The organism is Muribaculum sp. NM65_B17, assembly GCF_004793735.1.
GTDB lineage: Bacteria > Bacteroidota > Bacteroidia > Bacteroidales > Muribaculaceae > Muribaculum > Muribaculum gordoncarteri.
The window spans coordinates 173,014-230,684 of sequence record NZ_SRYY01000002.1; the positions used below are offsets into that span (position 1 = coordinate 173,014).

A 57,671-nucleotide genomic window follows, 5' to 3' on the forward strand; every position below is an offset into this window, starting at 1 on the left:
GTCAAAGAAAGACCATCAGTACAATTCTAACGAAGGTAAGTTGAAAAAGGTTCAGTAAAGGTGTAATTTTTTGGAAATTTATTTTTGAGATTCAGGCACAATGTAATGGCCGCCGGTTTTCTTTGATCCACGATACTCGACAAAATTCTTGTCAATAAGGGATTTAACGCTTCTACGGATTGTCCTTACGCTTTTATTAGTTTTCTCAATCAATAAATTGGCTGTGATGCCTGGACTTGATTGTATAAAATCCAGCACCACTCGTTCTGTATCATTTAATGTGCCATTTAATGTGCCACAGATGGCACATTAACTTTACCAATTTATGAGTTCAGGTTTCAACAAAAAGTCTATCAGTCCAATTGTAACGATGCCTTCTTCGTTGCGTTTAGGCTTAATGTGGTCTTTGACAATTATTATTTTCTTGAATGAATCGTCAATATTCAACAATGATGCTGATTCCTGACGCTCCTTTGCATCTGTGGGCATTAAAAAAGCTGACTGAATATAGTAACGCTGGCTACCTCTATTGACAACGAAGTCAACTTCGTATTGTTTTCGGATTCGTTTGCCATCTTCTCCAACTGGGCGTGTTTCCACCATGCCGACATCTACAGAGTAACCTCTCATCCGCAACTCGTTATAAATGACGTTCTCCATGATGTGGTTTTCCTCGGTCTGTCGAAATCCTAATATTGCATTTCTTACGCCCATATCCGTGAAATAATGCTTGGAAAGTGTGTTAATGTATTTTTTCCCTTTAATATCAAAACGAATCGACTTTTCCGTGAGAAATGCATCTGCAAAGTACGAAAGATACGTATCAATTGTCTTGTTAGATAGGCTGACATTCTTCACGCTTTTGAAAGTCCTCTCCAGTTTAGACGGATTGGTAGGAGAACCTATTGAAGAAGCTATTATCTGCAATAATTCTTTTAGTTCAGCATCTGAACGTATTGAATGCCGCTCCTTAATATCCGTGAGATACACTTTTGTGTATAACTCTTTCAGATAATTTTCTTTGGCTTCTTCATCCGGTAGGCTTAATGTGTGTGGCAGGCCGCCATAAGTATAATAATCTCTCCACGCATCAAGCGGGTGTCGGTCGTCCACAGACATAAATTCAGCAAAAGAAAGAGGGTAAATGTGTATCTGCGTACCCCGCCCTCGGAACTCCGTGATTATATCCGATGACAGAAACTTGGAATTACTGCCGGTTACATATATGTCGGCATTATCCACTTTCAGATAACTGTTCAGTACATCTTCAAATTCCGGTACATGTTGAACTTCATCCAAGAGAATGTAGTGCATCTCTTTGTCAATGATTTTAGAATCAATATATGACAAAAGCTCGTCAGGATCTCGCAATTTCTTATTGCGTCGGTCTTCCAAATCGACTTGGATTATATGCGAATCATGGACACCACTCGTCAGAAGATGATCCTTGAAAAGATTGAACAAAAGATAGGATTTACCACAACGGCGTAAGCCGGTGATTATCTTAATAAATCCATTGTGCTTACTTGCTATAAGCTGTTTCAGATATTTATCTCGTCTTATTACCATTGTGGACTATTTCAAATTTATGGTACATGTACCATGTTTTAGGAATACAAAGTTAGTTCAAAATTCTGATAAAGACAAATGGAAATTCCTAAAAAGTGGTCATTTGACCAATTTTTAGGAATAAGTCTGGAGGCTTACCACATCTCGCTGTCTTTCTTGGTTCGGGCGGCGATTTCGTCGGCTATCTCCTCGGAGGAGAGTTTGATGTAGTCCATGAATGTCTTTTGAGTCTTGTGACCGCTGACGTGCATCATCTGGACGATGTCGTATTTGTGGCTCAGATACATATTGGTGATTCCGGTGCGTCGGGCGGTGTGACTCGTCACGCATTTGAAGCGTGGGAGTAGTACGTTGCCGTTCAGGTCGGTTTCCGGCTCTTTACCTTCTTTTTTCAATGCGTCCTTCTGCTTCATAGTCAGATTGGTCGGCACTTTCTCTTTCAGTGTCGGCACACTCTCGGACAAATCTTCAAGAATATCCTTGATGTAACGGTTCAGCACCTGCTCGTTGGCTTTCGGTATGTTGTAGCCGTATTTCTCACAGATTACAATGAGGTTCTCGTTCATCACCGGGATTGTTACCTCCGTCTTGGTCTTCTGCTGGACAAGCCGAATGATACGAGTGCCTTTTCGCGTCGTCTCAAAATGGTCTTTGTTGAGATTATTGTAATCGCTGACACGCTGACAGGTATAGCAACCGATGAGAAAAACATCGCGCACATGTTCTTTCTTCCCGGTCAACGGCATTTCATAGAGTGCCTGCAATTCCTCCTCGGTGAGATAAATTTCGACTGCCTTGTCGCGGTCTTCAATCTTGTTCTTGACTATGAGCGAAGCGGCACGTTGGTTGTCATGGACTCCGTCAATGAACGCGGCGTTGATAAGTGCTTTCAGATTGGTCATGTGCTTGTTGACGACCTTGGGCATATAGCCATGTCGCCGGAGATAGTTGATGTAGCGACTTACAAAGGCACGGTTGATGTCAGCCCAGCCGAACTGATGCAGCGGGTCGAAACCCTCGTAAACTCCAACGTAACTTTTCCATGTCTTGCAAGATCCGGCTGAATAGTCCTTGCTGCCAATCTTCCGCGCTCCACTCTTGATGTCTTCGACAAACTGAACGAGGAACGGCCAAATAAGACGGTTCTTCTCATCTTCAATGCGTTTCTTCTCCTCGGCTTTCTTACGGGCTTTTTCTTTCGCCGCCTCTTTCTTTGCCAAAGCCTTGCGCTCTGCTTCTGCGGCTTCTTCCATTGCCTTCCGTTCAGCCTCGACTTTCTCCGGCTCGGAAATGTAGCGCACATCCATGTCAAGAGCCTCGCGGTCAAAATTGATTTTGGCGAGGTGCGATTTCACGATGCCTTCAATTTGCGTCAGTTTGGCGTGGAGTTGGTAATTCTTTTTCTGATGTACCAGCCATGCACGGGGCGAAGCGGTCGCTTTGAGCCACTCGCTCACCTCAACTTGCAGGAGCGTTGAAACAAGTACGTCAATCTTGCGAGTATGTACGCGGATAAACAGTGTCGCGGTTCCCTTCTTCAAATCCTTATTGCGGACATGAAACGGGGTCAATTTCTTCGGAGAGGGTGTTGTTGCCATCTTATTTTGTGTTGCTAAATTCATTCGCCACGATTCACAGTCATTCACTATCAATCGTTTTGGTTCTGCAAATATAACAACTCAAACCACGTTTTGTCAAGTCGGGTCACCACGCAGGTCACCACGTTTTTTTGAATTTCTGTGAAAACTCAAAATTCAGTCAAAATTCATATTGCGTTATTATTCAGCATTTTGCATCAACTCAACATTCACTTACATTCGCCACAATTCACAAACTCAGGTTCTGGTGGCACCACCCAAGCAAAGATTAAATCGCTAATTCTTACAGAGTTGGCGATTTTTCTTTTAGTCACTACAGGGCGTAGTCACTATAATAGTCACTATCTAAATCGCTATAAACCACGATAAATCGGCTTGATTAAACTGTATTAAAAAGTAGCGTTTAATTCTAAACCCAATTAAATTCTACATTAAATTCTCTGCAAAATAATAGTGACTATCGGCGTGGTGCGCTGAGATAGTCACTACTTCATTCTTACATTGTAAGTCGGGTGCCGGACTGACGGTTGTCGATGTCGTCGTAGCGGGAGCGGTTGCCGACTTCGTGCTCGCGCTTGTAGCCGGATGAGCCGGAACTGACATTGAGGGAAGATAGTGCGTTGGCAAGATTGAATGTGAACACTTGCGAGATTTCCGGGGAGTAGTCCTGTGGACGGGAAGGGAGAATACGGACTCCAGCTTTGGATTGGGTATTCTGCTTTATCCTCTCTTTAACTGCCTCGGCATCCTTTCGAGTAAGATGCAGCATGGCTATTGACATCAGGAAGTCTTGTCTTGCTTGTTCATCGGCATGTAGAGAGCGGAACTTGGCTTCCTCCTCCGGAGTTAATTCAATCAAAGGCATATAGACGTCTGTCAGTGCCAGGCGGAGGCAGTAGTTGCCGTTTCTATGTTTGACAACTGCCATGCCCTTTATCCTCTCTTGATGGTTGTGTATCGGATAGCGCATGAGATATTCGGTCAGTATCTCCTCGGAGAATATCGTGGCAGCTATTGTCAGACCTACATCTTCGCGCTCGTCATCCTTTACGCCGTTATACCATGCGTACTGCCTCGGTGAGATTGGCTTGCTGTACGTCGAGCCGTCTTTGACATTGATGAGCATATAGTTCCCTCTGCTGTCTTTGCCCACCTCGACAGTGAACAGGTCGCGGTACACGTCAAGCGGCGATGGTTCCCTTTGTGGCTTGATGGCGAAATCAATAAGCTCCGACAGTTTCATCACCTTGCTGCCGTCGAAGGCAATCTTTTCGGCATGGTCGATTACACTGTAACCTCTCACCCTGCCGTCCTTGTCCTTCTGGAAACTGATGTCTATGCCAAACTTTGTCTTGAGAACATCAATGAGAGTCTGTATGCGCTGGCAGTTCTCCTCGCTCAACGGTTTGCCGTGGTTGTCAAGTATTTTGCGGATGTCGGTATTCAGTTTTGCTTTTACTGGCTTTCGCTTCTTACCTTTTGACACTTTGACATTATCGACATTTTGACATTTTCCCTCGGCTATCTCGCCCTTGTATTTCCGGATTATAGCGCGAAGCTGCGTAGCGCGGTCTTTGCGCTTCGGGCTGTTTTTGGTGATTCGATTGAGGATGTCATCGATGGCGATATTACCGGCGTCGCCTCCACACTTGAACAGACGGTAGCCGTCGAGCGATTTCTCTATCTTGTAACCATGAGTCTTGACGATATTGGCAAACTGACCCTCCGTTTCATAGTCGTAACAGAGAATCCGGTCAATATCTTTCTTGATGTCAGGAGATAATATGCGATTTGCGCACTCGTTAAGCCTGCGCCTGTCCTGATGGTCAGAAATGGCATAACCGTTAGGCTTTATTCTCGTCGAGAGAATATGCACATGGTTATTACCGGTATCGTGGTGGGCGTAAACAAAATACGGCTGACGGGCATAGCCCATACCCTCCATAAGTTCACGCGCAAAGTCGGTAAGTTCTTCCGGCGACATGGCGCGTCCTTTCACGGAGGTCGACACGTGGAACTGGAAACGTGTTGTCTTTGTATTGCCGTAGGTCTTAGAGTTTTCTTTCATATACCTCTCGACTTCAGCCGAGGCATCAAGGCCGAAGCGGTGCAGCGTCTCGACATTGTGGCGCAACGCCTCGCTGACATTCTCCATCGCCATAAGGGTTGCCACACCATCAGCAATCTTCTTCTCGTTATATCGAGCGCCGGGGAAACCGCCGCCGGACACATCGTTGAGTTTCTTGACTATCATTTTCCTAAAATTATCATGTTATAGAGGTATGTCAGCATCTGCCGGATTTTATCTGTACCCTCGCAAAACTGACCGAAGGGAAGAAGATCTGCCGCCCGCAACGAGTAAGGATTCATTTTCTGCTGCTCGTTGATGTGCTTGGCGACCTGATTGGTGTTGGTGCCGGTTCTTTCGATGAGCTTGATAGCAGATTTAATCAAAGCAATCATACGGGGATTGTCTCGGTCAGCCATCGGCTGCTCTTCATATTTGAGTGTGGCACAACGTACAAACGCACTCAGATTACCGTCGGTGTATCGGTCGGCTCTTGACTGCATTTCTGCGTGGGTCTGCGAATCGACACGTATTTTTATAGTGATGGATTTTTTATCCGGCATAGAGATTAACTTTTTAAGATATTATGGTTTGATAGATTGGTTGATTGAATATCTGATACAATGAAGACTATATGACTTGGTATAATGATAGCTTGATGATTTGATGACCTGATACCTTGATGATATAATACCTGGTTGTCTCGATCGTCTAATGCTCCATTGTCCAATGGCTCATTATCATATTATCCAATGTATAGATTATCCAATGTGACGATGACCGATTAACCGAAGTATCACGGTTCATGATAAATGTGTTGCTTGATAATATATCAAACGCAGATTTTCAGTTTTTCATCATTCATTTTTCAGTCTATCATCGTTCACGGGCAATGTATCATTAGACAAAAGACTGCGAGTTTCGAGCGGGATTGACCCTCACCTCGGGGGAGGCGGGATAGCCGTTGTGGACACAATCGGCATATCTTGCAAAGCAAGGTTTATACTCCAAATCAGGCGTGAGCAACCGGGGTATCTCAATCAGTTCGACCTCGGTCGAAAATGTCATAATGTCAAAAGTTCATAGTGTCAGCGCATGGATCATATTTTGCGATAGCAACCGTGTGACTTTTTCTTCACGAATCTTCGGCCTCCGTCTCTTAGGAATCTCTTGACCGAAGATTCCGAGATTCCGAGTTGCAGGGCTTCCCGGACAGCTTCTGCCGTGGTGAACGAATCCCTGAGGTTTCCGAGTAACTCGGTGAACCGGTTGTCAAGGATACCGGTTTCAATCTCCGGTGCAATCCGGCTCTCCATGTTTCTGAAATATTCGGTGAGCCTGATGGCGAGTTCGGCAGTTCCCGGTTCAATTTTATCCATGCCCGATTCTCCACAGATGCAGTGCATAATCTGTATGACCAGACAGAAGCGGACCAGATAAGTTTCCAGTTTGCCGCACAACGCCCTGACAGCATCTGAATCCGTTTCAGCATAAGCCTTGTTATTGACCTCGTCTTTCCATTGAATTACGCGGAGCTTTGCCTCTTGGGAAAACAGTAGCTCTATTGAGGTTGCTTTTCCCTCTTGGTCTGTTGAAGGAGTGACGGTTATTACCCTTCGGATAATTCGTTCCCATTCTTCAAGAACGCCGTCCGGCATGGCGGTGTCGTTCCACGACAGCATCTCGTCAATTTCGGGATAGACTTTCAGGAATCGGGATGAAAAGCCATTCATCATTCGCTTGCCGCCGAACTGTTCGCCCAGACGACCGGGCTGTGTAGTGCCAATAATAGAACAATAGGGATTGGCGAGGAAGATATGCTCGTTGTTTGACTTTCGGCTGTACTTGAAAGGCGTACCGCTGAACAGACTGAGAAAGTAGCCCTCGTCCGAACCGTTGTAGCGGTTGAAATTGGAAAGAAGGCTGTCTATCTCATCCTTGTAAATCAGCACTCCGCGCGGATTGTCGCGCAACGCCCCGATAAGAGCCTCTACAGTGGAGTCAACCACTACATGGCATTTTCGTTGTGGCATCTTCATTTCTTCAGGGAGAAAATGTTTCTCACGCTGCTTTGCCGACATGCGTTCCCATCGACGGTAGGTTTCCATCTCCTTGCAATAGATCATGTCATACTCTCCGTCGAGTTTAAGAAGCGGTGCGACCGCCTGTTGCAATGGCGGAGTCTTGCCACAGCTCGGCGAGCCTACAAGCACCATGTAGATTATCGGTCGGCTTACCCATCCGGTCATGAAGCGGACTGACCAAGTATTGCCCATAGCAGCCGCGAATACTGTAAGGAATGAAGCCGAAGAGAAATCGACATTATAGTTCTCATACTCCTCAAGAGCCTCTATTATGTCGCGGATTGCTTTCGGAAATATCTCCAGAGGGAAAGAAGGAGTTTCGGTAGTTTTACCGGAATCGCTGGTAAAGGCAATGCTATCCTCCTCGATCAATCCACATCCGGCTTCCATCGGAAAACGTGGATGGTTGTAATAGCCATTCGCTTTCATGATGCTCAGATGTTGATGTTACGTTGTCCGAGGGCTTTGCGTACCTCATATTCAGGGTACATAATCTTGTTGCCGGTCTTGACAGGTTTGAGGATGCCTTTATTTGCCCAGTGCCAGAGTGTGGCATCGCATACGCCAAAGAGTTCCTTTACCTCGGCTTTGGTGAGCATACGTTCTTTCTTGGCTGCCTCGACCATCGAGCCGAGTTCATCCTTTGCGCGGCGGATCAAGTCCTCCGAAAATGCTTTGAGGTCTTCGGCACTCATCTCCACCTTGACATGAGCGCGGCCTTCATTCAGCATATCTAAAAAGTCTTGCATGTTTATTCCGATTGCCGTCCGGATTATGGCAGTTCCGCTGACGGCATAAAGCGAAAAGGCCACCGCTCCGAAAAGGAACGGTGACGCAAAAGTATAGCGTAATTTATTGGATTGAAAAGAAATGACGGTTCGTTAAGTTCGCGAATACTGAAACGAATCAAACGAATCAAAAAGGGCTTATTTCAATCAACTTCGTCGGTATTAATCAGCAGAATTTCGGTTTTTATCATGTCGATTGCAAAACGGTGTTCCGGCTCATCCTTGACATATCGTTTGCGATTGGGATATAGACTCTGTAGAACATTGACACTTTTCTGAACCTGTCGCTCGCCAACGATTCTGCTTTCGGGAAAAGTGGTGGCCAATACCCCGGCAAACTGTTTTACGGGTCTGGCGGCATCAAGTTCGCCTGACTCCACCAGTGCTATGTATAGATGTGCAATATCGACGCCACTGACATGCGTCTGCGTCCATTGACCGATACGTCTGACTGTCTCACTATCGTGAGAAGACAAAAGGGAAGTAAGGTCATGAACGAACGCCTCTCCTTCTGAAACTTTGGAAGTTGGCTTTGGTTCATCAATACCGTCCAATACCCAGTCTGCCAAATCTCCGTTATCGACACTTTTCCGGAAGTCCAGAAACTCCTTCAACTCCTTTCGTGTTCGATAATTGTTCTCAATCTCACGGGTCATAAATGCCTTCAAGAATTTTGTGAGCTGCCATTGGTACTGCCGATTGTCAACCACCTGTGCGGCATCTTCAAGATTCTCAATCAGCATCTCCGATGAGCGTCCATATTTCAGCCATGCAACAAAGGGCATCCGGTATTTCTCCCATTCGCTATCCTCCGGTTGCCCACTAAGTACGATACGGGCATAGCCCGATTCCCGGAGAGTCTTCAGAAGTTCCTCCAAGTCCAGATTGTCTAGGTCGACCATATCCTCTAGCCTCTTCAGGAACTCAGGCGAAGCGGAAAACGCTGACTGTCCCATAAGAAACACCTCCAACAAGTCAGCCTCGCCCATAGACGCTGCAAACTCACCATACTCCTGCGGATATTCCTTCATCCACGCCTTTATCTCGTCATCACTCTGTTCGGGAGCCATATTATTTTGAATGGTATTCATATCTCATTTGTTTTGTGGCTACAAAGTTCGCACAAACTCATTGCTAAATCCCTATTATTAGACACAATTCCAATAAGATATTATCTAAATTAACAAACTCATGTCACCCATAGCAGGATTTATAGAGAATTAGCAACAATATCCGCACACAGTGTTATAAGATAGAAGTCACAGAAGTAATATGAGTATTTCTTCCATTCTAATAACGTCGTTCGACACAATTTTATGACCGATCTATACTTCAAAACGCCTGTTTCTAAGCACAAACGATTGTCATGTCGGAAAAATTTGTTAATTTTGCACTGACCTTACGCCGTGAGACTCCACTATGGAGCCGGAACGAGGGAGGTCATTACATAATGAAAGCGTTTATCGACGCTTGATTCTTGGCTAATCTGGAATGTGGCAGTTTCAAAACTTCGTCAAGAATGAAGTAACGATAGATGTCTCGGGTATGGTTAATATACCCTTAGGTGGATTATACCTTATAGGTATGTCCCCTTTGGCGTATCATATCATACGGCGTAGGCTCTACGTTACTCGTTCTACGAAGTGACGGCAGCCACAGCCACAGATTAGCAGGACGAGTAACGGTACGGATCCTGCGCTTTTTTTGTTTAACAAGTCCATAGAGGGTCATGGACAATACAAATACATGGAGAGCCCTCTATGAATATTCCAATCATACGCCATATTTTTGTTATTGCAGGTATAACTTGGGCAATAGTATTATCATCGTGCGGGCGAGATGTTAACTCAATAGCTGACCCTCATTTCGATACCAATGGAGCACCGCTTGACACGATTGTAGAATTATTCTCTCCAAAACTACCTGAATCTGCAAAACTTTATGTTGAGACTTCCGGTAGCATGAATGGTTTTTTTCGAGCTAATCAGGCTAACAATTTCAAGAAAACAGTATGGTCTGTTTTCTCCGGCGTTGCTCCAATTACCGATGGCAATGTTTACACTATGTCGAACGGCGGCGATATTGACACCCCCGTTACTCTCGGTAATTTCCGCAATAGCATGAATGCAGGTGCTTTCGTTTCTAACTCATCAACACACGTACCTGCGATGCTTCACAATATCATCGAGAATATCGATACCTCCAAGAACGAAGTCGCTATTCTTGTTTCTGATATGAAATATAGCCCTATGGGTAAGACTGCCGCACCTGAACTTCTCCAATATCAGGAGCAGATCAGAAACGTCATCGGCGTACACTCGAATGTTTCGCTCTCTTTCGTTTGCGCTAATTCAGAGTTCCTTAATCCTAACGGCTCGGTTGCTGAAGCCAACTCGCCTTATTATTTCATTATCATAGGTAATTCTGAGAATGTGGCTGCCATGAGGAATAATATCGCTCGTTGGTGCGAGGCAACCAATTCCTATGTCGAGTCGGGCGATATGGCAATGAATTACCATACGCCAAATTATACCATTGAGAACGTAAAAAACGGTATGCTGAGTTCTGAATATCCCAAAAACCTTATAACTGTTTTTGACCGTGAGGTTTCAGATACTTGCTCGTTCATTGTCAGAGTTGACATGACCGGCTATCCTTGGAGTGCTGTCAATGCTGATATACTAAAGGACTGCTTTAAGGCTAAAGCTGCCTATGGCTCATCTGTCGATGTTGAACTTCTTACTGATGAAGACCATCTAGTGGATGACCACGTATATAAGGGTGAGTTCAAACGTCGCTCTTACGCTGACTTCCTCGTGAAACTATACAACGTCGCTCTCGATGATGAAGTTGTCGAGTGGACGTTTACTAATAAACCTTTTGATGGTCGCTATCTGATGGACTTTAATACTATCATAAACGCTGACCAAGAAAATGATTTGTCTGGATCTTTCTCCTTCAACAAGTTTATCAAGGGTTGCTTTAACGCTCGTCTTAATACTTTCGACGAGATTCCGGTTCGCATCCTTGTTTCGTCTTATCAATGAAATAATAACAACTCAGTATGGGTATCATAAAAATATTTTTCCTCCTACCGTCTAAAGGCAAGTTCTTACAGAATTTCGCCAACAATGACCAGTTGAAGGCTCAGGCGGAGCAGGTATGGCGACAGCTCGATGGGCTTTCACCAATTCTGCTTATATTAACTGCTGTCCTTGGCATCGGTCTCGCGATTTATTACTATACCGGGTATAATGAAATGCCTGGCCGTCATTACAAGATTCAACACTGGGGCTTATGGGCGGCTATCGCCTTTATTCTCTCACTTATTGGTACTGCCGTTATTGAATATGTCGGCATTAAGACCAATATCAAGACCGGCCTCACATCCCTCTATTGGTTGTGTGCCATTAATAATGCCCTCTATTGCTTAATCCTTTATTTCTTAACCTCCGTTGTTTGGTGCAACTTCAACTTCTGCCGTACCAACGCTTATAAATTCCTCAAATTCTGACTATGAAAAGGGTATTTGTATTCTGTATCGGCGGCACCGGCCTCCGAGTTATGAAATCCATTACCATGCTTCTTGCAGCAGGTATGGACGCTAAGGGTTATACGATTGTTCCAGTCCTTATTGACCCACACATGGACTTGGAGGAAAAGCGTAATCTCCAAACCCTTATTGGCGAATATGAGACTGTCTACAACAATGTAATTCTCAGCGATGGCAAACGCCTCAATCCCATACCGGGTTTCTTCGGCACCGATATTGCTGACCTTGCTAAACTCAATGGTCAGCAAAACGATATTTCTGAGCCTATCGCCGAAAAGCGTTCATTCGGTCAATATCTCAATGTTGGCAACCTCAATTCTGAGGATGTGAATAAATACCTCGTTCAGACGATGTTCTCACAATCCAACCTTGACAATGACCTCTCCGTTGGTTTCAAAGGAAGCCCCAATGTTGGCACTGTCGTTCTCGGTGAGATGATAAAGGGTGCTGACTGGTTCCAAGCGTTCTGCAACGCTTGTCAGAAAGGCGACCGCATCTTTATCATAAGCTCGATTTTCGGCGGCACCGGAGCCTCTGGTTATCCTCTCCTTGAAAAGAAAGTTCGTAATTCCACCGACCATCCTAACGTCAAGGACGCTATTATGGGTGCGGTGTCCGTGCTTCCGTACTTCTCGCTAGAAGACCCTTCTACAACCGATAGCGACATCGATTCTGCTAACTTCCTTACAAAGACTAAATCCGCTCTCGCTTACTATGAGCAGAGCGTTATGTCTGATTATATTTATTATGTTGGCGAGCAGGGGATGAAAACCACTTACGCCAACGACGAGAAGAAACAAGAGGACAAAGCCCACTTCGTTGAACTTGTCGCTGCTACCGCTCTCTTTGATTTCTTATCAAAGACCGACAAGCCCGATAAAACTCAGGCTCTATCTCGTGCTATCAAGGAAGATGTTGAGTCTCTTTCAGTTTCTTCTCTCGGCGACGCATACAACAATGTTGTTAAGGCAGTCGCTGACATGATGATGCTTTCTCGTTTGGTCTATTTCCTTCCAAACGAGAACCAGTTCCCTCTGTCTAAAAATCGTGGATTCGATGAAGATTTCTATACTGACAAATCGTTTGTCTGTCTCCGAAACTTCCTCGCTCGTTTCTCGGAATGGTATCAGGAACTTGCCGAAAACAAACGCGGCTTCGCTCCGCTTACCATTGCTGACCCTAATGACCGTAAAGCAAAACTCTCTAACTGGATTCAGGACTTCTCGCTTGACGCTAAGGACGAGTCCTATTACCTGTTAGATATGATTCGTGCGAGCAACAAGGATAAAGACGATACTCACACAATCAAGTTCCGTCGCTTCCTCGATTATGTGTATAAAGCTATTGATAAATATACCTCTAAAATAATGTAACGCTATGAGTAGTGTTGACCTCAATATAATAGAGCGCGGCCTAAAAGGTCAGGAGTGGACGGCAGAAAAAGGCCCTATCACTGCCGGAGACCTCGCCAAAATCTCAGAGCAACGCACTAACAACAGTAGCGCGTTAAATGCTCTCCCGACTCCCTTTGCTCGGTTCTTCGTTGTCAAGGAGGCTTTTCGCCGTACCCTCGAAGAAGTGAAAGACCCAAAGAAAAACGCTGGTGACGCTTACAACCGTCTTGTGTCTGATACACTCGATGTTTTTGAACTTCTCTATAATATCACATTCCACGAAGGACGTTGGGATGATTCCCGTAAAATCGTCATTCGTGAATGGGAGCTTGCAACTGACCTGAAGAACTTGAAAAATCAAGTTCCTATCCTCGGTAGTGCAGTCGAGAATTACTTCGCCTCTGACCTCAAAGCATCCGGCAATCGCCTTTTCTTTGTGGTGCTCGTTGATGGTGGACGAGATTATCTTCTCGCCACTTCATCGCCGTTTACCGGCTTCGTAACTCCACCGGACTTCGACAAGAAAGTTGATCACCGTGGTAACGGAACAACTTCTTTCATGGGTAAACGCTACCAGCAGATGCCGTCGCTCGTGCGTAAGTCCGGTGGCACATACTTCCGTGATATTCGTTTGTTTGGTGCTCGCGATAAGGACTTCAAAAACTATATGTTCTATCTCGTCGATAATTCCCCACTGGGCGACGAGATGAAAGAACTGCGTGACTACATCAAACAAATTCAGATTACAGACCCTGACATCAATAAGAACTGGCAACCGCAGTTCAAGCCTATCATTTCTGAAAACTCAAATGAGCTTGTCATAAATGGTCTGCCCGTTGGTAAGGATTCAGGTCTCAGCACTGTAAACTTCTTCAATGATACTCTCATACGTCTGCCGTTCCGCTTGTCAAAGGACTATTATCAGCCTATGACTTACGCTGGAGCAGACGATAGTAGAGATTACGACTTCATGTTGCCCATTAGCCATGAAGCCTTATCACTCATTGAGGGAGATTTCCAATGCGTCTGCAAAGTAACTAATGCCAAAGTTATCGTAACCCTTAAATATAAGGGTCAGGAGTACACCAAGGACTATTATGTTGACTCTGATAACCTCGGCTCTCGTGGTCGCATCGTAAACCTGCAACGTGAAAACATCAGCTTTAACCTCGCTGTTTTCCCGAACATTCTCTCTCCGAACCGAAACGAAAACAACTACTTCAAGGTGATGGCGGTTGTCAACGACGCAACAACAGATTACCGCCCCGTATCAATCAACAATCTTGAGATGTCGTTCTTCTTCAGAAACGATGATAACCGTTTCGAGGAAATTGAGACAATCGACAAGGATAATACTCACGCCAAATTCGGCGTTCGTCCTGCCGTTGTTCGTTCTAAACAAAATCTTGAACGGGAGGTAGATGCAGGCTCGAAGTTCTACGAGATATTCAACTCTCAATTCGACGCTATCAGCTTACGCTTTACCCTCGACAGCGGCACTTGCGAGGGTGTGCTTATCCCGAATTGGAAACGTGCTCAGCGTACACAGGATGCGTACACCTATGCCGTTGACCTTGGCACTACAAACACTTATATCTCGTGCTGCAAGTTCGGTCGCGATAATGAACCTGAACAGCTCAATATGGATGAGCCGATGGTAGCTTTCCTACACGACTTCAAGCGTTCTTCTCAGCACTCGCTTGTCTCGGTAATTGAAAACGCCATTGCTCCCAAATGTCGCAAGAACTTCAATACCGAGTTCGTTCCGGCACTTATAGACGGCTCGATTTATCGCTTCCCGATTCGCACCGCTCTATGTGTGCAGAAAGGCGACAGAAGCAAGCCCTCGTTGTTCGACAACTGCAACATCGCTTTCTTCTACGAGAAATCAATGGGGCTTGGAAACCAGTCTATCCTCACTGATATTAAGTGGGAGGATAGCCACGAGAAGGAACTTCGCCTGTTTATCCGAGAATTGCTCCTTATCATCAAGACCGACGTCCTCCAAAAGAACGGTCTGCTTGCTAATACTAAACTGATTTGGTTCCGTCCTCTCAGCTTCAAGGGTACTATCAAGGACACCTATACAACCATTTGGCAAGAAGAAGCGAAGAACCTCCTTAACATCGGATCTCCGCAAATAGATTGTGTATCTGAATCAGAGGCACCTTACTACTATTTCAGCAAAAAGAACTCTTTCAACAGCGTTGACGCTGTCTCTATCGTCGATATTGGTGGCGGTTCAAGCGACTTCATCTATTTTGCCGACAGCAAACCTCAAATCGCGAACTCCGTTCACTTCGGTTGCGATGTTCTTTGGGGTAATGGTTTCAGCGGGTTCGACAATGACCGTGTAAACGGCATTTACGAACGCTTCGTCGAGACCGTTCATCTCGGCGACCATACCGATGAACTTGAACAGCTCAATATCAAGATGCGCTCAGACCGAGAGGTTTCCACTAAGGACATAATCAACTTCTGGCTGAGCAACGATAGCCGTTGCGAAATCACCAAGAAGTTGAAAGAATCATACAAGCCTCTGTTCCTTTATCACTTCGCCTCTATCGTGTACTTCATGGCGAAGATGTATAAGGCTAAGAGCCTCGCTTGTCCGCGTTCCGTTCTTTTCTGTGGAAACGGTAGTCGTTACATCGATGGTCTGCTTTCTTCGGATAAGGCAACCATCAAGGAACTTGTCGCCACAATCTTCAAAAATGTTTATGGCGATATAAAGGATATTCAGGTTATTCTTCCCGATAGCCGAAAAGAATGTACCTGCTATGGTGGCCTTTATCGCAACTCCGATGTCGATGTGCCTGATGAGTTTAACTTCCAAGGCGTCTCTGATAGGGTCTATGAGAATGTCGAGCAGCTTAAAGCCGACTTCCCTGCGGTTAGTCGCGATCTTCTCAATACCTTTGCTTCGTTCAATAAACTCTTCGCTGATCTCCTTCGTATCCTTATCTCTAAAGGTGAGCTTGATAAACAGGTTGACTCAACCGAAATTATCAACCTCATTTCATCCGGCACTCAGGATTCTCTGGAGAAGAACTTCAAGACACAGGTCATTCAGAAACTCAATGACAGCGAGGTTTACCACGATTCGGTATTCTTCTTGCCTATTATTGATAACGTGTTAAAACTAACTAAGATTTAATATGTTTCAGTCAGGCATCTCTATTGTATCGCTGATTATATCTATCGCGACTTTTATAATCGCGTTTGGCGTTCAGCTCTATTACTTTTTTGGAACCCGAAAGAAGTTAGAGACTGTCCGCAATTTCTTCGTTAAGAATCGCGAATATGAAGTATATGGTGAGGCAGAAGATTCTCAGCTCAATCCTTATGTAGCAGAAGAAGGCTCCAGCCTACACACTCTTATCAAGGAGTTGAATGAGTACACCAAAAAGAACCACGGCACCACAGATTTTTCGGTCATTCAAAACAAGACTGACCGAAAAATCAATGTCTTGTATGATAATGCAACGTCACGTATTGCATTCCCTACCTATGTAGGTCTCATGGGTACTTTCATTGGTGTATTCCTTGGCTTGTTATTCTTCACTATCGGCTTGGGAGCTTCTCCGAATGGTGAGGGCATTACTGACGAGACTATTGGCAATCTTATTTCCGGTGTTCTCGTTTCGATGTCAACAAGTTTCATCGGTTTGCTTCTTACGACGATTACTCATCATCTTGCAGCTGAGACTCAAAGGGTGGTTCGTGAAGACAAGAACGAGTTCTACGAGTTTATTCAGAATGAACTTATGCCGACCCTCGGTGTCAGTATGGTTGCCGCTCTAAATAAGCTGCACCATACCATCAATCTCTTTGAACCGTCGTTCAATAATGTAATCGACCGCTTTCAGGCAACATTTGACTCTTGCACTCAACGCTTCGGGTCTGCTTTTGAGCAGAACGTAACCATCGTTTCCGAAGCTGTGCGCGTTATGGGTGAAAATATGGACAAAATCAATGAGAATGTTGACCTGCAAGCTCAACTTCTCAAGACTCTTCGCTCTCGCGGTGTCGTTGAATCCCTCGATGCTTTTGTTCGTGCTTCGCAGAACTTTGACCTAGTTACAACGGCTCTTAATCGCTTTGAGGTCACTCGCAACGCGATCAAGGATGTTACCGTTGAACTTGTCAACACGCAACGCCGTTATAATGAATCACTCGAAATTCCGCTTAATGTTGCCAATAAGCTCAATCAGATACTCTCACGCATTACTGACTTTGAGAAAAGCATTAATGCTCTTGGTCGCAGTATAGAAAAAACTGACCTTCTTGGTAACACCGAAATTGAAGCCCTCAAACAAGCAATTACTGCTATTAAGAAAAAGCAGAAAGTCGCTGTTGAGGCTATGGAAGTATCCGACGGACATCTTGAAAATATTTTCAAGATGCAATCCGAAGCTATCGTTAAACTCGGCCGTACTTACGAAGAAAGTTTCGCCACCTATGCCGAGAGGTTCCAGAACATTCTCGATGGTCTAGAAAAAGAAATGCTTGAACGCCGACGCGAGATTGTGGTCGCTATCGAGGAGAAATTCTCTCTTGACCAGATTCAGCAAGAGTTCTCTCAACTTAGCAAGCTGAAAAAGATTGAGGAATTGCTTACCTCAATCAACACTAAAAGTTCTCGTGAAGAAGTAGATAAAACCATCGAAACCACTCGTCGCGAAGTCGAATCGATACGTAAACTTCTTGACAAGGCGATTGAAGATGCCAAGAAGAAACCGGAAACCACGACCACATCGGGTGGCGGTGGCTTCCTCGGCGGTATCTTCGGCGGTCGTAAATAACTTTACCAATGGATAGTCGCAATAATAAAAGTGCTTTTTGGCCGAGCTATGTGGATATTATGACCACATTGTTCGCTATCATGCTTGTACTTTTTGCGGTATCTTATAGCCGCTTCAAGATTAAGCAGCGCGAACTGGAGGAGTTCAAAGATAAGTATGAGGAAATCATGTCTATCTACAAGGCTGTAGATAATATTGACCCCGAATATTTCGAGTTCAATCCAGATTACCTCAAACATATCTTCAAAATTCAGGTTAACTATCAGAAAGGTAAGTTTTCTCTCGACAACCTGCTTCAAGACGACCCTAAATCTCCCGAATATAATCTGACAGAGGCTAACGCTATTCGTCAACAAATTAGAGATGCAGGTGAAGAAATCAAGCGCACAATACTTAATTTGCAACAAAACGATTCTCTTCGCACTGACATTAAGTATCTTGTAGTTATCGAAGGTCAAGCTTCGGCCGACGGCTATCATATTGACGATTACTTCAACAATGATGTCCTCAGCTACCAACGTGCGCTTAAACTCCATGAGTTTTGGCGAGACAACGCAGGTATAGATTTTACTAATATGGAAAAGTGCGAACTTGTTATTGCAGGTAGCGGTGAGGGCGGTGTGCCACGAGCTTCTCGTTTAAGCGATAGAGATGATTCTCGAAACCAAAGGTTCCTTATTCACATTGTTCCTGTCATTGGCGATATACACCTTGACCCCCAATTTAGGAAATAACATTGCTTATTTCAGGGGGTAGATATCCAATATACCAAGCCAATAAAAGATAATCCATTGAGTAACGGATTGCTTTTAAATTGTATAATTAAAAAATAGGGCCCAGAATCTGAAACCCTATTATTTAAACTTCATAAGCTATGTACAAGGTTAGGTGTGTGAGTTTTATTAGATTCTGTACCTTGCACTTTTATGGTAGAATTAATTAGGAATATACTTCCTGACTAATTTTGGCATTCAACTCTTTGGTAACGTTTATACCGGTCCATTTAGTATAAATATACTTGTGTTTTTGTAGATAGGCGACAACTTTTTCTCCTTCGGGTCGTGAAAGTCCAATTTTTTGTAAGATTTTGACTTGTTTACTCCTTTGTATAAATGGACAAGCAGCTAAATCTAATGCAAGAATTACTTGCTCTGCAGATATTTTGATCCGTTCAGGAGACATTGATTGATAACGATTGATGACTTGATTTACAATTTGTTGTTGAAGTTGAACGAACTCTTTCTTTAGTCCCATATAATATAATAGAGTAATTACTGCTATGGCGTTCAGTTGTGGTAGTGTATTCCCTTTGACAGTTTTAACCACAAGATGCGACTCAAGTTCTTGCGCATTTATATGATACTTCGGGTTAAGCTGTTTAAGTAAAATTAAAAAATAAAGAGTCTCTAATTGGACTTTTTCATTTATTGGTGCAGATTTAAGGACAAGACTAACCTCATCTCTGATTTTCTTAAAAACAATTTCTCGGATATATTCAGAAAATCTTGGAATTTTTATTACAAGTCTGCCTTTTTTTATTGAATAGTCATGATCCAAATATATTATTATTGTATTCAATAATTGCATGGCTTTTAATGTAGTATTTACCCGCTTATTTGTTGAATACAGAAAAAATAATGAATCGATAATCTCAAACAAAAATTTGGCTAATGCCTTCTCCATCTTGCGAATTTGTTTTATCGCAATAATCTTATATTGGCTATACTCGGTACTTGACATCGCATAGCAAAGAGGTTTGTATGTCCTATCCCATCTCTTTAAAATTCGTTCTATTAATACTGACAAACGGGATATGGAATAGTTCATCACATCTTTAGGGGCAACCTCATTTGTTGATAAGATACGTTTAAATCGTTTGCAGAACTCTGTGGCACTAAACTTAAAATATAGCTCACAATTGATTGCATTTACAATGGTCTCCTCCTTGATTTTTATTGTGTCGGATTCTTCATCATTTTTGTCTAGATCTATCTCATCACTTTCGATAAATTCAGTAATATTTTTCTCATTCTTATATAATTGGATATAGTCTTTCAACAGCTCGTCGATGGCAATCTTTGCCTTACTTATTGGAGTTATGAAAGGTCGTTCATAATAAACTGTCTTATCAGAACTTATGATTAATTTATATTCTTTTAGATACTCTTCAAACAATTCAAAGGCTTTGCTTTTTACTTCTTCTGAGTTATAGAAGAAGAAATAATCATCAACATATCGATAGCATTCATAATCTCTATTTAAGCTGTAGCCACATTCAAGCAATTTGTTTTCTACACATTTGTCGATTCCCTGAAGAATAACTTCTGCAAATATTCGTGAGAATTCAGGACCTATGACAATCCCATGAGTCTCATTATAATTCATTTCCTGCATTATATTATCCCAATATTCACCAAAGGCATTATCTGGAACTCCGGCAAAAAGTTCTTTATACATATGGGAACCACCAGACATTGCCCAAGAAATGCTATGAGTATATATGCTATCAAAACACGATTGTAAATCGAATTTGACTAGATGCTGAAATTTCTTTTCGGCACGCTGATAACGATAGTCCTCATAAAACTTGTAGATGTTGGTGTAATTTTTATAACTAAAGTAAGTTCTTAGATTTTCATACTCACTAAAAAACATCTCCATTTTGTCAGAGCGTTTTCCCAAGAGAGTATTGTGTAACCGATCCTTGTAATAAAAGAAACATGCAACTTTTTCTGGATACCGCAGACTAAATCTACTTTTACTACAGAGGTATAGCAATACATGCTTATAGCGTTCATAGAAATCGACTATTTTAATCTGATTGACCGGATGTATAATTGATAGATACCTACATTTAGTTGGTTTGTGAGAAACGCCGTATGTAAATGGTATCGTATTATATGTTCCTTTACTAGTCTTAACACGATTTCCATCAAAATGGATTTTCTTACAATGTACTATGGCAGAAATTATAAGTTCAGCTCCTTCCTCAATACCATCTTTCCAGACTATCGCATCTCCGTCTAATTGTATTTCATTCTTTACAATAAATCGATAGAAATATCTGTTAGTAAATATAAATGGCATTTCATAGGGGAGAATATCTGACAGCAGTACTCTCTCCTTTTTATATTTCAATCTAATCTTTTTCTTTTTCATAACCAACTATCTATTTGTTTCAATCTTGAAAGAGTAAACTTATACATGTTCTTATCGGTCCATCGCTTAGAGAAATCAAAAGATTCTATTCTTTTACGTAGATTTGAAATATAAGTCTTTCGAAAACCATAATTACCATGAAATAATAAGAAATATGGGTTTATTATCTTTCCATGTAGATAGTTCGTTAATTCATCTAAATCAGATTTTGAATCCAATAACGAATTGTTATAGAAAAGTCCAATTTTAACATTAGCTTTTGATTTACAAAGTGAAAAATTCCCTGTAATAAAATTTAGTGAATCAATTAAATCTTTTCGTGCATCATGAATATTAATTTTTGAAAGATTCTCAAAATGCAAAAACGCCGCATCTATTCTCCTTTTAATTTTGTTAACCTTATTCGTTGACATATAAAATGTTACGAATAATTTATCTTTCTTTCGGCATAGCACAATCTTATATCCTAAGTATTGTATGTCAATGGATATATCATTATTAAACGTTATAAGTTGACATTTGCCACTTCCATCATTTGGTTGTTTCAATGATAGCTCCATCTCAGCAAACGATGCAGTTAATCCTTGGTAATATGTCTCAATCGTTTGACCGACTGGAACACATGATAAGATAATGAAGATATCATCAACATACCTAGCATAAAACATTACTTCTGGTCTTGATTTGATTATTGTATCTAAATCCTTTAAGTATAGTTCAGAAAGGTAAGCACTGATTCCCACACCTCTGGGGATTCCCTTATCTGCAGCAGATGTGGAAGCATCTTTTAGGTTATTGTATTGATTCAGAATAGCCTTAATAAATGCTCTCGATTTTGGACTCAGTAAAGTATTGTCTTCAATTCGATTGAGAAGTATTTTTTGATCTATGGACTCGTAAAAACTTGTGATGTCAGTTCTGATTATAGATATTGGCCGTCTTGTTTCTAATAGAGATTTAATACAATTGAGAATACTATTGCGATTAGATTGCTTAACTTTAAATGTTTTATGTATATTATATTGCAATTGTTTTGCCGCAAAGAACATTGCATGAGACGACGAGTCTAAGCAAAAGATCTCCTTGCCGTCTTTAATATATTTAGATAATGTGATTTTGAAATGTCTTTGCCTAATTGTTGAAGACAAATTGTGTAAATATTGATCTAAAATTGACTCTTTTGCTTCATGAAGTCTTTCTAATTCTGCTTGAGCTTTTTCCAACTCCATAACCTCATCGTCTGTGCGTTTCTCTTCGGCGATATCTTTTATTTCTTGAATCTTTGTCTTATTCTGCTTAATATTAGCCACGCATTCACGAAAATCGGTCGGCATATCATCTAATTCGATATGCCCTTTTCTATTCTCTATATTATAAATTGTGCAAAAATTATGCGCACTAAATGATTGATCAAGCATGGCTAAAGACAGCTAAATTAAGACTATTGATTAGAATCAATATGTTGTTTTCCGATTGCGTGGATAATTTCGAGCTTGAGATTTTCGGGATAGTCCTCGTTCGCCATATAACATGTGATAATGCGTTGGAGGAGGTCTTTGTCGATGCGTCCTGCTGCGACGTGGTAGATGATTGCTTCCATGCACTGCATGAAGTTGTAGGCGTGCCAATAGTAGCCGTTATGCACAAGGAACCACACTCCGATTGTCAAGGCAACACGCTTGTTGGAATCCTCAAAATAGTGGCCGGTGCATAAGCCGAAGACTAGGTATGTTAGCTTTTCTACGAATGTCGGATAATACAGGTCGTTCTTCACGAAGTCAAGTACCTTGCGGATGCCGCCTTCGTCTTTTACGCCTTGCAGCCCACCACCGCTGGCTGCCACAGTCTTGCTGTAAACCACCAACGCCTCATCGTAGTCGATGTATTTCAGCCCCTCATTCATCCTCGGCTTGCTTTAGACGTTTTAGGACTTCGCGGTTGGCTTCAAGAATATTGTCGAAGTCTATCGACGCATCGCCTATAAACTTGTCGAACTCGTCGGGAGTAACCGCACGAAGGTACTCTGCCAGATTTACGTGCCAAGCATCGCGGAACGCAACATCACGAGATGCCATCTTCGATCTTGCATCATTGATGAACGGCTCCATCATAGGAGCAGCAGCCAAATCATCAATGATTGCCTTTACCTCTTCGATGGTCAACAATTTGTTCCCGTTCTCAGAATATCGCTTCTCTATCTGATGAGCCACGCCATTCTCAAATGAGGATATGCATAGTAGAACTTCGGCATAGAGCGTGTGACGCACGTTCTCCTCGTTTTGCAGACGAAGGACAACGCGATATTCCTTTGCGTTTTCCCGGAACACTGCTTTATATATCAAGTCGGTTATCTGCTTGTACTTATAGATGGGAAGCCCATCCACATACTTGCCGACAGCTTGAGTGAAGTTCTTGCGATAATTCTCGCTCTTTATCGCTGTTGGAAGATAATCACGGTCACGCCAGTTGATATACTTGGTGCCACCTCCGGCACGACCGTTGATTGTTGCAATTACAATATCAAGTATGCGAGTGCGGAGTTGTTTGGCCCTTTCGCTCTCCGTGAGAAGCATTCCGATGTTCAGGAATGCCCGGAATGTAAAGAACGATATAATGGTCGTTTTGGTAGGGACATTTATGTCATCACCAATTTGTATCTTAATATCTTTCAGCTTTTTACCTTGACTTAAAAAATATCCATTAGCACGAAGTTCGTCACCATGATCTTGTATATAACGTTTAATCGTTCGTTCATCAACACCATAGAAATCTGCAACCATCTTCGTGGTAAATAGCAGTTCATCGTGATACCGCAGGCCATCGACAGCCAAGTTTTCTTGGATGGTCTGGAGAGCATAGCGGTTGTTCAACACGTTTTGCCGCTCGATATTTGATACTGTAAGGTCGTTCATATAGCAAAATTACAAATTTATTTTGGATAGTAAGCTATCTGTGAGGATTTAAGTGTCAGAAAACATCCGCTTTTGTCGGATTGGCGATGGCGTCTATATCATCGGCTATTTCATCAGATGAGAGCTTGATATAGTCCATAAATGTCTTTTGGGTCTTATGTCCGCTGACGTGCATCATCTGAACGATGGTGTATTTGTGGGTGAGGTACATATTGGTGATTCCACTGCGTCGGGCTGTGTGGGTGGTGACACAAGCATAGCGCGGCATCACTACCTCGCCTTTATCGTTACGCTCGACAACGAGTTTGCCATCTTCCACAAGTTTCTTCTGCTTCATGGTGAGTTTGGTAGTAACCATCTTGCCGAGTGTCGGGACAGATTCGGACAGATTTTTCAGAATATCCTTGATGTAACGGTTGAGTATCACATCAACCACCGAAGGGAGATTGTAGGCGTATTTATCACAGATGGCTCTGAGATTGGGATTCATTATCGGAATCTTTACCTCATTGCGCGTTTTCTTCTGAACGAGTCGTATAACGGGTGTTCCCTTCGCGGTCGTCGTGAAACAGTCTTTGTCGATGTCGTTGTAATCGCTCACTCGCTGACAGGTGTAGCAGCCGACAAGAAAAATATCTCGTACCTCGTCCTGTTTACCTGACAATGGCATTTCGTATAATGCCTGCAACTCGGCTTCGGAAAGGTAAATTTCTATCGCCTTGTCTCCATCCTCGATTTTCTTCTTGGAGAAATATTGCATGGCGCGGTCGTTGTCGTGGATGCCGTCAAGGTAGGCGTAATTGACAATGGCGCGGAGATCAACAAGATACTTGTTCTGCGCCGATACCATGTAATCGTTCTTCTCCATAAAAGCAAGGAACTTGGTGACGAAAGCACGGTCAACTTGATACCATGTGAAACGGTGCTTCTTGTCGAACATGTCATAGAGTTTCCGGAAACTGAACCATGCCTTGACTGTCCCCGGTGCATATCTGTTATGTCCGTTCAGCCTGGCACCGCTCTTTATCTCTTCACAGAAGTGGTTGAGGAAATTCCATATTTTGGCACGCTCGGCGTCGATACCTTCCTTTATCAGTCGCTCCTGGTCCGCTTTGATTCTCTGTTCCTCTTGCTGACGCTCTTCCTCCTCGCGTTTGGCTTTCATTATTGCCTCTGCCTTCTTGGGATTGGCGATGGCAAGGATTTCCGCTTCGACATGAGATTTGTCGAAAGACATACCTTCGACCTCGGACGTTACAACAAGCTCAATCCTGTTGAGGGAATCATGCAGATTGAAATTCGCACGTTGGTGTCGCATCCATTTTTCAGGGCACGATAACGCACCTTTCCATTCAGCCACATTCACGCGGATTTGAGACGAGAAGAGGGTGTCAACCTTATGTTTCTTGTTCTGCACCCTAAAGAAAAGGGTGGCTATTTCGTTCTTTTCGTCCTGCTTGCGGATGAAGAACCGGGAAAGAGATTTTGCCATATAAATCAAGGTCTGATTCCCTTATGAATCTGACACTGCAAAGTTAGTGACTTTTCTTGAATAGTCACTATAATAGTCACTATCTTTCTTGAATCTCTTACTATCCGACTAAATTAAAAATGATTTAATTCGCTTTATTATCAGTATATTAGCATTAATTACAATTTAAGCTGATTGATAATAATTTAACTTTTATATTGCTGGTGGCACCACAGAAGGTCGCTAATTCTCAAAGAGTTAGCGACCTTTTATTCATTCATACCCCTCCGGGTCACCACAACCTTCAGCTCGATGAGGCTTGTCCGAGTCAAATGTGGTGGCCTCCTCCCAAAAATCTCGCCGGGTTAACACACTTAATCGTTGAAACCACATGGAAATTTCATATCTTTGTGATTGGGCCATATTTATTGGTGAATAACAATCGCAATAACAATCCCAATAATCATCGATATGATTTTGAAAGTACACAGATACATAGTCAAAAAATGGATAGTGCTGAGAATGGCATCGCAAGAATTTTATTTCAAACAACCGTTTGAGATAAAAGACGAGTATCCGATAATGAAGAGTATTCTGTTTTTTGCGCTTGTTCCCATAGAGCTGATTTTTATATTTCTATATGCCAGAATCGTTGGTTCTCTAAGTGCTTACAATTTAGAAATAATACTGGCGGTGGCTGTAGTCAATCTGTTAGTGGCCAATCTGCTAATCAACCACATCAAAGATGAGGCATTTATTGATGAAACAATCAGATCTTATAAACAATTAGATTTTGAAACTCGGAAAAAATCATATTCATTTAAAGAAGGTTTCACTATAACGTTTCTTATGGTTGTAATTCCGTGGCTTATCTTTTTTATTGGCATATCAACTGTGTGTTACTTAATTCCTCATTATAGATAGTATTATGAGCAACGAAATTCTTTATATCCTCCTGCCGGATTATGCCGCGCATGAGGCCGTTTATCTCTCGCAAGCCATTGCCTCCGATGAGTTTGCGATGAAAGAGCATCCCAAATATGTCAATAAGGTAGTGGCACCGACAATGGAACCTGTAAAATCCATAGGCGGTTTCCGCACAATGCCTGACTATTCCTTTGAAACAATGCCCGACGATTTTGCGGCGTTGGTGCTGATCGGCGGTTTCGGATGGGCTGCACCGGTAGCCGATCAAGTCAAGTATATTGTCAAGAAAGCCGTTGAAAAAGACAGCGTGATTGGTGCGATATGTAACGCTGCTTCGTGGATGGCAAAGCATGGTTTCCTCAATGCCGTAAAGCATACCGGCAACGGGCTGGAGCAGTTGAAATTATGGGGCGGCGAAAACTATGCCAATCCCGACGGATATGTACATGCTCAGGCTGTCAGCGATAATAACATCGTAACTGCAAACGGCTCGGCCACGCTTGAATTTGCCAAAGAACTGCTTTTGCTTCTTGAGAACGACACCCCTGAGCGCATTGAAATGTACTATCAGTTCAATAAGCAGGGCTTCTGCAACTTATTCTGACGAAATGCTGTTTCTCCCATGTGCATATTGAATTAACAAAACCAAAATGTCATGTTTATCGCAATTCTAACATATAAGAAACCGTTGAGTGAGGTTGACCGCTTTCTTCAGGCGCATCGCGAATACCTTGCCAAGCATTATGCCGCAGGTGACTTCATCGCTTCCGGTCCGCAGACGCCTCGCGTTGGCGGAGTGATTATGATGAAAGCTACCGATCATGCAGCAGTGGATGCCATCATTGCAAAAGACCCGTTCAACATCAACGGCATCGCCGACTATCAGATTGTGGAGTTCAGCCCGACAATGTTCGTAAACCAAGAATTGAAACAAATTTTGTTATGATTGAAACCGACCGACTGATTTTGCGTGCCTGGTGCGAAGATGATTTGTTGCCATTCTCTAAAATGAATAGCGATAAGGTGGTTATGGAGTATCTGCCCAAATGCCTTTCTTACGATGAAACAGTGCAGTTTTATAATCGCATAGTTGATGAGCACAACGCTTTGGGGTACGGCCTCTATGCCGTAGTGTTGAAAAGTACGGGCGAGTTTATCGGTTACACCGGATTCCATAATTTTGATTTTGAGGCTGAATTTTCTCCCGGGATAGAGATTGGGTGGAGGCTTGCCAAGGAGTACTGGAATCAAGGTTATGCTACCGAGGCGGCAAAGGCATGCATTGATTATGCTTGCCGACGAAAATTGTTTGATAAGATATATTCATTCACATCCATAAGCAACCATCGGTCGGAGCGTGTGATGCAGAAAATAGGTATGGAGCATCAAGGTTTCTTCCTGCACCCGTCATTGCCTGACGGTCATAGGCTAAAAGAGCATACATTTTACAAATTGGAACTATGCCATGTCAAATAGGAAAACTCTTAAGGACATGGCCTTGGAAGAACTGTGGCAACTGTTTCCCATTGTCCTGACGCCGCATCAGCCGCAATGGAAGGATTGGGCGCATGAAGAAATTATGAAACTTTCGGGATTGCTGAAAGAATATGCTCCGATTATCAACCATATCGGCAGCACGGCGATTCCCGGCATTCAGGCCAAGCCGACAATCGACATTCTTGTTGAAATCGCGCCCTGCGCCGATTGGCAACGTGTCAGTGCAATGATGGAGTCGGCGGGATATATCTGTATGTCCTCTTCCGATACCTGCATGAGCTTCAACAAGGGATATACTCCGGAGGGATATGCCGAAAAAGTGTTCCATATTCATTTTCATGCCATAGGCGACAATGACGAAATCCTTTTTCGCGATTATCTCAACAGTCACCTCGAAGTCGCTCACGAATATGAAAAGCTTAAATTAAGTCTTTTGCCAAAATATAAGCATGACCGTGACGGATATACCGATGCCAAATCCGCATTTGTCAAGAACATATTGGGGATAGCCAAGAAGCGCGGCTGAATTATCACAACGTTATTTCGTGTTGCATACCCTATTTTACCTTCGCTATCTACAATTCGATAGCGATCGTCGGACACATAATCATCGCCATTGTCATTTCCAAGAGCCGCCATCCTCCATTTCAATCAACATATTTGATTTGGCAACGGCAAAAGCATCATCGAAGCCCATATAGCCGAAAACATCAGATTAGTGCAGCCAATAAATAAAGAAACTATGTCGTTGAAATATTGGCAAAGTCATCCAAACGTAGGCTCCCCAATCATAAAACACGGAGCAATATAATATCTGAAGATATGTAGCAACACAAACGACAATGATTGGAATAATAGTCTTGCGATTCCCTTGATTATTCTTTTTTAAGACTGCCAGGCTTGTAATTAAATCTAAGGATATGTCGATTAATTAACCATACTTGCACATCAATCACATCGGCATTGGCCTTTGGAACAATCCAAAACATAGTCATACTTTTATTTTGATTTTCAGTCATGTGCAGACACTTTGCCTCTCAGAACGCTTCTTCTTCTTTTGCTCCATCGGAATATCTCCGTGCTATAAAAAGAAAAAGCAGCTACGATTCGTTTCGTAACTGCTTGATTTCTAAGAGGTGGTCCCACTAGGGCTTGAACCTAGGACTCCCTGATTATGAGTCAGGTGCTCTAACCAACTGAGCTATGGGACCGAAATTGTGAGTGCAAAGATAATACGTTTTTTTGTTATGCGCAATAGGTGGCGCGTTTTTTATTGAAAGTTTTTCCAAAAACATCGCCATGTCACGGATGTTGACTTGATTTCAACATCCGTGATCTCCAATGTTACATGGGGAAAGACAAATGTTACATTATAATCCATGCATCTTGCTCCCTGATTGTTAATTTTGCATTATTAAATGATAAACCAATTTAACAAAACCAAGTAACCAATGAATCTTATAACTAAACGAACGCTATCTTGCATTTCGGCATCGATTCTTTGTTTCGCTTGTGCTGTTGCTCAGAATTTCGAGCAGACACAACATGGAATCAAAGCCCTTGCCAACGGACAGAATGTTGAGCTGCAACTCTACACACCGTCAAGTATACGTGTGACAAAGTCGCCTGCCGACGCTCCGAGCAGTCCCAAAAGCTTCTCAGTCATAGCCTCGCCTGAAAAGGTTGAGTTTACCGCTAAAAAGTCGGGCAACAATGTCGTGCTAAGCAGCAAAGAGCTTACCGCCACACTGAACCTGACGACCGGTACCGTTTCATTCCGCAACAATAAAGGCCGATTGCTCTCGGAAGGCACCGCAGCCTCATTCAATCCCGTGGACGATGCCGGTGAGCCGGCCCTGAAGGTAAAGCAGACATTTGTTCTCGACAAGGATGAGCCCGTTTATGGACTCGGAAACCTTGAAAATGGCAAATTGTCGCAGCGCGGCGTCAACCGCACTCTCATGCCCGGCAACATAGAGGATGGAATACCCTTGATCGTATCGCCTAAAGGCTATGCCGTGTTCTGGGACAACTATTCTCCTACCGAATTTATTGACAACGACAACGAAACTGCATTTGAGTCGGCGGTGGGCGAATGTGTCGACTACTACTTCATGGAAGGTAAAAACGCCGACGAGGTGATTTCGGAAATCCGCACCCTGACCGGCGATGTTCCCATGTTCCCATTGTGGACCTATGGATTTTGGCAGAGTCGCGAGCGTTACAAGAGCCAGGGCGAAACCGTAGGCGTGGTCAAGAAATACCGCGAACTCGGTGTGCCCCTCGACGGCATCATCCAGGACTGGCAATACTGGGGCAACAACTACCTGTGGAATGCAATGGAATTCATGAATCCCGAATTCAACAATCCGCAAAAGATGATGGACGATATCCACGGCCTCAACGCCCATGCCATAATATCTATATGGTCGTCATTCGGCCCTCAGACCAAGCCCTACCGTGACCTCGACGAGAAGGGGCTGCTGTTTAACTTCTCCACATGGCCCCAATCGGGCATCGCCGAGCAGTGGCCTCCTCGCAGGGACTACCCGTCGGGTGTGCGCGTTTACGATGCCTACAGCCCTGAAGCACGTGACATTTATTGGAAACACCTGTCACGCCTCCACGACTACGATATGGACGGATGGTGGATGGATTCTACCGAGCCCGATCATCTCGACTTCAAGCCCGAGGACCTCGACACCAAAACCTATCTCGGCTCGTTCCGCAAGGTGCGTAATGCCTATCCTCTGTTGACCGTAGGTGGCGTATATGACCACCAGCGCGCCAAGACCGACGACAAGCGAGTGTTCATCCTAACTCGTTCAGGTTATGTAGGCCAGCAGCGTTATGGATGTAACGTGTGGACCGGCGATGTCAACTCGACATGGGACATGCTGCGCAAGCAGATACCCGCACTCCTCAACTTCACGCTCACCGGCAACCCCAACTGTAACTCCGACATAGGCGGATTCTTTTGCAGCGGCTACAACCTACGCAACGGCGACAATTCGGCTACAAAAAATCCTTTGTTCCAGGAGCTCTTTGTCCGTTGGATGCAATTCGGAACATTCACCCCGATGATGCGCTCCCACGGTGCCGACATCATGCGCGAGATATACTATTTCGGACAGAAAGGCGATGTGATATACGACGCCATCGAGGATGCAATACGCCTGCGTTATTCGCTTCTGCCCTACATATACTCGACATCATGGCAGGTTTCCAACGACGACAAGAGTTTCATGCGCGCACTCATGATGGACTTCCCCAACGACAAGAAAGGTTGGAACATCGGCGACCAGTACATGTTTGGCGACAATCTGCTTGTGGCTCCCGTTGTAAACGCCCAATATACTCCTGAAAAGGTCATGAAGATTGACGAAAACACCGGATGGAACCGCAATCAGGCCGGAAGCAGCGAAAACACCAAGGGCAATGTCAATTTCATGGAGCAGCACTCAACCGATGTGTATCTGCCTGCAGGAGCTTCATGGTATGACTATTGGACAAATGAGCGTTACAAAGGCGGTCAGACCATCAGCAAGCCCACCACAATAAAGACCATACCTCTTTATGTAAAGGCCGGCAGCATCATGCCCATGGGCCCTGATGTTCAATATGCTACCGAAAAGCCTTGGGACAACCTCACAGTACGCGTTTATCCCGGAGCAAATGGTGAATTTACACTGTATGAGGACGAATTTGACAACTACAACTACGAAAAGGGTCAATATTCGACAATAAAGTTCATTTGGAACGATAAATCCCGCACGCTTACAATCGATGACCGCAAGGGAACATATCCCGGAATGTTGAAAAACCGCAACTTCAATGTCGTATTGATGTCAAATGGCGGCAGCGCATCACCCGTAACTGTTCCTTACGACGGAAGCAAAAAGAGTGTGAAACTGTAATAACAGGCTCAAATATCCTATTCAATCGGTCGGTATTTGCATCATAGTGTCAATACCGACCGATTCATTTTATAAATTATCCTGACCTGCGATTATTAAAATAAACACCTAACTGAAATTAATATTTGAGCAAAGCGTAGCGAATTGACTGAAATAGCGTTCGTTACGCTTTGTTTTTTTCTTTTGGCGTGAAGCCATATGAAGCCGTATCGAAGCCGAACTACGCAAGAGTTCAGTTACCACCTCATTTCCGTATGATATAGAGTGGATTTCTTGTTAACAGGTTCTTATTCTGCGGTTTGCGTTATTTCGCATAGCTGTCGGTAACTCACTGTAATATAGTTTTGTAACCAAAAAAAGAGTGAGTTATGAGAAGTACATTCTTTTGCGCACGGAGAAGAACGCCGCCCCCACACGCACCCACCTGAACCGCAGGCTCATCGGCTACCCCGACGGTGTGAAAGACCGTTCGGCGACTGTTCAGAGAAGACTGGAAGAAGCGGGGCTGACACGCAAAATCGGAAGCAACCAAGTACGGGCAATCCGCATCAACGTGTCGGGAACGCACGAGGACATGAAGCGGATAGAGGAAGAGGGGCGTTTAGACGAGTGGTGCGCCGACAATCTGAAATACTTCGCCGACACGTTCGGAAAGGAGAACATTGTGGCGGCTCACCTGCACAGGGACGAGGAAACGCCGCACATACACGTTACACTCGTCCCCATCGTCAAGGGAGAGCGAAAGCGCAGGAAAAGGGAGGAACAGACGAAGAAGCGATACCGCAAGAAGCCGACCGACACCGTGAGGCTGTGCGCAGACGATATTATGACACGGCTGAAATTGAAGTCCTGCCAAGATACCTATGCCGAAGCGATGGCGAAATACGGGCTGCAAAGGGGCATAGACGGCTCGAAGGCTCGCCACAAGTCCACGCAGCAGTATTATCGGGATATACAGAAACTCGCCGACAACCTCAAAGCGGAAGTGGTGAATTTGCAACAGCAGAAAGAAACGGCGCGGGAAGAACTAAGACGGGCGAAAAAAGAAACACAGATCGAGAAGCTGAAAGGGGCGGCAACCGTCGCAGCCGCCAACATCGCCGAGTGTGTCGGTTCTCTTTTCGGCAGCAACAAGGTCAAGACGCTGGAAAGGGAGAACACCGGCCTGCATAGGGAGATAGCCGACCACGAGGAAACCATCGAAGCCCTGCAATACAGAATACACACCATGCAGGCAGAACATACGCCGACCTATACAACCGCAAAGGAAAAGCAAGGGATTCAAGCTATAAATGTTAAATCCTGCCCGATTTGCCGAAAAAGTGCAGTGCGCCGTTTGTGGTGTACCGCACTTTTTTTATATTTGTTCGCAAGGACTCAATTTTTTGTTCTGAATTAGGACAAACCTTGCCGAAAGACTTTCGTGGCAGTTTGCCAAGCATTGAGGACATTGAGAAAAAAATTAAAGAAAGGTTGTCATAAACACATTTTTTATTATCTCAAAAACACAAGTTGAGTTCGTTTAATTATTTATTTGAATAAACAAGGTTTTGTATGAAAAAGGTGATATTGTATATTGCCGTGAGTTTAGACGGATACATTGCTGACAATCAAGGTTCGGTTGGATGGATAAAGGGGCATGATGACACAGTAGAGTTGGAAGACACTTTCTCTCCTTTCTTCAGTAACGTAGATACGGTTGTCATGGGAAGAAAAACATTCGACCAAATAGTTACCAGCCTTTCATGTGACCAATGGCCCTATACCGGAGCAACAACCTATGTACTGACCCATCATAACGAAACGAATGACACAGAACAAATTCGCTTCAAAAACATGGATGTTTGCCAACTCGTAGAAGAATTGAGGCAGGGGGTAGGAAAAAACATCTGGATCTGCGGAGGTGCGGAGATTGCCGGACGGCTTATCGGAAAGAATATGATAGACACCTATCATCTGGCTGTCATTCCGGTTATTTTGGGAAGTGGTGTCAGGTTATTTGGCAGCTCTGCTCCAAAGACTCGTTTGACATTGGTTGAAACCAAGAAATACAATGGAATAGTGGAGGTGATATATGATATTGCCAATAGTGATGTCGTCATAAGAAATATGAATAAGGATGATATAGAACAAGTTATGCAAATTTGGTTAGCTACTAATGTCCAAGCTCATGATTTTATTGCTGAAACTTATTGGAAAGGTCAATTTGAAAACGTAAGAAAACTAATCCCTGCATCAGAGGTATATGTTTGTGAGAAGTCAAACAAAATAGTCGGATTTATCGGACTTTCTGAAAATTATATTGCAGGTATATTCGTAGCTTCTAATTTTCAGTCTTATGGCATAGGGAAAAGATTGTTGGATTATGCCAAAGGTCTCAAACCGGAACTTTATTTGCACGTATATCAAAAGAATATAAGAGCTGTCAAATTCTATCAAAGAGAGAATTTCGTGATAGAATCTGAAACTGTTGATGGTACGGGAGAGAAAGAATTTTTAATGAAAACTCTTTGATTTGCTCCAAAACGTTTTATAGAAAGGCGAATAAAGCCATATAAACAATATGGAAATAAGACGATACGAATCAAGAGATTTAGAACAAATAGCCTGTTTGTTTTACGAAACCGTGCATACCAGTCACTTAAACCATATTGAATCACAGATAAAATCTGAATACTTGTCCGTTCCTTCCAAGGCAATTCTTTTGGAGGAAGGAAAAGTTGCAGAAAAACTCTATCTGATCCGTAAAGGCTGTCTGCGGCTGTTTTTCTATAATGAAGGGAAAGATATTACTTTTCAATTCTTTTTCGAAGGGGATTTTGTCGCCTCATTCGATAGCCTATATAAACGTACGCCGAGTCTTTTCTATTTGGAGAGTATCGAACCAACTGAACTCACGGCTATAAGAAGAGAGGATTTTTATAACCTAATCAACAATAATTTGTCGTTTAGGCAGTTGTATGAAGAAAAACTCATAGACCGTTTTCATGCTTACCAACAACTGTTCTTGTCAAGAATAAAAAACACACCGCAACGGCGATATGAAGAATTGCTGAAAGAGTATCCCAACATAATACAGCGTGTTCCACAACATTATATAGCGTCTTATCTTGGCATAACTCCCGTTTCTTTATCACGCATAAGAAACCGTCATTAACTTCATTTCTTTACAATTGTTATCGTTCTGATTCTACTTGAATACCGAATTTTGTAAAGTAAATATGAAAACGGTAAGCAATGAAGAAGATTTTTGTAATAGATTGGATTTTGGTTTTTGTGTTTGTTTTATCAGCATTTTCCGGAATAGGATTGCATATTACCGGACATGGCAACAACCACGAAGTATGGCATAATTGGGCTGTATTTCATGTTTTGATCTGCTTTTTATTTTTTGTGGCAGCAATATTCCATATAACAACACATTGGGGATGGTATAAAGGAATAATCAAAAATGGGCTTGGCAAAAAAAGTAAAATTACGGTAGTGCTGTCGGTTGTATTTTTACTTGTATCGGTTACCGGAATTATCTTATTGGGAGTAAACGGGGAAAATTCCGATATAGGATTATTGCACTATAAAATAGGGATTGCCCTAATAATTCTAAGTATTGGGCATATACTAAAACGAATCCATTTTTTACGTAAATCTCTGAAATTCGTACGGTTGCCAACTCGTTACCACTACTTCTCAAATAATTAGCTAAAAGTTTATCCCCCAATCGGTTAAGTCAAACTGCGATTATTAAAATATATTTGGATGACCGAATTTTTAGTATATTTGTCATATTATCACATTAACCTCTAATTTATGAATGCAAAATTTGCGATATGTCTTTTAATTGCGATAATCGGCTTGCCGGTCAATGCTCAATTACGCGTTTCGGGGCAGCCTGTTGGCAATAGCGTCAACCTTGGCAAATGCTCCATTCTCGTTGACTCTCTCGACCATCACCTGATAGCAACCGCGGCCGGAATGTTTGCCGACGACTTTCACCGGGTGACCGGCAAAACGATTCCCGTTGCCGGCTCTCTGTCAAAGAATCCTCTTGTAATCATAGGCACGCCTCAAAGCCGTTACATAAAGGATTTGGCTGCGCGTAAAATGATTGACATCTCGGAAATTTCAAATTCCCCCGAGCGATACATTATCACGACTCTCCAATCGCCCTTTAAGGGCTGCGACGAAGCGGTGGTAGTTGCGGGAAGCGACTATCGCGGTGCCGCCTACGGAATATTATCCATAAGCGAGCGTATGGGCGTTTCGCCATGGTACTGGTGGGCCGATGTTCCCGTAAAATCGCTTGACAATGTTTACGTTTCAGGAAAGGAAACATCAAAATCCCCCTCGATTCGCTATAGAGGCATATTCCTTAACGATGAAGACTGGGGCCTTACGCCGTGGGCCGGAAAGACATTTGAACCCGAAGAGGGAAATATCGGGCCTCGCACCTATGCGAAGATATGCGAGCTTATATTGCGACTGAAGGGCAACATGCTCGCTCCGGCAATGCATGCCTGCTCCACGCCGTTTTATTGCAATCCCGAAAACAAGGTTGTCGCCGACAGCTTCGGAATCATGATAACTACATCGCATTGCGAGCCCCTCTTGTTCAACAACGCATCGAAGTCGGAGTGGGACTCGGCCGTTGACGGCGAATGGAATTACAAGACCAATCGCAACACCATATACGGCAAGCTCGACCGACGGGTAAAGGAGGCGGCACAGTATGACAACATCTACACCCTCGCGATGCGCGGCCTCCATGACGAAGGAATGCGTGGCGACATGACGACTGCCGAAAAGGTGGAGATGCTCGAGCAGGCCATAACCGACCAGCGCGAAATCCTGTCACGCTACATCGACGGCGACATCGATTCGATTCCTCAGATTTTCGTGCCTTACAAAGAGGCTCAGGAGTTATATGAAAGCGGATTGAAAGTCCCCGACAACGTGACTCTCGTATGGCCCGATGACAACTACGGTTACATCAAGATGCTGAGCAACCCTGCCGACCGGCTTCGCAAAGGCCGTGCCGGAGTCTACTATCATGTGTCCTATCTCGGCGCTCCTCATGATTATCTGTGGCTCAACACCACCGCCCCCATGCTGATGTATGAGGAGTTGAAAAAGGCTTACGACACAGATGCCGACCGCTATTGGCTGCTTAACGTAGGCGACATAAAGCCCATGGAGCTTGCCGTGCAGACATTCTTCGACATGGCATGGGACTTTGACCGATTCAATTACGAAAACATCAACCGCCGCCAAAGTGCATTCCTTGGCTCGATTTTCGGTGATGAATACACTCCCGATTTCCAGGAGATACTTGACCAATACTACCGCCTCGCATGGAGCCGCAAGCCCGAATTCATGGGGTGGGAACGCGAGTGGGATTCACCGGAATATACCGGACTCAAGGATCCCGAATACTCATTCGATAACTACAATGAAGCCGTCACGCGACTTAAGGAGTACGGCGACATAGCCGACCGTTGTCGCGAATTGTACGACAAACTGCCCGCTGAATACAAGGCCTCGTTCTTTGAATTGCTGGGATATCCGGTAATGGCATCAAGTCAGATGAACCGCAAGTTCCTTATGTCCAAATTGAACCACAAAATGACCGAGGCCAAGGAGTATGGCAAGGCCAATTGGGCGGCATTGCAATCGCAGCAGGCCTACGACAGCATCAACGCGCTGTCACATAAATATAACACCCAGTTAGACGGCAAATGGAACGGAATGATGGCACTCCCTATCGGATGGGTCGCACTATATCAGAAAATGCCTGAAGTCAAATTTCACGACGGCTATTCTCCCGAAACTGTCGACCTGTCAATCGACAAGAGCAAGGAGATTCCTGTAGGTTATGCCGTAATTCCGGTTGACTCCTACAAGTCATCCAATTGTGGCCCCGGTCACACCATCCGTATTCTGGAGGGCATAGGATATGACTGGAAGTCATTGCAGTTGGGCGAACCTCTGCAGCCGCTCTCGTCCATTGACGACGATTCATGTCTGAGAGTCGACTACCAACTGCCCGTAATCGATTCCGATTCAATAACCGTCACCTTATACACTTTGCCGAGATTCCCGTTGTACAAGGGAGCCGAATCCAAGTTTGCAATGGTGGTCGACGGCAACGAGCCTGTAATATTTGACGACATACTCAAGGAGTGGTCGCTCGACTGGAAGGATCAGGTGCTGCAAAACGGAAAGGCCAACAAAGCCTCGTTTAGAATCGCATCTCCACGAAAACCCGCCACTCTGAGCATCCTTGCCCAAGACCCGGGGCTGATTATACAGCGCATCATAATCGATTACGGCGGATTGAAAGAGTCCTACATCGGGCCGCGTCCGCAGGATTGAGCGGAGCCTGCATGCTTCCTCATGAATGAGAACCACTCTTCGGCCGACTTGAATCCGTCACCGTCCACATCGCCTATCGAAGCGTCATTTGCGTTGTAGAAATACTCCCTGCCGTTGGGGTCGACACCGAGGTCGGACGACAGATAACGCCACGACACCATTACCGTGGAAAGATTCTTGCGCACGGCAACAACACCGCGGCCAAGTGACTCACGCTGCAGGCGGGAATAGTCGTAGGCTACTTGTGCCGAAGCAAGCGTAACGGCTCCCAGTGCCATAAGTGACAGCAAATTCTTTAATTTCATGGCTGTGAATGGATAATGATTTGTTTATGGATGCGTAAAGTTAATAATTTTGATGTAACGGCATATAAAATAACACAAAAGCCACGGCAAGGAGCTACAATAACCCTTACCGTGGCCTTTGTGATATATGTCTACTTATTGCGTTACTTTAAAGTCGGTCGACAGAGTGCAGTCGCTGTCGCCTCCGATCCATAACGTGAAGTCGCCGGGCTCAACCTTGCGCTCCATGTCAAGGCCGTAGAAGGCAAGCTCGCTGACGGGAAGCTCAAATGTCACCTGTGTCGATTCGCCGGGAGCCAAGGTAACACGCTTGAAGCCCTTGAGTTCCTTAACCGGACGGGTTATCGATCCCACCATGTCACGCACATAGAGCTGAGCCACTTCGGTAGCCTCGCGCTTACCGTTGTTGGAGAGGGTGACGGTGGCTTTTATGGTGTCGTCAACTCCGTAGGATGATTTGTCTATGGCAAGGTCGGAATAGGAGAAATCGCCATAGCTCAATCCGTAACCGAAGGGGAAGAGCGGTCCGAATCCGGCATCAAGATAGTAGGAGGTGCATCCGAGCGATGTCTGACCGGCCTCGGCCGGTATGTCGTTCAAAAGCGTTTCATGACCCGATGCCGGACGGCCGGTGTTTTTCTCGCTGTAGTAAACCGGTATCTGTCCTACGCTCTTGGGGAATGTAACGGGAAGTTTTCCGCTCGGGCTGACAACGCCGAATAGCAGGTCGGCTATTGCCGGGCCACCCATTGTGCCCGGGTGGAAGGAGTAGAGCACGGCATCCGACTCCTCGACCTGCTTTGCGATGGTGAGCGGTCGGCCGGCGACGAATACCGTCACGAGCGGCTTGCCTGTGCGTGACAACGCCTCGATGAGTTCGCCCTGTGCGCCCAAAAGGTTGATGTCGGCAAGGCTGTGTGCCTCGCCCGAGAGGATGGCCTCTTCGCCCACTACCGCAATTACGGCATCGGCATTTCTTGCGGCACTTACCGCCTTGGCGATTCCGGCGGTGTTTTTGTCACGGCTGTATCCAAGCCCGGGTTCGTAGATTATCTGCACCTTGTCGCCGTAGATGTCACGCAGGGCATCGAGTACGGTGACGGTGCTGTCCTTCTCTCCGTCAAATGCCCACGTGCCGAGTTGGTCATGCGGAGCATCGGCCATGGGACCGGTAACCAGGATGCGCTTTATGTCGGTCGACAGAGGCAGTGTGGCATTGTCGTTCTTAAGCATCACCGTCCCTTCGGCAGCCGATTGACGGGCTGCGGCAAGATGTGCCTTGTCATACTTGACCGACTGCGGGGTTCCGGTATAGGGATTCTCAAACAATCCGAGCTTGAACTTCACGCGCAATATGTTGGCAACCGAACGGTCGATGTCGTCGATGCTTACCTTTCCCTCCTCGACAAGCTCCTTAAGATAGTGTATATAGGTTCCGCTCACCATCTCCATATCCAAGCCTGCCGTAAGGCCTTTCATTGCGGCATCCTTGGGGTCGGAACAGAATCCGTGGCTCACCATTTCGTTGACACTCGCCCAGTCGGATACGACAAAACCGTCAAATCCCCAGTCGCCGCGCAGAATATCGGTGAGCAGGTGCTTGTTGCCCGATGACGGCACACCGTCATTGTCGTTGAACGATGACATGTAGGTGAGGCAACCGGCCTTGCAAGCCTCCTCAAACGGCGGGAGATACACGTTGCGCAGCTGTCGCTCGGTAATGTAGGTGGAGTTGTAGTCACGCCCGGCCTCGCTCGCGCCGTAACCGGCAAAGTGCTTGGCGCAGGCCGCTATCGACGAGGGCGATGTGAGGTCGTCGCCCTGGAATCCGTCGACCATGGCCTTTGCCATGACGCTTGTGAGGTAGACATCCTCACCGCAACCTTCGGCAATGCGTCCCCAACGAGGGTCACGTGCTATGTCGATCATGGGAGCAAATGTCCACCTGATGCCGTCGCTCGACGCCTCGGTGGCGGCAATGCGTGCACCAAGTTTTACAAGCGCCGTGTCGAATGTGGCGGCCTGTCCCAGCGGAATCGGGAATACTGTCTTATAGCCGTGGATTACATCGCGAGCCAGCAACAGGGGTATTCCAAGGCGTGAGCTGTCAATTGCCACTCGCTGAAGACTGTCGGACAGGGCGGCTGTGGGTACATTGAGCAGCGAACCCACTTCGCCTCGTGACACAGCGTCACACAGATTCTCAAAAGCCCCCTCGCCATAGGGCATCGACAACTGGTTGAGCTGTCCTATCTTTTCCTCTAAGGTCATTTGCGACAACAGGTTATTCACCCTTGCCTCAACGGGTTGTGACGGGTCGCGATAGAGCGAATCAACATCACCCGACTTGCCACACGACTGCGTCATAAGAATTGTTGCCACAAGTGCCGGCAACATCACCATTGCAAAAGCGGCTTTTGAAGAAATGAATTTCATGATCGGTATAATTTAATAACGGTTATTTGTAAACAAAAATAGCAAATTTATCACAGAATCCCGATAATCACCTTATAAAATGAGAATGGGTCTATTATTCATCGTCCCAAGGCTCATCAAGCATCTTTCTTGAGCGTGTAACTGTAAATGAGCATTCTTGCATATCAGCTTTAACATACATATTTGAGATGTACAGATTGGTGCGCTCTGCATTCAAATGCATAATGCCTCTGGTTGATAAATATTGGCTTTTATATTTCGCTATTGCCTTTTCTCCAATCTTTTCAAAGTCGATTAAATCATTGGATTTCATATCAAATATGTCGGCAACATGATTGATAATATCTTTTAATTTATGATATCCTTCATCATTCAATTTACGATTATCTTTATCATAATTCTGATTTTTATCAATATACATGTCTTTATATTTAGCCAAATCGTTAAGGCAATCTACAAGTTGTCCCACAAACCGACTTCGGATATCGGGATTTTTTAAAGTCCTGGAAATTTCATTGACAATTTCTCTCCCTTCTTTATTGTCGACATTCCTGAATGTTATATTACCTTCATTCAATGGTATTATAGCTTCGGCTTTGCCATGCTTTTTACATGCTTTATTGAAACGCTTATGAAGGTGCAAACCACGATCATCAATGTCTATGGCTTGACCTGCCGAATGGTTGTCGACTTTAATTGTTTCTCCTTTTATCAATCCTTTTATTGACATAACGGTTATTGCTAATGTGAATTTTCTAATAATCGAGCAGTCGGCCACAATCGTTCCAGTCGCCAATCATGACGCACCGTTCGCTTGCCTCAATAAGCTTCATGAGTCGACTTTCAAAAAGCTCCCGACGGCTCTTGTTGCGCTGAATGTTGTCAATTCGTACCCGTTGATAGAGCGGATGGAATGAACGGAAATTACTCCATGCCACAGGATTGGCCATGAAAGCATCCAATATATCACGGTCTATCACAAATTCCTCATCAAGGTCGGGGCACACCTTCCGTCCGCTTTCGGTCATCATTCCGAGTGATTCAAGCCGTCGACACCGCTCCTTGTTCAGCTCTGTCCAGCATCCGCTATTGCGCCTTGGCCCGAAACGCTGCAGGGCTACACCGTCGACACACTTAAGCGTGGAGTCAATCCATCCGAAACATAAGGCCTCCTCTACGGCGTCGAGATACCACAGGGTGTCATCAGGAGGAGTCTTGCCTCGCTTGACAGCTATCCAGCACTCGTGTTTGACTGAATGGTTGTTTTCAAGCCATTTGCGAAACTCCTTTCGGGAGGTGATCGGCAGAATCTCCTTAACTGTCATCGCTTGGACGGCATGATGGTTATTTGCGTTTCATGGTCTGGCACCTGCGGCGAGCCATTTCCTCGGCGAATGCCTCTTCACCATGCTCCTTGATGTAACGGATGCAAGCGGGGCGGTCGGACTTGAACAGCAGCGCAAACACTTTTGAAATGAAATTGGAGTAGGTCTTGCACTCTTCAACCGCCGTGGCACACTCGGCGCAGGTGTTGTATCCGTATTCACTGACGCATTTACGAATCTTGCACCATGACGCTTTCTCATTGCGATGACATCCCGGACACTTGTCGGTCAGATACTTACGGCATGCGCCGCAATAAAGTCCGCATGACGCTATCAACTGAGGATTGGCTTCTATTGCTTTCATATTTTTCAAATTGCAAAAAAAATTACTTGGCTGAGCAGCCGGTGATGAATTGAGCTATGGATTCAAGCACCTCGGGAGAAATTGTTTCACGAATATCGCCGTATTCATTGGCATCGCCTGTAACGGCATGTTGCATCAGATGATTCAACCCGGGCATAAGCTTGATTTGGGCTTGCGGGGCAAGCTCCTGTATCACCGACAGATTGTCGGGGTAGACCTGAGTGTCCTTATCGCCGTTGATTGCCAACAGGGGGCGTTTGACCTCTTTGAGATAAGTGCGCGGATTTAATCCTATGAAGGCATCAATCCAAGGGCTTCGCTGTTGCTGAGTCATTTTGAGCGATGACACTATGAGAGGATTTACCGTCAATCCTGACTCCTTAACTATCGAGTCAATATCGATGGCAGTTGACACTCCCTTAAGGCTCTGCTCATGCATCGTGTCAAACACACGGCCAATAAGCGTGAGGATGCTCTCCTTGTCATCATCGCCAATCGCCGTCTGGTCAAGCCGGCGGCCGTTTTGTCGAAGAAGCGTTTCCTTACCAGAGATTGCCATTCCGGCAAGTGAAATCATGAAATCGGGCACATTCTCGGCACCGAGCATGAAAGCGATTGTGCCGCCTTCGGAGTGTCCGAGCACACCCGTTTTTCCGATACGGTCAATAGTGCGCAAGAAAGCGATGCCACTCTTGGCATCGTCCTTTAGCGTATAGGTTGTGGCGGTGAGGAAATTTCCGGTTGATTGTCCTGTGCCTCGGTCGTCATAACGCAACGAGGCGATGCCGTTGCGTGCAAGATAGTCGGCAATTACGGCAAACGGGCGATGATCCATTAACTCTTCATCGCGATTCTGCGGCCCGCTGCCGCTCACCATCAGTACGGCGGGAACCTTATTGCCCGACAACCGCTCGGGCATAGTCAATGTAGCGCTCATTACGGCTCCGTCGGGGGCCACAAATGTCGTGTCGATGACTTCATAAGGGAATGGCGGACGCGGTGTCTGCGGACGACGCTCTTCAATCGGGGCTTCAGGCAACAGATCGAGAGGAAACGAATAACCGCGCTGGCTGAATGACCCTTTAATCGCATCATGCATAATCCGTCCACTGTAGGATGCTCCGATGGCGTTGCAAGTTAGCGATATGGAGTCGGATGTGCAATATGCTACCGTGGCGAGAATGCCTTTGACACCCTGTGCCGGGGAGTCGAGTGTGCACTGAGTGGAGCCGTCGCCGCTTTCCGAGAAATTGAATACAATCGGAAGTTTTGTCACGCCCAGTGTGAGTTCGCCTCTCCAGGAACCGGTCAATCCATAAGCTTGAAATGAGAATAATGAAGCTATCGCCAAGATGGCAAACAGCAATTTCAATCGACTGTTCATAACGGATGTTGTTTGTATATTAAAAGCCGGCTGATAGCAGTTGACGGCATAGGCACAAATTTACAAAATAATTCCAAAATTGCGGTCTTATTTCAGAGTTTCAATGCCGGTATATGTATTTATCAGAGTGGGGGATATAATTACATGGATTGTCCTGAACAAGCCCGTTTGAATTTGGGTTCTAAATGGTATAATTAATCATCAATATGGACATTAAAAATCTTTTCGACCTTTCAGGAAAGGTCGCAGTTGTTACAGGAGGTGGCGACGGCATAGGTAAGGGCTGCTGCGAAATACTGGCCGCAGCAGGTGCGTCAGTTGTAGTGAGCGATATCAATGCCGATAAGGCCGAGGCCGTAGCCGCCGGAATCGTGGCTGCAGGCGGTAAGGCTATCTCGCAGGTGTGCAATGTTCTTGAGGATGCCGACCTGGTAAAACTTATCGACACGACAGTGAATACATTTGGCACAGTCAATATCCTTGTAAATAACGTGGGTCTTGGAGGCGGTGGCCGCGAGAATCCGTTTAAGATCGACATGAACTATGTAGATCGCATCTATCGTATAAATGTTTTCGCTCCGCTGCGTCTGAGCCAGCTTGCAGTGCCCGAAATGGGCAAATCGGGCTACGGAAGCATAGTCAACATCACATCGATTAGTTCGATCGACAAAGAAGCCAACATGTGTGTCTATTCGTCATCCAAGGCCGCGCTTAATCACTTGGCCGCCAATCTGGCCTACGATTTCGGCCCTTACGGAGTGCGCATCAACAACGTTGGCCCGGGTGCGACAAAGACCGCAGCCCTTGCATCGATTCTTACTCCCGAATTGCAGGAGAAGATGCTGAAACGCACCCCGATAAATCGACTCGGCGAGGTGTCGGATATAGCTCAGGCTGTGTTGTTCTTCGCGTCGCCGGCATCGGCATGGATCAGCGGACAAGTAATATTTGTCAATGGAGGCGGAAACCAGACATTGGACTGATAATGTAATGAATTTTAATAGAATACAATAATGAATCCAGCAAATGAACTGTATGACTTTTCAGGGAAAGTCATACTTATAACCGGGGCTGCAGGTGCCATAGGCAGCGAGGCGGCTCGCCAATTCGCGATGCATGGCGCCAATGTAGCCCTCACCGATATAAATGAAGAGAAGGTAAAGGCCGTAGCCGCCAAGATAGAGAAGGAATCCGATCGCGAGTGTATAGGCATCAGGGCCGATGCCACCAACGATTCCGACCTCAAGAGCCTTGTTGAACAGGTGGTTGCCAAATTCGGCAAGATCTCAGGACTTATCAACAATGTAGGGTGGGGTAAAGCTACTCCGCTTTGGGGCTCTGACACGGAAGCTATGGTGGCTTCCTACAAGCTCAATACGATCAGCGCCTATAACGTGACGAAGTACTGTATGCCTTATCTGCGCAAGGAGCCAAATGCCTCGGTGGTCTTCTCCGGCTCAATGGTCGGTGTCACTCCGTCGCCTGAATTTATCGAATACAGCACGGCTAAGGCCGGCTTAATCAACATGGCCCACAGCATGGCTGTGGCTTCGGGGCCTGAAGTGCGCTTCAATGTTGTTGTGATCGGTTCGGTCGATAACGGCGATGCCACGCTTGAGGCCGGTTATGACCCCGCCATGCTGAAAAAGATATCTGACGCGATTGTCATGAAGCGTCGCGGCACTCCTGCCGACATAGCTCACGCTTTCGTATTTCTCATGAGCAATGCCGCATCATGGATTACCGGCATCAACCTCATGGTGGACGGCGGCGGAATGTATGAAAGCAAAATGCCGAGCTAACCTAAACATTACTAAATAATTATGGGACTGCGTCTGCTTTTGGCACAGCCCCATAGCTATTTTAGCGAGGTTAATTGTAGGGGGATTTTTATTGTAACTAAATTGTTAACAGTACAAATATTGCCGGGAGATTATTGAAGATGTGCATTGCAACACCCCACCAAAAGCCAAGGTTTACGCGATAATAGGTAATGGCACATCCTGCTGCAAATGGCACCGTGACAACACACAGCATATATGGCACGAGAATGATGCTATAATGGGTAAAAGCAATAAGATGTATCAAGCCGAATGCTATCGCCGTACCCCATACTGCGAATCTGAAATACTTTTGTTGCAGCTTTTGCCAATAGTATTCGGTTGTCAGTGAATATATTAAGATGAATGCGGCAACGATGACTACAATGTACAGTGCAATTGAGAATGCGGTAAGTGAGGTGAACCGCTGCCAAAGAATATATGCGGGGATGGAAGCCGAAGCAAGCGCTATTTGCCATTTTTTGAACGATAACCCAAGTCGAAAGATGCACTCCTCAAGCAACGGAGCGACGATGCATACCGTCATCAACACATAGGACAGGGATCCAATATTCTTTGCCGTTTCCGGACTGCCTGCGAATCCGGTCATGGATTCCGGGTTGATACCGAATGCGTTATAGACAGCCACACACCCTACAACCAGCAACATTGCGAATATACGGCTGACTATCCAGAACAGCAATCCATAACCTACGATCCATTTCTTGGAATGGACCTCACGGTCATCAGTACGCGAAAGAATGAATTTCATACTTATTACTCCTTTTCCCAATTTACAAGATTATTTAATTGTTTTATGTTATTGCGGTACCATAAGTATTCAAGACTGAATGCCAATACGGTAATGCCCCATACGAAAAACATTCTCCAGCTATGGATAAACATCGGTGTAAGGGAGAGCCATATTAACAATGGGATTAAAACTATTGCAGTGGCAAGTTCAACATTGCGATATAGTTTTTTGATTGACAAAATGACTTTCAATATCTCATTGTTTGAGTCCTCCCATAGATTAATTGCCTTAATGGAGCGGTAAATCCGGATTCCATATAGATTAGTAACAATAATGGTTGAACAAAACACCGCAAGCCACCAGTACGGGAATTTCATGGGCGACCAAAACGGACTTAAAGCCATAAGAATAAGACAAATCACTGTGATTATCCCTTCCCAAATTGCTCTTTTCAAAAGTCTTGATTTTATGTCACTTCTTTTTGAAAGTACCCCGTTTGCCACATCATCATTGATTTGCGAGTCAATATGAGGCTTAACTGACTGCCAAGTTGTTTTCAAATCTTCAAGTTCCATATTCAAACCTCCTTTCTTGATGATAGTTTTTCTTTAATACGATATAGCCGTGAAGCGACCGTGTTTCTCGGAATGCCCATATTGGAGGCGATGTCATCGTAGCTCAGTTCATCAAGCCACATCAGAATCAATGCTTTATCCATCGGGTTTAATTGGGCAATCAAGGCATACAGCCATTCGATTTTCTCGCGGTATTCATTGTCGTTTTCATTTTGAAAATGGATTGCGGGAATTTCATCCAATGAAAGTGTCTTTATCCTGGGCGACAGTCGGCGCAAAGAAAGCAAGCAGGTGTTGATGCACACCTTATATACCCAAGTGGCTTCGGAACACTCATTACGGAAATGTCGGTATCCCTTGAATAGAGAAATTAAAACTTCCTGCTTAATATCGTCAAACGAAACATCGTTATTGGCATAGAAGAAACAGGCACTGAAAATTATCTTTTCGTGCCGCCTGACCAAAGAGGTAAAGGAACTATTATAGTCAGAACATCTCTCCATTTGCATTTATTATTTACAATGTTAGATGCTATATTCCCAAAATAGTTCCCTGAGGCGATAAAAAATCGGAAATAATGCCCGCCCGATAAGCGGGGCGATGTGCTATTGTTGCGTGTCGGGGGATTTTGGAGTGGGATTTTTGCCTTCCATTGCTTCGATTTCCCAAATCATTCGGTTGTTGGTATCCTGAATTGACAGGTAGATTACAGCAACGACGACGATGGCGATGATAATTACCACTCCAACGGCTATAAATTTGGTCGTGTTGTCGACGATGATGTCGCCAAACAGCTTCTCGTTGCCGATGTATTCGAGCAAGAACCATGCAAGCCATATTACTGATAATGGAAGCTCGATTGCCATTTGAATAGCGCGTTGGCGTTTCTGGCGTAGGAGGTAGGCTTTGAAATCGCGTAGGCTCAGTTGGCCGATCAGTTTACTCGGTACTCTCACGGTCTTGAAGTCGAATATAGCGCTGACAATGCATCCGACGGCCATTGTTATTGCAATCCACATCGACATGTCGAGTACATAGCACAGGCCGAAGAAGAAGAGGCACAGGAATGGAATCAATATTATTTCACCGGTCACTAATCGGTTAAGTCCTTTAGAGCGCTCTTTTATTACGGTGTGCATCAGGCGGGTGTTGATTATCGCGTAGTTGTCGAGGCTGCTTTTCATTTTGACCATTTGGTCGCGAAGTGCTTTTATTTCGTCCATAGCGTTGATTTTTTAAGAGTTGGAGTTGAGTGATATAAGTTTCTGGCGTATTCTCATGAGCCTTACGCTGAGGGCTTTCACGGATATTCCTACAATGGCGGCGATTTCCTCGTAGGTCATATCCTCGAGCCAAAGGAGTATGATTGCTCGGTCGAAGGGCTCGAGGCGTGTTATTCGCTGATGTAGAAGAACGTTGTTGCGGCCTTCGGGTGTAGTGTCGCTGAACACTTCGGGAGAGATGTCGAGCGGTACGGTCTTGATGCGTTTCTTTCGCTTTTGTGTGAGGCAGGTGTTGAGGCTGATGCGATAGACCCATGAGCGAATGCTGCTGTCGCCGCGAAAACTGTCGAAGCCCTGCCACAGGTTTACGAGCGTTTCCTGGAATAGGTCGTCGGCTTCCTCCTTGGATGTTGCGTACATGTAGCATACGGAGTAGATGGTGGATTTTTGCTCCATCACTATACGTTGGAAGTCGCGATTGTCGTTGTTTTCTGATTTTTTCATCTGTTGATTTGGCGTTTCTGTACATATGATGCAATAAGTACGAAAAAACTACAACAAATACCAAAAAATATTGAATTTTTTTAGAAGCGCTCGGTTTTAGGCCCTGTTCGGTGTTTCTTGCGGTTATGACGGGAGTGCTTGTGGCGCAGTAGTTTCTCGAGTGTGCTTTTGCCGGGACTGCTTCCGGTTGTTGTCGGGGAGGGGGATGTTGCTGTTTTAGGCTGCTCGCAAGGTGCGGACTTAGGCTGCGCTGCCTGTTGTTTGACGTCGGCCGCGGCCTTTTGCTTGACTGCGGGCGTGACTTGGGATTGTTGGGGCTTTGGCTGTCGGTTTGGGGCTTGTTGTGCCGGCTTAGGCTGCGGCGCGTTATTCTGCCGGGATATACAACGGCTTGAAGGAGCGGGTTTTGCCGCAGCCTTGCGGGCGCGGGCGAGGCGACGCAATTCACGTGCGCGATAGCGGCGGCGGATTGTGGGCATGATGAGCATGAATATGGCTCGTGGCACGCCGGGTGTAACCTCGATTACTGTCAAGTCGCGCTGATAGGATTCGATTGCGGCGCATATTTCGTCGCGGTAGTGTTTGGGCAGACGGTCGACTGCGTCTTTCCATTCCTGATCAAATTTCAGACTTTTGCCTCGGCGGCTCGGTGAGTTAGTTGCTGTATTTTCCATAATTACTTTTTTCCAGCAAATATAATGCACCGAAATCCCGGATTTCACCCCATAATGTCGCGAAGCACATTTTATCTCATATATTTCTAAACAATCGAGGCTGCCGGGATGCGTGATTGGCGCTACGGCAGCCTCGGATAGGCTTTTGGGTGAGGAGGGGATTACATGACTCCGATTAGTTCAATTTCGAATATGAGGGTTGAGCCGCCGGGGATGCCGGGCTGGGACAGGCGGCCATAACCCATTTCGGCAGGGAGGTATATTTCCCATTTGTCGCCGACATGCATTTGCTGCAGGGCTATGATCCATCCTTGAATCAGCTCACGCAGTCGCATGGCTACGGGAGCGCCTCCCCGGCTGCTGTCAAATTGCTTGCCGTTGATTGTGCGTCCGGTGTAGTGGACGGTCACGACGCTGTTGCGATTGGGCGAAGGGGAGTCGAGGCGGCCACGTTTCAACACTTTATAGTATATGCCCTTGTCGATAGGGAGTACGCCGGGTTCATTGGCTTTGTTTTGGAGCCATTCGCGGTTCTTGATGATATACTCTTGTTTAGCCATCGGAGATTACTTTATTCGGTTGTAGTGGGGAGCCCTTGTCGGTTCCAGTTCAGTATTCCGCCGCTCATGTCGTAGACGGTCAGTCCGAGTTTCTGCATCTTCTCGGCCGCATTGTGACTGCGGCGTCCGCTGCGGCAATATATGTAGTAATGCTTTGTCTTGTCGAGATTCTTTATCCCTTCGTCAAATGCCGCCTCGTCAAGAAAGTCAAGCAGTTGTGCGTTTTTAAGATGCCCCTCGGCATATTCCGACGGTTTGCGCACATCAATCACGACAGCCATCGAGTCGGTGTTTACAGCATCGTTGAATTGCTGTGGAGAGAGTTTGTTGACATCGGAGGCCGAGCAACTTGTGCAGATGCCCAATGCGGCCAATATTGCCATGAGTATACGTTTCATAATTTTTCGGTTTTATTTTAATGTCTTGTGTTCACGCTATCGGCGTTATTACAAATTTAGGCATTTTCGTTAAATAGCGCTTACTATGGGGGAAATATTTTGTTGTTGTGGTTGTTGCCTGAAATTACTATCTTTGTTGAACGTGAAAAAATTGAAAACTGATCAAATAATCCATTTATCCATGACGAAAGAACGTGCAGCTATTGCTTTGATGCTTATAGTGACATCCTTAATGCTCAACGCCCGCGAGGTCATAGACTTGAATCGTGACTGGCGGTTTCACCGCGGGGATTCTAAAATGTGGCAAGCGCCCGATGCCGATGATGGCGATTGGGAAGTGATCAACGTGCCTCATGATTTTCAGATATCGCAGCCGTGGGTTGAACCGTCGCCCGACGAGATGCCCGACCTTGACAATCCTGTGGCCAACATAAAGAGCCGACTGAGCGCACGAGGATTCAAGGAGGTGGGCAAGGGATGGTACAGAAAGAGTATAGTGCCTCGGAATGAGTGGAAAGGCCGCCGCGTTTTGCTTGACTTCGAGGGAATTATGCTTACGGGCGACATATATCTTAACGGAGAGCGTGTCGGCGGGACCGATTACGGTTATCTCGGCACGGAGGTGGATATAACCGACTTGTTGAAATGGGGCGAACCTAACGTGATTGCCGTAAGAGCCGATACGGGACAGCCCGAAAATTCACGATGGTACACGGGCGGAGGCCTGTTTCGCGATGTGAAATTGATAATAACCGACGCCGACCGATACTTTACACGGCATCCGCTCTACATAACAACTCCCATGGTGAGCGATGCCATGGCGGTTGTAAGGGTGGAAGGTGAGATTGCCAATAATATCGCCGGTGACAAGACGATGAAAGCGCGACTGAACATCGTAAATCCATCGGGCGACACAATAAGCGACAAAGTGATTGCTCTTGATGTCAACAGCCGTCAGCGAGTGAAGGAGTATCTGCTCGACAGTCTTACGATAGCATCGCCTGAGTTGTGGAGCTGTGAAAATCCTGCGCTGTACAAGGCGGTAGCATCGGTTTATGACAGCGACGGAAAGTTGGCCGACCGTGTCGAATCGACTTTCGGAATACGCTCAATCGAGTATTCGCCGGAGTTTGGATTTAAGCTTAACGGCAAGAAGGTGCTGCTTAAGGGAATAGCCAATCACCACACCCTCGGGGCACTTGGTGCTGCGGCCTATGAACGTGCAATGGAGAAGCGCATTGAACTGCTGAAAGATTTCGGATTCAACCATGTGCGCACATCCCACAATCCCTATAGCTCATCGTTTCTTGACCTGTGTGACCGTTACGGAATACTTGTGGTTGACGAATTGTATGACAAATGGCTCACTCAGTATGCTGGCGGACGCAAGGACTGGGTTGAACAGTGGCCCCATGATGTGCCCGAGTTCATAAAGCGCGACCGCAACCATCCGTCGGTGATAATGTGGAGTCTTGGCAATGAATTGCAGACCCTGTGGGACATTCCTTATGCCGACTGGGGTGTGACACCCTATAAAATGCAGCGTGAGCTCTTGCATCGATATGACAAAACCCGTCCCGTGACAGTGGCCATGCACCCTCGAGGCCGCAATCAGTCGACCGACTCGCTTCCGGCTCCGTTGGCACTGGAAACCGACATCGCCGCTTACAATTACCGCTACATGTATTTCCCGGGCGACAGCCGTCGCTTCCCCTGGATGATGTTTTACCAGAGTGAGGCCAATACATCCAACATGGGGCCAAACTACTTTGACATGGATCTTGACCGCGTAATAGGTCTTGCTTACTGGGGAATGATAGATTATCTGGGTGAATCGCACGGATGGCCTGCCAAGGGATGGAACGAGGGCGTGTTTGACATCTCGCTGGAGCCTAAGCCCATAGCGTATTTCCTGCGGAGTTTCTTCAAGCCCGACGAGCCGGTGGTGCACATCGGCATAATCGACAGCGACTATAACACGGTGTGGAATGATGTGAAGGTGGGCTCAAAGCGCATGTCAGACCATTGGAACCGATTGCCGGGATGCAAGGTGTCGCTTTACACCTACACCAATGCCGATGAGGTGGAGCTGATTGTCAACGGACGGAGCATGGGACGACGCATGAACGACCGCACGGATTCAAAGGTGCGCAACCGCATATTGTGGGACAGCATACCTTATAAGCCGGGATATGTGGAGGCTGTGGCCTATCGATCGGGCGACTCAAAGCCCGTGGCCCGTCACCGCATTGAAACTGCCGGAGAGGCAAAAAGGCTTAATGCGGTTCCCGATAATGGCGACTGGAAGGCCGACGGCAGCGACCTCCAGCACATACGCGTGGAGGCTGTGGACAGCAAAGGCCGGCGCGTACACGGCGCCGATGCACAGGTTAAGTTTACGGTTGACGGCCCTGCCGAGATTGTGGGCATGATTAACGGCGACATAACGAGCGAGGAACTGACAACGAGTGACACCCGCCGACTCTATAACGGCACCGCTACCGTGATACTCCGCTCGACCCTCGCGCCCGGAAAAGTGACCTTGACCGCCTCTTCCCCCAGCCTCAAGCCCACCAAAACCCTCCTCACCACCAAGTGACCCTCTGCTCCCGCCCCCGCCCCGCTCGCTTGCCCGCTTTAGGTGATATATAAATCAAGGAAATACAATCAAGACATAAGGCAACCTAACATATATAATTCAAGGCCCGACAACTATTGCTAAGTTGCCGGGCCTTGAACGTATCTTGAATGTATAATGTATGACTAAATCGCTTCCGATGCTACCATGGCTCCAACCCAGCCAAGCCAATCTTTCCCGAAAAGCCGTTATGCATAAAAATTATATAGCTCAATGAGATAAAAAAGGGACTTGTTTTTCAAGATATAGATGCGATATTAGAATGATGTATCCGATGTTGTTACTTATTGGAGTATTTTGTCTTTGTTTACGATTATTTTTAATAAGGATAGGATGACTCCGTTAATTATTTATGTTCATAGAGAGTGTTTTATGCAATCATAAATCTCCTCTATGTACTCGCTTAAGTTGCTCGATGCAACTGCGATTTTTCTCAATGCGCTTACGGTCAAAAATCCATCCCCATTTATTAAAATACTTGACTATAGAAGCTACATGATATTTCAATAATTTACCACTCTTATAGGAGCCTTTTTCATACTCATGTACCACTACGACATTTGGGTAGAACATTGTACGCGACACCTCGCCTATGCGCCTGCAAAGGTCAAGATCTTCTGCATACATGAAGTAACGCTCATCAAATCCTCCTATATGTTTCAAAACAGAACAGCGCATAAACATGAAGCATCCCGATAAAGAGGGCACTTCCATTATGCTGTCATAACCGGTCCAATGAAGCTCATACTGATAATCATGTTTCTTTTGATAGCTTTTAATCGGTATAAAGCGACGCCCGATTAAATCCATTGGCGATGGCAACAATTTACACAAATGTTGGGTTTCACCTGATGGATATACGATCTTTGGCATTACAAGTCCACAATCAGAGTTGGCATCCATAAACTCACACAATCTTTCAATTACATTGTCGTTCCAATAGATGTCGGGATTGAGTACAACATGGTAGTCAGACCCCATCTCTATGGATTTTCTGATAGCCACATTATGCCCCGAACCATATCCCAAATTAAGGCTGTGAATGTAATTCACCATATCGTTGTCCTTAACAAAATCCCTCAATTCATCATTTGAGGAGTTATCGATAATGAACAATCGATCAATATACCCAGTCAAAGCACACTCCAAAAGTCGACTCAACTCATCATGTTTGGTATGGAAAGCCACTATTGATGCTGTTATCATAAATACAATTCACTAAAGATTGTCAATTTATTATTGCATGATGAATCTATAAATGATATTTTATCACTAGATTCAGATTATATTTGAATTATTTAATTGTTAGTACGGAAGCAAAAATGCTCAAGATTTTTCCCATTTTTGGGTAATTTCGTTCCAATGTTTTATTACCTTAGCGGGGCTGCCTACGGCAATTGTATTTCCCGGAATATCTTTGTTTATTATTGAATGTGCACCTATTATAGATCCATTGCCAATTGTTACCCCTGGCATAATAATTACCCCTTCGCCAATCCACACCCGATTACCTATTTTCACAGGTGCTGTATAATAAGGACGTTTTGTCGGTATTATTAATGGAGAAGTGTCGTTTTTATCCCCTTTATAGCTACCATGGCTGTTATCGGAAATGTATACATGTGAAGCTATTAAAACATCATCTCCTATCGTGATAGATTTCACAGAGGAGATGTGAACATAATCATTGAGCTGAATTCTGTCGCCAAAGTGGATTTTTGAATTACTGTTTTCATCTGCAATAAAGGCTTCAATACGGCAACCGACTCCTGTTGTCAGTTTCTTTCCCCAATCAATCATTTTGCCTCCTCTTATTGTAAATGGCCGGCGAATTATGCGTTGACCTGGATACTTTATTTTTGTCAACACAAAAAGATATACAAGATTTATCTTGTCCCAGAATGTATATCTATTTGAGATTTTATTTATCATCATTGATTAATATCCGAAATAGCTCAGTGTAATTTTTTGCATAAGGATGCTCCAATTTTTGCAATGGATTGGATGTAAAATCAGAAAAATCACCATAATACGCTTTTTTCATCTTTTGAGCTAATTCTTTTGGAGCATTGACATTGAAATATGTTACCAAATTTGCGCCTTGGGATGTTTCATGCGCATACGGCAAATCAGCAATTATCATAGGTTTGTTAAATGGGATAAATTCTGAAATTGGTAATCCCCATGTTTCAAGTCTTGAAGGAAATATTAAACAATCAGCATCCTCATAATATTTAGGCATCAAATTGTGGGGAATCAGTCCAACAAACTTTATTGATGGGATGTTGCTGTATTTTTTCACTAATGAGCTTGAATAGGAATTTAAATCAGAATTTATAGTCAATGTTACCTCAATATCTTTAATTCCGTCATAATATAGAATCTTTGCTGCTTCACAAACTGTTTCAAAGTTTTTAAAAGGTCTTGGTAATGAAGGAAAGAAAAAATTCCTGCATTTATTTAATTTAAGATCTGTGGGCTTATATTTTTGTCCAATTTCAATATTGGGACTTGCTACTATAACATTCGATTTTGGTATTGAAAACCGTTTGCAACACTCTTCTTTGAACCAATTCTGTTGTACAATGCAATATTTATTGTGTTTTATATTGATACGATATAGATATTTATAGAATAAAGCAAAAAGAATATATGTCTTATCGTATTTAATATCTTGAAATCTAATTTTGTTTACGATTGACGGATTATGCATGTATACAACTTGGCGATCGGCAGAAACATTTGGAGAAATGTCATGAAGGGAAAACCATAAGTATGGATTTAATTTCTTTGATAATTTCTTGAAGTAAAAATATTCATAATAAAGCCTGTTAACCCAGTGATTGATGCTTTTGGGAAATTCAATATATTCAATGTTAGGGTATTCCACTAATTCCCTATTATGTACAAGAGCAATTATTTTGTAAGATTTACAAATTTCGCTATTGCTTAGAAATTGTAGACAATCACGAAGGATAGTCAATGGGCCGCCTGATCTAAGATTAATTCCTGATATAATGATTGTACGCTTCATACTATATGAATTATGAGTTTTTCAACAGATCGTTAAATAACTCAGTCCATTGATTCATTATTTTATCTTGTAAATAGTTTGAACTTTTGATGTATGCATTTTTGCTAATATTATCCCGTTTTGTATTGTCGCAAATCAGCTCAATTACGGCTTCCGCAAATAATGTAATATTATCATTAGGGACTAACTTGCCATTAATGTCATTCTCTATTATGTCGGATGGGCCGCATTTGCAATCAAATGATATTATTGGTAACCCACATCCCATCGCTTCTAATAAAACCATAGGAAGCCCTTCATAATGCGATGTTAATAAAAGCATAGAACTCTCAAGCATTTTATTTTCTATGCTATTAATGGGGTCATGAATAAAGCAACATTTATCTAATGCAGATTCTTTTATTGAATCGCGAATTTTATAATTAAGTTCTCCATTTCCGTATATATGAAGTTCCCAGTCAGGAAATTTATTGTGTACAATATTCCATGCTTCTATCATACGGTCATATCCTTTCTGATATGATAGCCTTCCTACTGCAATAGCCTTCTTTTCAGTTAATTTAGCGCGTTTTGGAGATTGAAATTCGATAAAATTTGGAATTACATGAATGTTCGGAATATTACCCCACAAATTTTTATCCTGTTCAGTTAGGCAAATAAATGCGTCATATTTTTGTATTTTTATTTTATCGCGGAATGTAAGGATCTTATTCGCAATAGCATATAGGCCTTGTTTGTCATTTTGTATACGGAATAGTTTTGAAAAGTGTATTTCTACAATTTTTTTACCTCCGACATTTAAATTGTTAAGAAATTCAATTTCGTTGCCAAATGTGGATATGGTGATATCTGGTTGCTCCTTATTTAGGACTTCAATCAACCGTTTTTTATGTTGCTTGATCTTGGCTTTTCGTGAACAGAATTTAGTTATAATATTTGAGCTGTTATTATCACAATAGTTAATTCCTATGTCAATACATCTAATCTTATTGTTTATTTTAAAAAAATTGTTTCGCCCTTTTTGATCAGTTGTAATTATTGTTACATCGTAATAATGATCGGCCAACCAGTTGGCTTTACTAATTACAATTCGCTCCATCCCTCCTGAATTGAAGGTTCCGGCAAGGCAATAAACAATTTTCATTTTAAATAGTGTCGAGAAATTTTATAAATTAAAAAGTTTGTTCCCAATAGACAGATTGTATATTGGGTTCCGTACATTAAGTCACCTCTCATAAAAAAGAAATACATTCCAATGAAAAGTAGAAAGAATGGTGCAAATAGATTGTTCGGAGAACCTTTATAGAAAATCCAATATGATTTATCGAATTTTGCAGTGATAAATGCTAAGAAGATAGTAAATACTATAACTCCTAATATACCTCCATTTATGAAGCCTTCGCCAAAATAGTTCATAGAAATTTGGTCAAACCATAAGTCATGTTCATGGGCCACCCATCTTCCCGACATATATGGCTTATCAGGCCAAATGCTTCGTGGAATCCAAAAAAACAGTACAACAAGTAACTGTCGTCCATAGGTTACAATTCCATTTTGAACAACAAA

The 57,671-nt window shown here is 44.5% G+C and carries 51 protein-coding genes, 1 tRNA gene and 2 pseudogenes (1 of these 54 running past the window's edge); 20 read left to right on the top strand and 34 right to left on the bottom strand.

Annotated features, from left to right (window positions below; all coding sequences use genetic code 11):
- Nucleotides 1-78 precede the first annotated feature (78 nt).
- The 9 genes from E5354_RS03310 to E5354_RS03345 all read right to left on the bottom strand — a co-directional run bounded on the left by E5354_RS03310 (nucleotide 79) and on the right by E5354_RS03345 (nucleotide 9,198).
- Nucleotides 79-303, bottom strand: a complete 225-nt coding sequence (locus E5354_RS03310) for a MarR family transcriptional regulator (protein ID WP_135946599.1) — start codon at nucleotides 301-303, stop codon at nucleotides 79-81.
- 12 nt (nucleotides 304-315) lie between these two features.
- Complete coding sequence (locus E5354_RS03315; RefSeq protein WP_135946413.1) at nucleotides 316-1,569, bottom strand: ATP-binding protein; 1,254 nt, start codon at nucleotides 1,567-1,569, stop codon at nucleotides 316-318.
- 134 nt (nucleotides 1,570-1,703) lie between these two features.
- The gene (locus E5354_RS03320) at nucleotides 1,704-3,167 is read right to left on the bottom strand and encodes a tyrosine-type recombinase/integrase (protein WP_168353812.1); all 1,464 of its coding nucleotides are present in this window, start codon (nucleotides 3,165-3,167) and stop codon (nucleotides 1,704-1,706) included.
- A gap of 496 nt (nucleotides 3,168-3,663) precedes the next feature.
- Nucleotides 3,664-5,421, bottom strand: a complete 1,758-nt coding sequence (locus E5354_RS03325; RefSeq protein ID WP_135946415.1) for a relaxase/mobilization nuclease domain-containing protein — start codon at nucleotides 5,419-5,421, stop codon at nucleotides 3,664-3,666.
- A complete protein-coding gene (locus E5354_RS03330) occupies nucleotides 5,418-5,798 on the bottom strand; it encodes a hypothetical protein (protein ID WP_135946416.1) in 381 nt (126 codons plus the stop codon). Before E5354_RS03330 ends, E5354_RS03325 begins: the two co-directional genes overlap by 4 nt.
- Nucleotides 5,799-6,135: 337 nt before the next feature.
- Nucleotides 6,136-6,303, bottom strand: coding sequence for a hypothetical protein (locus E5354_RS14160; protein ID WP_168353813.1), 168 nt, complete (start codon nucleotides 6,301-6,303; stop codon nucleotides 6,136-6,138).
- A 32-nt stretch (nucleotides 6,304-6,335) separates the two neighbouring features.
- Nucleotides 6,336-7,748 (bottom strand): DUF3987 domain-containing protein, encoded by a 1,413-nt coding sequence (locus E5354_RS03335; RefSeq protein ID WP_135946417.1) that lies wholly within the window; start codon nucleotides 7,746-7,748, stop codon nucleotides 6,336-6,338.
- A gap of 5 nt (nucleotides 7,749-7,753) precedes the next feature.
- A complete protein-coding gene (locus tag E5354_RS03340) occupies nucleotides 7,754-8,068 on the bottom strand; it encodes a helix-turn-helix domain-containing protein (RefSeq protein WP_135946418.1) in 315 nt (104 codons plus the stop codon).
- Nucleotides 8,069-8,250: 182 nt separating this feature from the next.
- On the bottom strand, nucleotides 8,251-9,198 hold the full coding sequence (locus tag E5354_RS03345; RefSeq protein WP_135946419.1) for a DUF6043 family protein: 948 nt from the start codon (nucleotides 9,196-9,198) through the stop codon (nucleotides 8,251-8,253).
- A 669-nt stretch (nucleotides 9,199-9,867) separates the two neighbouring features.
- Here E5354_RS03345 and E5354_RS03350 point away from each other — a divergent pair.
- From E5354_RS03350 to E5354_RS03375, 6 genes are read left to right on the top strand one after another with little or no spacing between them, the layout of a single operon-like run.
- Nucleotides 9,868-11,154 carry a hypothetical protein gene (locus E5354_RS03350; RefSeq protein WP_135946420.1) on the top strand — a complete coding sequence of 429 codons (1,287 nt, stop codon included), beginning with the start codon at nucleotides 9,868-9,870 and terminating at the stop codon, nucleotides 11,152-11,154.
- A 17-nt stretch (nucleotides 11,155-11,171) separates the two neighbouring features.
- On the top strand, nucleotides 11,172-11,621 hold the full coding sequence (locus E5354_RS03355) for a hypothetical protein (protein WP_135946421.1): 450 nt from the start codon (nucleotides 11,172-11,174) through the stop codon (nucleotides 11,619-11,621).
- A 2-nt stretch (nucleotides 11,622-11,623) separates the two neighbouring features.
- The gene (locus E5354_RS03360; protein ID WP_135946422.1) at nucleotides 11,624-13,033 is read left to right on the top strand and encodes a hypothetical protein; all 1,410 of its coding nucleotides are present in this window, start codon (nucleotides 11,624-11,626) and stop codon (nucleotides 13,031-13,033) included.
- A 4-nt stretch (nucleotides 13,034-13,037) separates the two neighbouring features.
- Nucleotides 13,038-16,211, top strand: a complete 3,174-nt coding sequence (locus E5354_RS03365; protein ID WP_135946423.1) for a hypothetical protein — start codon at nucleotides 13,038-13,040, stop codon at nucleotides 16,209-16,211.
- Nucleotide 16,212: 1 nt separating this feature from the next.
- Entirely contained in the window at nucleotides 16,213-17,859 is a 1,647-nt protein-coding gene (locus tag E5354_RS03370) for a hypothetical protein (protein ID WP_135946424.1), read from the top strand.
- An 8-nt stretch (nucleotides 17,860-17,867) separates the two neighbouring features.
- The gene (locus E5354_RS03375; protein ID WP_135946425.1) at nucleotides 17,868-18,593 is read left to right on the top strand and encodes a hypothetical protein; all 726 of its coding nucleotides are present in this window, start codon (nucleotides 17,868-17,870) and stop codon (nucleotides 18,591-18,593) included.
- Between the two features lie 205 nt (nucleotides 18,594-18,798).
- Here the strand turns inward: E5354_RS03375 and drt3b are convergent, their stop codons facing one another.
- The 5 genes from drt3b to E5354_RS03400 are packed head-to-tail and all read right to left on the bottom strand — an operon-like array spanning nucleotide 18,799 to nucleotide 25,422.
- Entirely contained in the window at nucleotides 18,799-21,018 is a 2,220-nt protein-coding gene (gene drt3b / locus E5354_RS03380; RefSeq protein WP_135946426.1) for an antiviral reverse transcriptase Drt3b, read from the bottom strand.
- On the bottom strand, nucleotides 21,015-22,436 hold the full coding sequence (gene drt3a / locus E5354_RS03385; RefSeq protein WP_135946427.1) for an antiviral reverse transcriptase Drt3a: 1,422 nt from the start codon (nucleotides 22,434-22,436) through the stop codon (nucleotides 21,015-21,017). The genes drt3b and drt3a overlap by 4 nt, the downstream gene beginning before the upstream one ends.
- Nucleotides 22,437-22,459: 23 nt before the next feature.
- Complete coding sequence (locus E5354_RS03390; RefSeq protein ID WP_135946428.1) at nucleotides 22,460-22,921, bottom strand: Fic family protein; 462 nt, start codon at nucleotides 22,919-22,921, stop codon at nucleotides 22,460-22,462.
- On the bottom strand, nucleotides 22,914-23,930 hold the full coding sequence (locus E5354_RS03395; RefSeq protein WP_135946429.1) for a DNA-binding protein: 1,017 nt from the start codon (nucleotides 23,928-23,930) through the stop codon (nucleotides 22,914-22,916). The genes E5354_RS03390 and E5354_RS03395 overlap by 8 nt, the downstream gene beginning before the upstream one ends.
- A gap of 55 nt (nucleotides 23,931-23,985) precedes the next feature.
- Nucleotides 23,986-25,422, bottom strand: coding sequence for a phage integrase SAM-like domain-containing protein (locus tag E5354_RS03400; protein ID WP_135946430.1), 1,437 nt, complete (start codon nucleotides 25,420-25,422; stop codon nucleotides 23,986-23,988).
- A gap of 501 nt (nucleotides 25,423-25,923) precedes the next feature.
- Between E5354_RS03400 and E5354_RS03405 the strand changes: the two genes are divergently transcribed.
- From E5354_RS03405 to E5354_RS03425, 5 genes are read left to right on the top strand one after another with little or no spacing between them, the layout of a single operon-like run.
- Entirely contained in the window at nucleotides 25,924-26,325 is a 402-nt protein-coding gene (locus tag E5354_RS03405; RefSeq protein ID WP_135946431.1) for a hypothetical protein, read from the top strand.
- A 4-nt stretch (nucleotides 26,326-26,329) separates the two neighbouring features.
- Nucleotides 26,330-26,932: a DJ-1/PfpI family protein gene (locus tag E5354_RS03410; protein WP_123395105.1), complete on the top strand. Its 603-nt coding sequence runs from the start codon at nucleotides 26,330-26,332 to the stop codon at nucleotides 26,930-26,932.
- A 51-nt stretch (nucleotides 26,933-26,983) separates the two neighbouring features.
- A complete protein-coding gene (locus E5354_RS03415) occupies nucleotides 26,984-27,274 on the top strand; it encodes a YciI family protein (RefSeq protein WP_135946432.1) in 291 nt (96 codons plus the stop codon).
- The gene (locus tag E5354_RS03420) at nucleotides 27,271-27,804 is read left to right on the top strand and encodes a GNAT family N-acetyltransferase (protein ID WP_135946433.1); all 534 of its coding nucleotides are present in this window, start codon (nucleotides 27,271-27,273) and stop codon (nucleotides 27,802-27,804) included. Before E5354_RS03415 ends, E5354_RS03420 begins: the two co-directional genes overlap by 4 nt.
- Nucleotides 27,794-28,351, top strand: coding sequence for a GrpB family protein (locus E5354_RS03425; protein ID WP_135946434.1), 558 nt, complete (start codon nucleotides 27,794-27,796; stop codon nucleotides 28,349-28,351). Before E5354_RS03420 ends, E5354_RS03425 begins: the two co-directional genes overlap by 11 nt.
- A gap of 611 nt (nucleotides 28,352-28,962) precedes the next feature.
- On the opposite strand, the gene E5354_RS03430 is transcribed toward E5354_RS03425, so the two are convergent.
- Nucleotides 28,963-29,036: transfer RNA gene (locus E5354_RS03430), tRNA-Ile, on the bottom strand.
- A 240-nt stretch (nucleotides 29,037-29,276) separates the two neighbouring features.
- Between E5354_RS03430 and E5354_RS03435 the strand changes: the two genes are divergently transcribed.
- The 6 genes and pseudogenes from E5354_RS03435 to E5354_RS03465 all read left to right on the top strand — a co-directional run bounded on the left by E5354_RS03435 (nucleotide 29,277) and on the right by E5354_RS03465 (nucleotide 38,111).
- Nucleotides 29,277-31,742, top strand: coding sequence for a TIM-barrel domain-containing protein (locus tag E5354_RS03435; RefSeq protein WP_135946435.1), 2,466 nt, complete (start codon nucleotides 29,277-29,279; stop codon nucleotides 31,740-31,742).
- A 394-nt stretch (nucleotides 31,743-32,136) separates the two neighbouring features.
- Nucleotides 32,137-33,015 (top strand): annotated as a pseudogene (mobV, locus tag E5354_RS03440) (MobV family relaxase); the annotation flags it as partial.
- Nucleotides 33,016-33,296: 281 nt separating this feature from the next.
- On the top strand, nucleotides 33,297-34,256 hold the full coding sequence (locus E5354_RS14335) for a GNAT family N-acetyltransferase (protein ID WP_246863732.1): 960 nt from the start codon (nucleotides 33,297-33,299) through the stop codon (nucleotides 34,254-34,256).
- Between the two features lie 49 nt (nucleotides 34,257-34,305).
- Nucleotides 34,306-34,899 (top strand): Crp/Fnr family transcriptional regulator, encoded by a 594-nt coding sequence (locus tag E5354_RS03455; RefSeq protein ID WP_246863733.1) that lies wholly within the window; start codon nucleotides 34,306-34,308, stop codon nucleotides 34,897-34,899.
- A gap of 80 nt (nucleotides 34,900-34,979) precedes the next feature.
- Nucleotides 34,980-35,441 carry a DUF4405 domain-containing protein gene (locus E5354_RS03460; RefSeq protein WP_135946436.1) on the top strand — a complete coding sequence of 154 codons (462 nt, stop codon included), beginning with the start codon at nucleotides 34,980-34,982 and terminating at the stop codon, nucleotides 35,439-35,441.
- A 108-nt stretch (nucleotides 35,442-35,549) separates the two neighbouring features.
- Nucleotides 35,550-38,111 carry a glycosyl hydrolase 115 family protein gene (locus tag E5354_RS03465; protein WP_135946437.1) on the top strand — a complete coding sequence of 854 codons (2,562 nt, stop codon included), beginning with the start codon at nucleotides 35,550-35,552 and terminating at the stop codon, nucleotides 38,109-38,111.
- Nucleotides 38,112-38,164: 53 nt separating this feature from the next.
- Here the strand turns inward: E5354_RS03465 and E5354_RS03470 are convergent.
- The 6 genes and pseudogenes from E5354_RS03470 to E5354_RS03495 form a co-directional block, all read right to left on the bottom strand.
- A pseudogene (locus tag E5354_RS03470) lies at nucleotides 38,165-38,416 on the bottom strand (hypothetical protein); the annotation flags it as partial.
- 135 nt (nucleotides 38,417-38,551) lie between these two features.
- On the bottom strand, nucleotides 38,552-40,852 hold the full coding sequence (gene bglX, locus E5354_RS03475) for a beta-glucosidase BglX (protein WP_135946438.1): 2,301 nt from the start codon (nucleotides 40,850-40,852) through the stop codon (nucleotides 38,552-38,554).
- A 94-nt stretch (nucleotides 40,853-40,946) separates the two neighbouring features.
- Entirely contained in the window at nucleotides 40,947-41,582 is a 636-nt protein-coding gene (locus E5354_RS03480) for a hypothetical protein (RefSeq protein WP_135946439.1), read from the bottom strand.
- Nucleotides 41,583-41,607: 25 nt separating this feature from the next.
- Nucleotides 41,608-42,177 carry a YdeI/OmpD-associated family protein gene (locus tag E5354_RS03485; RefSeq protein ID WP_135946440.1) on the bottom strand — a complete coding sequence of 190 codons (570 nt, stop codon included), beginning with the start codon at nucleotides 42,175-42,177 and terminating at the stop codon, nucleotides 41,608-41,610.
- A 19-nt stretch (nucleotides 42,178-42,196) separates the two neighbouring features.
- On the bottom strand, nucleotides 42,197-42,541 hold the full coding sequence (locus tag E5354_RS03490; RefSeq protein WP_135946441.1) for a DUF3795 domain-containing protein: 345 nt from the start codon (nucleotides 42,539-42,541) through the stop codon (nucleotides 42,197-42,199).
- A gap of 22 nt (nucleotides 42,542-42,563) precedes the next feature.
- Nucleotides 42,564-43,925, bottom strand: coding sequence for an alpha/beta hydrolase family protein (locus E5354_RS03495; protein WP_135946442.1), 1,362 nt, complete (start codon nucleotides 43,923-43,925; stop codon nucleotides 42,564-42,566).
- Between the two features lie 206 nt (nucleotides 43,926-44,131).
- Here E5354_RS03495 and E5354_RS03500 point away from each other — a divergent pair, with 206 nt between their 5' ends.
- A complete protein-coding gene (locus E5354_RS03500) occupies nucleotides 44,132-44,908 on the top strand; it encodes a glucose 1-dehydrogenase (protein WP_123395126.1) in 777 nt (258 codons plus the stop codon).
- A 30-nt stretch (nucleotides 44,909-44,938) separates the two neighbouring features.
- Nucleotides 44,939-45,727, top strand: a complete 789-nt coding sequence (locus E5354_RS03505; protein ID WP_135946443.1) for an SDR family NAD(P)-dependent oxidoreductase — start codon at nucleotides 44,939-44,941, stop codon at nucleotides 45,725-45,727.
- 97 nt (nucleotides 45,728-45,824) lie between these two features.
- Here the strand turns inward: E5354_RS03505 and E5354_RS03510 are convergent, their stop codons facing one another.
- The 8 genes from E5354_RS03510 to E5354_RS03545 all read right to left on the bottom strand — a co-directional run bounded on the left by E5354_RS03510 (nucleotide 45,825) and on the right by E5354_RS03545 (nucleotide 50,433).
- Entirely contained in the window at nucleotides 45,825-46,517 is a 693-nt protein-coding gene (locus E5354_RS03510; protein WP_135946444.1) for a CPBP family glutamic-type intramembrane protease, read from the bottom strand.
- Between the two features lie 5 nt (nucleotides 46,518-46,522).
- The gene (locus tag E5354_RS03515; RefSeq protein WP_135946445.1) at nucleotides 46,523-47,074 is read right to left on the bottom strand and encodes a hypothetical protein; all 552 of its coding nucleotides are present in this window, start codon (nucleotides 47,072-47,074) and stop codon (nucleotides 46,523-46,525) included.
- Between the two features lie 2 nt (nucleotides 47,075-47,076).
- Nucleotides 47,077-47,577, bottom strand: coding sequence for an RNA polymerase sigma factor (locus tag E5354_RS03520; RefSeq protein WP_168353814.1), 501 nt, complete (start codon nucleotides 47,575-47,577; stop codon nucleotides 47,077-47,079).
- A gap of 102 nt (nucleotides 47,578-47,679) precedes the next feature.
- Complete coding sequence (locus E5354_RS03525; RefSeq protein ID WP_135946447.1) at nucleotides 47,680-48,297, bottom strand: hypothetical protein; 618 nt, start codon at nucleotides 48,295-48,297, stop codon at nucleotides 47,680-47,682.
- 12 nt (nucleotides 48,298-48,309) lie between these two features.
- The gene (locus E5354_RS03530) at nucleotides 48,310-48,801 is read right to left on the bottom strand and encodes an RNA polymerase sigma factor (protein WP_135946448.1); all 492 of its coding nucleotides are present in this window, start codon (nucleotides 48,799-48,801) and stop codon (nucleotides 48,310-48,312) included.
- An 80-nt stretch (nucleotides 48,802-48,881) separates the two neighbouring features.
- On the bottom strand, nucleotides 48,882-49,475 hold the full coding sequence (locus E5354_RS03535) for a hypothetical protein (protein WP_135946449.1): 594 nt from the start codon (nucleotides 49,473-49,475) through the stop codon (nucleotides 48,882-48,884).
- A gap of 161 nt (nucleotides 49,476-49,636) precedes the next feature.
- Entirely contained in the window at nucleotides 49,637-50,035 is a 399-nt protein-coding gene (locus E5354_RS03540; RefSeq protein WP_135946450.1) for an FKBP-type peptidyl-prolyl cis-trans isomerase, read from the bottom strand.
- A gap of 11 nt (nucleotides 50,036-50,046) precedes the next feature.
- Entirely contained in the window at nucleotides 50,047-50,433 is a 387-nt protein-coding gene (locus tag E5354_RS03545) for a rhodanese-like domain-containing protein (protein ID WP_135946451.1), read from the bottom strand.
- 181 nt (nucleotides 50,434-50,614) lie between these two features.
- On the opposite strand from E5354_RS03545, the gene E5354_RS03550 reads away from it, so the two are divergent.
- Nucleotides 50,615-53,032, top strand: a complete 2,418-nt coding sequence (locus E5354_RS03550) for a glycoside hydrolase family 2 TIM barrel-domain containing protein (protein WP_135946452.1) — start codon at nucleotides 50,615-50,617, stop codon at nucleotides 53,030-53,032.
- 417 nt (nucleotides 53,033-53,449) lie between these two features.
- Here the strand turns inward: E5354_RS03550 and E5354_RS03555 are convergent, their stop codons facing one another.
- The 5 genes from E5354_RS03555 to E5354_RS03575 all read right to left on the bottom strand — a co-directional run.
- A complete protein-coding gene (locus tag E5354_RS03555) occupies nucleotides 53,450-54,277 on the bottom strand; it encodes a glycosyltransferase (protein ID WP_135946453.1) in 828 nt (275 codons plus the stop codon).
- A gap of 120 nt (nucleotides 54,278-54,397) precedes the next feature.
- Nucleotides 54,398-55,006: a DapH/DapD/GlmU-related protein gene (locus E5354_RS03560; RefSeq protein WP_210433128.1), complete on the bottom strand. Its 609-nt coding sequence runs from the start codon at nucleotides 55,004-55,006 to the stop codon at nucleotides 54,398-54,400.
- Nucleotides 54,993-56,105 carry a glycosyltransferase gene (locus tag E5354_RS03565; RefSeq protein WP_135946454.1) on the bottom strand — a complete coding sequence of 371 codons (1,113 nt, stop codon included), beginning with the start codon at nucleotides 56,103-56,105 and terminating at the stop codon, nucleotides 54,993-54,995. The genes E5354_RS03560 and E5354_RS03565 overlap by 14 nt, the downstream gene beginning before the upstream one ends.
- 10 nt (nucleotides 56,106-56,115) lie before the next feature.
- A complete protein-coding gene (locus tag E5354_RS03570) occupies nucleotides 56,116-57,204 on the bottom strand; it encodes a glycosyltransferase family 4 protein (protein WP_168353815.1) in 1,089 nt (362 codons plus the stop codon).
- Nucleotides 57,205-57,245: 41 nt separating this feature from the next.
- Nucleotides 57,246-57,671: the final stretch of an O-antigen polymerase gene (locus E5354_RS03575; protein WP_168353816.1), read on the bottom strand. It continues 876 nt past the right edge of the window; only the last 426 of its 1,302 coding nucleotides appear in the window; its start codon lies off the right edge, out of view — the gene reads right to left on this strand; the stop codon is at nucleotides 57,246-57,248.

Excerpts from the sequence above, each read along its gene's own strand:
- bglX (WP_135946438.1), bottom strand. The coding sequence starts at position 40,852 with ATGAAATTCATTTCTTCAAAAGCCGCTTTTGCAATGGTGATGTTGCCG.
- E5354_RS03525 (WP_135946447.1), bottom strand. The coding sequence starts at position 48,297 with ATGGACGAAATAAAAGCACTTCGCGACCAAATGGTCAAAATGAAAAGC.
- E5354_RS03365 (WP_135946423.1), top strand. The coding sequence starts at position 13,038 with ATGAGTAGTGTTGACCTCAATATAATAGAGCGCGGCCTAAAAGGTCAG.
- E5354_RS03485 (WP_135946440.1), bottom strand. The coding sequence starts at position 42,177 with ATGACAGTTAAGGAGATTCTGCCGATCACCTCCCGAAAGGAGTTTCGC.
- E5354_RS14335 (WP_246863732.1), top strand. The coding sequence starts at position 33,297 with ATGAAAAAGGTGATATTGTATATTGCCGTGAGTTTAGACGGATACATT.
- E5354_RS03560 (WP_210433128.1), bottom strand. The coding sequence starts at position 55,006 with ATGATGATAAATAAAATCTCAAATAGATATACATTCTGGGACAAGATA.
- E5354_RS03335 (WP_135946417.1), bottom strand. The coding sequence starts at position 7,748 with ATGAAAGCGAATGGCTATTACAACCATCCACGTTTTCCGATGGAAGCC.
- E5354_RS03540 (WP_135946450.1), bottom strand. The coding sequence starts at position 50,035 with ATGGCTAAACAAGAGTATATCATCAAGAACCGCGAATGGCTCCAAAAC.
- E5354_RS03375 (WP_135946425.1), top strand. The coding sequence starts at position 17,868 with ATGGATAGTCGCAATAATAAAAGTGCTTTTTGGCCGAGCTATGTGGAT.
- E5354_RS03410 (WP_123395105.1), top strand. The coding sequence starts at position 26,330 with ATGAGCAACGAAATTCTTTATATCCTCCTGCCGGATTATGCCGCGCAT.
- E5354_RS14160 (WP_168353813.1), bottom strand. The coding sequence starts at position 6,303 with ATGACATTTTCGACCGAGGTCGAACTGATTGAGATACCCCGGTTGCTC.
- drt3b (WP_135946426.1), bottom strand. The coding sequence starts at position 21,018 with ATGAAAAAGAAAAAGATTAGATTGAAATATAAAAAGGAGAGAGTACTG.
- E5354_RS03535 (WP_135946449.1), bottom strand. The coding sequence starts at position 49,475 with ATGGAAAATACAGCAACTAACTCACCGAGCCGCCGAGGCAAAAGTCTG.
- E5354_RS03530 (WP_135946448.1), bottom strand. The coding sequence starts at position 48,801 with ATGAAAAAATCAGAAAACAACGACAATCGCGACTTCCAACGTATAGTG.
- E5354_RS03520 (WP_168353814.1), bottom strand. The coding sequence starts at position 47,577 with ATGGAGAGATGTTCTGACTATAATAGTTCCTTTACCTCTTTGGTCAGG.
- E5354_RS03490 (WP_135946441.1), bottom strand. The coding sequence starts at position 42,541 with ATGAAAGCAATAGAAGCCAATCCTCAGTTGATAGCGTCATGCGGACTT.
- E5354_RS03405 (WP_135946431.1), top strand. The coding sequence starts at position 25,924 with ATGGCATCGCAAGAATTTTATTTCAAACAACCGTTTGAGATAAAAGAC.
- E5354_RS03340 (WP_135946418.1), bottom strand. The coding sequence starts at position 8,068 with ATGCAAGACTTTTTAGATATGCTGAATGAAGGCCGCGCTCATGTCAAG.
- E5354_RS03545 (WP_135946451.1), bottom strand. The coding sequence starts at position 50,433 with ATGAAACGTATACTCATGGCAATATTGGCCGCATTGGGCATCTGCACA.
- E5354_RS03360 (WP_135946422.1), top strand. The coding sequence starts at position 11,624 with ATGAAAAGGGTATTTGTATTCTGTATCGGCGGCACCGGCCTCCGAGTT.
- E5354_RS03355 (WP_135946421.1), top strand. The coding sequence starts at position 11,172 with ATGGGTATCATAAAAATATTTTTCCTCCTACCGTCTAAAGGCAAGTTC.
- E5354_RS03435 (WP_135946435.1), top strand. The coding sequence starts at position 29,277 with ATGAATCTTATAACTAAACGAACGCTATCTTGCATTTCGGCATCGATT.
- E5354_RS03565 (WP_135946454.1), bottom strand. The coding sequence starts at position 56,105 with ATGAAGCGTACAATCATTATATCAGGAATTAATCTTAGATCAGGCGGC.
- E5354_RS03350 (WP_135946420.1), top strand. The coding sequence starts at position 9,868 with ATGAATATTCCAATCATACGCCATATTTTTGTTATTGCAGGTATAACT.
- E5354_RS03515 (WP_135946445.1), bottom strand. The coding sequence starts at position 47,074 with ATGGAACTTGAAGATTTGAAAACAACTTGGCAGTCAGTTAAGCCTCAT.
- E5354_RS03570 (WP_168353815.1), bottom strand. The coding sequence starts at position 57,204 with ATGGAGCGAATTGTAATTAGTAAAGCCAACTGGTTGGCCGATCATTAT.
- drt3a (WP_135946427.1), bottom strand. The coding sequence starts at position 22,436 with ATGCTTGATCAATCATTTAGTGCGCATAATTTTTGCACAATTTATAAT.
- E5354_RS03500 (WP_123395126.1), top strand. The coding sequence starts at position 44,132 with ATGGACATTAAAAATCTTTTCGACCTTTCAGGAAAGGTCGCAGTTGTT.
- E5354_RS03330 (WP_135946416.1), bottom strand. The coding sequence starts at position 5,798 with ATGCCGGATAAAAAATCCATCACTATAAAAATACGTGTCGATTCGCAG.
- E5354_RS03465 (WP_135946437.1), top strand. The coding sequence starts at position 35,550 with ATGAATGCAAAATTTGCGATATGTCTTTTAATTGCGATAATCGGCTTG.
- E5354_RS03345 (WP_135946419.1), bottom strand. The coding sequence starts at position 9,198 with ATGAATACCATTCAAAATAATATGGCTCCCGAACAGAGTGATGACGAG.
- E5354_RS03320 (WP_168353812.1), bottom strand. The coding sequence starts at position 3,167 with ATGGCAACAACACCCTCTCCGAAGAAATTGACCCCGTTTCATGTCCGC.
- E5354_RS03325 (WP_135946415.1), bottom strand. The coding sequence starts at position 5,421 with ATGATAGTCAAGAAACTCAACGATGTGTCCGGCGGCGGTTTCCCCGGC.
- E5354_RS03505 (WP_135946443.1), top strand. The coding sequence starts at position 44,939 with ATGAATCCAGCAAATGAACTGTATGACTTTTCAGGGAAAGTCATACTT.
- E5354_RS03315 (WP_135946413.1), bottom strand. The coding sequence starts at position 1,569 with ATGGTAATAAGACGAGATAAATATCTGAAACAGCTTATAGCAAGTAAG.
- E5354_RS03510 (WP_135946444.1), bottom strand. The coding sequence starts at position 46,517 with ATGAAATTCATTCTTTCGCGTACTGATGACCGTGAGGTCCATTCCAAG.
- E5354_RS03390 (WP_135946428.1), bottom strand. The coding sequence starts at position 22,921 with ATGAATGAGGGGCTGAAATACATCGACTACGATGAGGCGTTGGTGGTT.
- E5354_RS03395 (WP_135946429.1), bottom strand. The coding sequence starts at position 23,930 with ATGAACGACCTTACAGTATCAAATATCGAGCGGCAAAACGTGTTGAAC.
- E5354_RS03495 (WP_135946442.1), bottom strand. The coding sequence starts at position 43,925 with ATGAACAGTCGATTGAAATTGCTGTTTGCCATCTTGGCGATAGCTTCA.
- E5354_RS03555 (WP_135946453.1), bottom strand. The coding sequence starts at position 54,277 with ATGATAACAGCATCAATAGTGGCTTTCCATACCAAACATGATGAGTTG.
- E5354_RS03370 (WP_135946424.1), top strand. The coding sequence starts at position 16,213 with ATGTTTCAGTCAGGCATCTCTATTGTATCGCTGATTATATCTATCGCG.
- E5354_RS03420 (WP_135946433.1), top strand. The coding sequence starts at position 27,271 with ATGATTGAAACCGACCGACTGATTTTGCGTGCCTGGTGCGAAGATGAT.
- E5354_RS03455 (WP_246863733.1), top strand. The coding sequence starts at position 34,306 with ATGGAAATAAGACGATACGAATCAAGAGATTTAGAACAAATAGCCTGT.
- E5354_RS03415 (WP_135946432.1), top strand. The coding sequence starts at position 26,984 with ATGTTTATCGCAATTCTAACATATAAGAAACCGTTGAGTGAGGTTGAC.
- E5354_RS03550 (WP_135946452.1), top strand. The coding sequence starts at position 50,615 with ATGACGAAAGAACGTGCAGCTATTGCTTTGATGCTTATAGTGACATCC.
- E5354_RS03425 (WP_135946434.1), top strand. The coding sequence starts at position 27,794 with ATGTCAAATAGGAAAACTCTTAAGGACATGGCCTTGGAAGAACTGTGG.
- E5354_RS03460 (WP_135946436.1), top strand. The coding sequence starts at position 34,980 with ATGAAGAAGATTTTTGTAATAGATTGGATTTTGGTTTTTGTGTTTGTT.
- E5354_RS03400 (WP_135946430.1), bottom strand. The coding sequence starts at position 25,422 with ATGGCAAAATCTCTTTCCCGGTTCTTCATCCGCAAGCAGGACGAAAAG.
- E5354_RS03480 (WP_135946439.1), bottom strand. The coding sequence starts at position 41,582 with ATGTCAATAAAAGGATTGATAAAAGGAGAAACAATTAAAGTCGACAAC.